51 protein-coding genes, 3 tRNA genes and 1 pseudogene are annotated in these 49,896 nt (G+C 58.1%); 18 read left to right on the top strand and 37 right to left on the bottom strand.

Annotation, left to right across the window (positions count from 1 at the left end):
* Positions 1-180: pentapeptide repeat-containing protein (locus HHJ19_RS02920; RefSeq protein WP_296903889.1), on the top strand; the 180-nt coding region annotated here is incomplete at its 5' end.
* Positions 181-410: 230 nt separating this feature from the next.
* Here the strand turns inward: HHJ19_RS02920 and HHJ19_RS02915 are convergent.
* The 3 genes from HHJ19_RS02915 to HHJ19_RS02905 form a co-directional block, all read right to left on the bottom strand.
* On the bottom strand, positions 411-1,748 hold the full coding sequence (locus HHJ19_RS02915) for a DUF3422 family protein (protein ID WP_296903887.1): 1,338 nt from the start codon (positions 1,746-1,748) through the stop codon (positions 411-413).
* Between the two features lie 98 nt (positions 1,749-1,846).
* Positions 1,847-2,137, bottom strand: a complete 291-nt coding sequence (locus HHJ19_RS02910) for an HNH endonuclease signature motif containing protein (RefSeq protein ID WP_296903884.1) — start codon at positions 2,135-2,137, stop codon at positions 1,847-1,849.
* Positions 2,138-2,199: 62 nt separating this feature from the next.
* A complete protein-coding gene (locus HHJ19_RS02905; protein ID WP_296903883.1) occupies positions 2,200-3,783 on the bottom strand; it encodes an alkaline phosphatase D family protein in 1,584 nt (527 codons plus the stop codon).
* A gap of 176 nt (positions 3,784-3,959) precedes the next feature.
* Between HHJ19_RS02905 and HHJ19_RS02900 the strand changes: the two genes are divergently transcribed.
* From HHJ19_RS02900 to HHJ19_RS02890, 3 genes are read left to right on the top strand one after another with little or no spacing between them, the layout of a single operon-like run.
* Positions 3,960-4,727, top strand: coding sequence for a basic amino acid ABC transporter substrate-binding protein (locus HHJ19_RS02900; protein ID WP_296903881.1), 768 nt, complete (start codon positions 3,960-3,962; stop codon positions 4,725-4,727).
* Positions 4,728-4,748: 21 nt separating this feature from the next.
* Positions 4,749-5,516 carry an amino acid ABC transporter permease gene (locus tag HHJ19_RS02895; RefSeq protein ID WP_296903879.1) on the top strand — a complete coding sequence of 256 codons (768 nt, stop codon included), beginning with the start codon at positions 4,749-4,751 and terminating at the stop codon, positions 5,514-5,516.
* Positions 5,494-6,225, top strand: a complete 732-nt coding sequence (locus tag HHJ19_RS02890; protein ID WP_296903878.1) for an amino acid ABC transporter ATP-binding protein — start codon at positions 5,494-5,496, stop codon at positions 6,223-6,225. Before HHJ19_RS02895 ends, HHJ19_RS02890 begins: the two co-directional genes overlap by 23 nt.
* Before the next feature lie 322 nt (positions 6,226-6,547).
* Here the strand turns inward: HHJ19_RS02890 and HHJ19_RS02885 are convergent, their stop codons facing one another.
* The 7 genes from HHJ19_RS02885 to HHJ19_RS02855 form a co-directional block, all read right to left on the bottom strand.
* Positions 6,548-6,760: a DUF3820 family protein gene (locus tag HHJ19_RS02885; RefSeq protein WP_296903877.1), complete on the bottom strand. Its 213-nt coding sequence runs from the start codon at positions 6,758-6,760 to the stop codon at positions 6,548-6,550.
* Positions 6,761-6,864: 104 nt separating this feature from the next.
* A complete protein-coding gene (locus tag HHJ19_RS02880) occupies positions 6,865-7,227 on the bottom strand; it encodes a translation initiation factor Sui1 (protein WP_296903875.1) in 363 nt (120 codons plus the stop codon).
* Positions 7,228-7,294: 67 nt separating this feature from the next.
* Positions 7,295-7,936: an FHA domain-containing protein gene (locus HHJ19_RS02875; protein WP_296903873.1), complete on the bottom strand. Its 642-nt coding sequence runs from the start codon at positions 7,934-7,936 to the stop codon at positions 7,295-7,297.
* Between the two features lie 379 nt (positions 7,937-8,315).
* Positions 8,316-8,483: a hypothetical protein gene (locus tag HHJ19_RS02870; protein ID WP_296903871.1), complete on the bottom strand. Its 168-nt coding sequence runs from the start codon at positions 8,481-8,483 to the stop codon at positions 8,316-8,318.
* A gap of 108 nt (positions 8,484-8,591) precedes the next feature.
* Entirely contained in the window at positions 8,592-9,308 is a 717-nt protein-coding gene (locus HHJ19_RS02865; protein WP_296903869.1) for a plastocyanin, read from the bottom strand.
* Complete coding sequence (locus tag HHJ19_RS02860) at positions 9,290-9,661, bottom strand: hypothetical protein (protein WP_296903867.1); 372 nt, start codon at positions 9,659-9,661, stop codon at positions 9,290-9,292. The genes HHJ19_RS02865 and HHJ19_RS02860 overlap by 19 nt, the downstream gene beginning before the upstream one ends.
* A 302-nt stretch (positions 9,662-9,963) precedes the next feature.
* Positions 9,964-11,154, bottom strand: a complete 1,191-nt coding sequence (locus HHJ19_RS02855; protein WP_296903893.1) for a PLP-dependent aminotransferase family protein — start codon at positions 11,152-11,154, stop codon at positions 9,964-9,966.
* A 32-nt stretch (positions 11,155-11,186) separates the two neighbouring features.
* On the opposite strand from HHJ19_RS02855, the gene nth reads away from it, so the two are divergent.
* The 3 genes from nth (at position 11,187) to HHJ19_RS02840 (ending at position 12,970) form a co-directional block, all read left to right on the top strand.
* Positions 11,187-11,831 (top strand): endonuclease III, encoded by a 645-nt coding sequence (nth, locus tag HHJ19_RS02850; RefSeq protein ID WP_296903865.1) that lies wholly within the window; start codon positions 11,187-11,189, stop codon positions 11,829-11,831.
* Between the two features lie 387 nt (positions 11,832-12,218).
* Positions 12,219-12,659 (top strand): universal stress protein, encoded by a 441-nt coding sequence (locus tag HHJ19_RS02845; RefSeq protein WP_296903863.1) that lies wholly within the window; start codon positions 12,219-12,221, stop codon positions 12,657-12,659.
* A gap of 20 nt (positions 12,660-12,679) precedes the next feature.
* Positions 12,680-12,970 carry a DUF4389 domain-containing protein gene (locus tag HHJ19_RS02840; RefSeq protein ID WP_296903862.1) on the top strand — a complete coding sequence of 97 codons (291 nt, stop codon included), beginning with the start codon at positions 12,680-12,682 and terminating at the stop codon, positions 12,968-12,970.
* A 63-nt stretch (positions 12,971-13,033) separates the two neighbouring features.
* Here the strand turns inward: HHJ19_RS02840 and HHJ19_RS02835 are convergent, their stop codons facing one another.
* A complete protein-coding gene (locus HHJ19_RS02835) occupies positions 13,034-13,888 on the bottom strand; it encodes an NYN domain-containing protein (RefSeq protein ID WP_296903859.1) in 855 nt (284 codons plus the stop codon).
* Positions 13,889-14,007: 119 nt separating this feature from the next.
* Here HHJ19_RS02835 and HHJ19_RS02830 point away from each other — a divergent pair.
* Positions 14,008-14,898, top strand: a pseudogene (locus HHJ19_RS02830) (dienelactone hydrolase family protein); the annotation flags it as partial.
* A gap of 813 nt (positions 14,899-15,711) precedes the next feature.
* On the opposite strand, the gene HHJ19_RS02825 reads toward HHJ19_RS02830, so the two are convergent.
* Positions 15,712-18,078, bottom strand: coding sequence for a transglycosylase domain-containing protein (locus HHJ19_RS02825; protein WP_296903891.1), 2,367 nt, complete (start codon positions 18,076-18,078; stop codon positions 15,712-15,714).
* 461 nt (positions 18,079-18,539) lie between these two features.
* Between HHJ19_RS02825 and HHJ19_RS02820 the strand changes: the two genes are divergently transcribed.
* The gene (locus tag HHJ19_RS02820; RefSeq protein ID WP_296903857.1) at positions 18,540-18,788 is read left to right on the top strand and encodes a hypothetical protein; all 249 of its coding nucleotides are present in this window, start codon (positions 18,540-18,542) and stop codon (positions 18,786-18,788) included.
* Between the two features lie 152 nt (positions 18,789-18,940).
* Here HHJ19_RS02820 and HHJ19_RS02815 read toward each other — a convergent pair whose 3' ends face one another.
* From HHJ19_RS02815 to HHJ19_RS02805, 3 genes are all read right to left on the bottom strand, one after another.
* A complete protein-coding gene (locus HHJ19_RS02815) occupies positions 18,941-19,306 on the bottom strand; it encodes a collagen-like protein (protein ID WP_296903855.1) in 366 nt (121 codons plus the stop codon).
* Between the two features lie 232 nt (positions 19,307-19,538).
* Entirely contained in the window at positions 19,539-20,180 is a 642-nt protein-coding gene (locus HHJ19_RS02810) for a glutathione S-transferase (RefSeq protein WP_296903853.1), read from the bottom strand.
* 456 nt (positions 20,181-20,636) lie between these two features.
* Positions 20,637-20,712: transfer RNA gene (locus tag HHJ19_RS02805), tRNA-Asn, on the bottom strand.
* Positions 20,713-21,052: 340 nt separating this feature from the next.
* On the opposite strand from HHJ19_RS02805, the gene serA reads away from it, so the two are divergent.
* Positions 21,053-22,282 (top strand): phosphoglycerate dehydrogenase, encoded by a 1,230-nt coding sequence (gene serA / locus HHJ19_RS02800; protein ID WP_296903851.1) that lies wholly within the window; start codon positions 21,053-21,055, stop codon positions 22,280-22,282.
* Between the two features lie 122 nt (positions 22,283-22,404).
* Here the strand turns inward: serA and HHJ19_RS02795 are convergent, their stop codons facing one another.
* The 10 genes from HHJ19_RS02795 to HHJ19_RS02750 all read right to left on the bottom strand — a co-directional run bounded on the left by HHJ19_RS02795 (position 22,405) and on the right by HHJ19_RS02750 (position 29,842).
* Positions 22,405-23,028: a thioredoxin fold domain-containing protein gene (locus HHJ19_RS02795; protein WP_296903850.1), complete on the bottom strand. Its 624-nt coding sequence runs from the start codon at positions 23,026-23,028 to the stop codon at positions 22,405-22,407.
* Between the two features lie 258 nt (positions 23,029-23,286).
* Positions 23,287-23,362, bottom strand: a tRNA-Lys gene (locus tag HHJ19_RS02790).
* Between the two features lie 11 nt (positions 23,363-23,373).
* Positions 23,374-23,449: transfer RNA gene (locus HHJ19_RS02785), tRNA-Lys, on the bottom strand.
* Positions 23,450-23,525: 76 nt separating this feature from the next.
* Positions 23,526-24,368: a tRNA threonylcarbamoyladenosine dehydratase gene (locus tag HHJ19_RS02780; RefSeq protein WP_296903848.1), complete on the bottom strand. Its 843-nt coding sequence runs from the start codon at positions 24,366-24,368 to the stop codon at positions 23,526-23,528.
* On the bottom strand, positions 24,358-25,500 hold the full coding sequence (locus HHJ19_RS02775) for a YeeE/YedE family protein (RefSeq protein ID WP_296903846.1): 1,143 nt from the start codon (positions 25,498-25,500) through the stop codon (positions 24,358-24,360). The genes HHJ19_RS02780 and HHJ19_RS02775 overlap by 11 nt, the downstream gene beginning before the upstream one ends.
* Before the next feature lie 51 nt (positions 25,501-25,551).
* Entirely contained in the window at positions 25,552-26,316 is a 765-nt protein-coding gene (ybgF, locus tag HHJ19_RS02770; RefSeq protein WP_296903844.1) for a tol-pal system protein YbgF, read from the bottom strand.
* Between the two features lie 12 nt (positions 26,317-26,328).
* Positions 26,329-26,877 (bottom strand): peptidoglycan-associated lipoprotein Pal, encoded by a 549-nt coding sequence (gene pal / locus HHJ19_RS02765; RefSeq protein ID WP_296903842.1) that lies wholly within the window; start codon positions 26,875-26,877, stop codon positions 26,329-26,331.
* Positions 26,878-26,919: 42 nt separating this feature from the next.
* Positions 26,920-28,218, bottom strand: a complete 1,299-nt coding sequence (gene tolB, locus HHJ19_RS02760) for a Tol-Pal system beta propeller repeat protein TolB (protein ID WP_296903840.1) — start codon at positions 28,216-28,218, stop codon at positions 26,920-26,922.
* Positions 28,219-28,232: 14 nt separating this feature from the next.
* Positions 28,233-29,075, bottom strand: coding sequence for a glycosyltransferase family 2 protein (locus tag HHJ19_RS02755; protein WP_296903838.1), 843 nt, complete (start codon positions 29,073-29,075; stop codon positions 28,233-28,235).
* On the bottom strand, positions 29,072-29,842 hold the full coding sequence (locus tag HHJ19_RS02750; RefSeq protein ID WP_296903836.1) for a glycosyltransferase family 2 protein: 771 nt from the start codon (positions 29,840-29,842) through the stop codon (positions 29,072-29,074). Before HHJ19_RS02750 ends, HHJ19_RS02755 begins: the two co-directional genes overlap by 4 nt.
* Between HHJ19_RS02750 and HHJ19_RS02745 the strand changes: the two genes are divergently transcribed.
* From HHJ19_RS02745 to HHJ19_RS02735, 3 genes are all read left to right on the top strand, one after another.
* Complete coding sequence (locus HHJ19_RS02745) at positions 29,817-31,262, top strand: O-antigen ligase family protein (protein ID WP_296903834.1); 1,446 nt, start codon at positions 29,817-29,819, stop codon at positions 31,260-31,262. The genes HHJ19_RS02750 and HHJ19_RS02745 overlap by 26 nt on opposite strands.
* Complete coding sequence (msbA, locus tag HHJ19_RS02740; RefSeq protein ID WP_296903832.1) at positions 31,259-33,028, top strand: lipid A export permease/ATP-binding protein MsbA; 1,770 nt, start codon at positions 31,259-31,261, stop codon at positions 33,026-33,028. Before HHJ19_RS02745 ends, msbA begins: the two co-directional genes overlap by 4 nt.
* A 74-nt stretch (positions 33,029-33,102) precedes the next feature.
* Positions 33,103-33,975, top strand: a complete 873-nt coding sequence (locus tag HHJ19_RS02735; RefSeq protein WP_296903830.1) for a glycosyltransferase — start codon at positions 33,103-33,105, stop codon at positions 33,973-33,975.
* A gap of 197 nt (positions 33,976-34,172) precedes the next feature.
* On the opposite strand, the gene HHJ19_RS02730 is transcribed toward HHJ19_RS02735, so the two are convergent.
* The 10 genes from HHJ19_RS02730 to HHJ19_RS02685 all read right to left on the bottom strand — a co-directional run bounded on the left by HHJ19_RS02730 (position 34,173) and on the right by HHJ19_RS02685 (position 43,565).
* On the bottom strand, positions 34,173-35,375 hold the full coding sequence (locus tag HHJ19_RS02730) for a glycosyltransferase family 4 protein (RefSeq protein WP_296903828.1): 1,203 nt from the start codon (positions 35,373-35,375) through the stop codon (positions 34,173-34,175).
* On the bottom strand, positions 35,372-36,121 hold the full coding sequence (locus HHJ19_RS02725; protein ID WP_296903826.1) for a polysaccharide deacetylase family protein: 750 nt from the start codon (positions 36,119-36,121) through the stop codon (positions 35,372-35,374). Before HHJ19_RS02725 ends, HHJ19_RS02730 begins: the two co-directional genes overlap by 4 nt.
* A 16-nt stretch (positions 36,122-36,137) precedes the next feature.
* Complete coding sequence (rng, locus tag HHJ19_RS02720; RefSeq protein ID WP_296903824.1) at positions 36,138-37,637, bottom strand: ribonuclease G; 1,500 nt, start codon at positions 37,635-37,637, stop codon at positions 36,138-36,140.
* A 19-nt stretch (positions 37,638-37,656) separates the two neighbouring features.
* Positions 37,657-38,259 (bottom strand): nucleoside triphosphate pyrophosphatase, encoded by a 603-nt coding sequence (locus HHJ19_RS02715; RefSeq protein ID WP_296903823.1) that lies wholly within the window; start codon positions 38,257-38,259, stop codon positions 37,657-37,659.
* A gap of 240 nt (positions 38,260-38,499) precedes the next feature.
* Complete coding sequence (rlmH, locus tag HHJ19_RS02710; protein ID WP_296903821.1) at positions 38,500-38,967, bottom strand: 23S rRNA (pseudouridine(1915)-N(3))-methyltransferase RlmH; 468 nt, start codon at positions 38,965-38,967, stop codon at positions 38,500-38,502.
* Positions 38,964-39,824 carry a ribosome silencing factor gene (gene rsfS, locus HHJ19_RS02705; RefSeq protein ID WP_296903819.1) on the bottom strand — a complete coding sequence of 287 codons (861 nt, stop codon included), beginning with the start codon at positions 39,822-39,824 and terminating at the stop codon, positions 38,964-38,966. The genes rlmH and rsfS overlap by 4 nt, the downstream gene beginning before the upstream one ends.
* Before the next feature lie 29 nt (positions 39,825-39,853).
* Positions 39,854-40,486, bottom strand: coding sequence for a nicotinate (nicotinamide) nucleotide adenylyltransferase (gene nadD / locus HHJ19_RS02700; protein WP_296903816.1), 633 nt, complete (start codon positions 40,484-40,486; stop codon positions 39,854-39,856).
* A complete protein-coding gene (gene hemF, locus HHJ19_RS02695; RefSeq protein WP_296903815.1) occupies positions 40,483-41,406 on the bottom strand; it encodes an oxygen-dependent coproporphyrinogen oxidase in 924 nt (307 codons plus the stop codon). Before hemF ends, nadD begins: the two co-directional genes overlap by 4 nt.
* A gap of 107 nt (positions 41,407-41,513) precedes the next feature.
* Positions 41,514-42,806, bottom strand: coding sequence for a phosphoribosylamine--glycine ligase (gene purD / locus HHJ19_RS02690; RefSeq protein WP_296903813.1), 1,293 nt, complete (start codon positions 42,804-42,806; stop codon positions 41,514-41,516).
* Positions 42,807-42,839: 33 nt separating this feature from the next.
* Complete coding sequence (locus HHJ19_RS02685) at positions 42,840-43,565, bottom strand: YebC/PmpR family DNA-binding transcriptional regulator (protein WP_296903811.1); 726 nt, start codon at positions 43,563-43,565, stop codon at positions 42,840-42,842.
* 94 nt (positions 43,566-43,659) lie between these two features.
* On the opposite strand from HHJ19_RS02685, the gene HHJ19_RS02680 reads away from it, so the two are divergent.
* The 5 genes from HHJ19_RS02680 (at position 43,660) to HHJ19_RS02660 (ending at position 48,354) form a co-directional block, all read left to right on the top strand.
* A complete protein-coding gene (locus tag HHJ19_RS02680; RefSeq protein WP_296903809.1) occupies positions 43,660-45,177 on the top strand; it encodes a helicase HerA-like C-terminal domain-containing protein in 1,518 nt (505 codons plus the stop codon).
* A 35-nt stretch (positions 45,178-45,212) separates the two neighbouring features.
* Positions 45,213-45,842, top strand: a complete 630-nt coding sequence (gene upp, locus HHJ19_RS02675) for a uracil phosphoribosyltransferase (protein WP_296903807.1) — start codon at positions 45,213-45,215, stop codon at positions 45,840-45,842.
* A 92-nt stretch (positions 45,843-45,934) separates the two neighbouring features.
* Positions 45,935-46,723, top strand: coding sequence for a leucyl/phenylalanyl-tRNA--protein transferase (aat, locus tag HHJ19_RS02670; protein WP_296903805.1), 789 nt, complete (start codon positions 45,935-45,937; stop codon positions 46,721-46,723).
* On the top strand, positions 46,720-47,475 hold the full coding sequence (locus tag HHJ19_RS02665) for an arginyltransferase (protein ID WP_296903803.1): 756 nt from the start codon (positions 46,720-46,722) through the stop codon (positions 47,473-47,475). The genes aat and HHJ19_RS02665 overlap by 4 nt, the downstream gene beginning before the upstream one ends.
* Positions 47,476-47,574: 99 nt before the next feature.
* On the top strand, positions 47,575-48,354 hold the full coding sequence (locus HHJ19_RS02660) for an IclR family transcriptional regulator (RefSeq protein ID WP_296903801.1): 780 nt from the start codon (positions 47,575-47,577) through the stop codon (positions 48,352-48,354).
* A 28-nt stretch (positions 48,355-48,382) separates the two neighbouring features.
* Here HHJ19_RS02660 and HHJ19_RS02655 read toward each other — a convergent pair whose 3' ends face one another.
* Together HHJ19_RS02655 and HHJ19_RS02650 are read right to left on the bottom strand one after the other, a co-directional pair.
* Positions 48,383-49,459 (bottom strand): serine hydrolase, encoded by a 1,077-nt coding sequence (locus HHJ19_RS02655; protein ID WP_296903799.1) that lies wholly within the window; start codon positions 49,457-49,459, stop codon positions 48,383-48,385.
* A 200-nt stretch (positions 49,460-49,659) separates the two neighbouring features.
* Positions 49,660-49,896: alpha-isopropylmalate synthase regulatory domain-containing protein (locus HHJ19_RS02650; RefSeq protein ID WP_296903797.1), on the bottom strand; the 237-nt coding region annotated here is incomplete at its 5' end.

Here is a 49,896-nt window from a genome sequence, read left to right as displayed (position 1 = left end):
CAGAACGCGAACTTGCGGAGCGCAAATTTGCAGAACGCGAACCTCCAAATCACATTATTGCAGGGCGCGAACTTCCAGTTTGCAGATCTAACTGGTGCAAAGCTGGGTGCAGCGATGATTCGGGGTGCAGATTTCAGTAACGCGATTGGTGCGGATCTCACTGGGACATTTCCATATTGAGTACCAAGCGGTAAAACCGGCGCCCGGCTCGTGGGGCGGGCTCCTCAACATCTGTTGACCAGCCGCATGCGTTAAGGCGGTGGGGTGGCCCAGCGAGGTCCTGTTTGGCGATTCAGGCAAGAAATCGGCGTCTTGTCCTGTATTTACCGGCATTGTTAGCTATTTTATTCATAGCTTAGTGCTGACGTTTGCTGGCTGCTTTTACGCAGCTCAGGCCACCCGATAGCGCTTCAGTCCACTGCATGCAACCTGGCATGAATGCGCCGCGTGGCGCGCCAAACTACCCAAAGCACCAGCGGAATCAGCGCGCCGGCAAAGATTTCCGGGTTGATGGGCGCACCCGCTGCCTTCGCGGCCTTGCCGCCGTAAAGCAGCAGGCTGATGACGTAATAGGAAATCGCGGCAATCGACAGCCCTTCGACCGTCGCCTGCAGGCGCAACTGCAGTTCCTGTCCGCGCGTGAGTTTTTCAAGCAGCAGCTGGTTTTGGATCTCGGTCGCAATGTCGACCCGCGTGCGCAACAGCGCGCTGGTGCGGGCGACCCGCTCCGACAGCGACGCCAGGCGCTGCGCTGTGGCGGCCACCGTGGCAATCGCGGGCGAAAGCCGGTGCTGCATGAACTCGCCCAGCGTCTGCGTGCCCGGAATCGCTTTTTCACGCAGCTCGGTGATGCGCTGGGCCACCAGCGTGTTGTAAGCCCGCGTGGCAGAGAACCGGAAGACATGCTCGGCCGTGGCGCGCTCGACGCGGGCCGCCAGAGACACCAGGGTATCCAGCAGCTCCTGGTCCGAGGCGGACTTGTTCTCAAGCCGGGCGGTGATATCAGCCAGCGCGCCTTCGGCCTCGGCCAGCATGGGCGCCAGCTGCTTGGCTACCGGCAGGCCGCGCAAGGCCATCAGGCGGTATATTTCCAGTTCAAGCAAACGCTGTGAAATCCGGCCGGCGCGGCCTTCGGTGGTGCCCGGCCGCGCAATGACCAGCATGCGTTCAAAGCCATCGCTGCCGATGCGAAATTCGGTCAGCGCCCACGAATGCCCGTTACCGAGCTGCGAGGCAATCACCGCGCGCCCGCCAAACCAGGCCTGCGCCTGCGCCATCAGAACCGCCTCGTCCGACAGATCCGCCGCCACCATGGCCAGCTGGATCGCCGCGACGGTGCGCCCTGGAATGCCGCGCAGCCACTCGGGCGCCACCGCCGGCGCGTTCATCAGTTCAGGCTCGAGAGCGCCCAGCAAGGCACCGGCGGGCAGTGTCTGCACGATGGAGTAACGCGTAAATTCGGTGTGACGCTCCCACTTGACGGTGTAGTGACCGCAAGGCAGGCGTAGAAAGTTGCCGTGCAGGCTGTCCAGCGGCAATGCCTGCTGATCAGGCAGCAGCCGCAGATGCGCGCATTCCTGCTCGCGCGTCACGCCCGCGTTCAGCACGGCCACATGGACGATCAGCGCCGGCAAACGCACCCGGGCGGAGGGTCGCGCATGCACCTCGTTGTGCAGCGAAGCCCGCAGGGGGTCGTCAGGCGGCAGGTAGGTGATGGGCGCGGATGCTGGTGACGGAGTGGGAATCATGAAGCGATACTACTATTTTCATAGCGCTTTCCACCCGTCGGGCAGCGGCAAGCGCGTTATAAAGTCTAAAAAATTTGCGCTTGCCAAAATAGCCTGCATCAAGCGGCATCGGCCACCGTTAGCGAGGCCTGGCGCCTGAGCACCTGGCCCGGCGCAGCCCTTGAGGCCGGAACCCGGCCGGCCGCATGGCGCTGGCCGTTACAGACTTCATGACTGATGGCCAGATTCTCCGCGTGGCTACTGCCGCCCTCGCATAGCGCCCGGATGTGCTCCAGCGTTGCGGCCTCGGGCGTGACATGTTCGCCGCAAACCCAGCACGGCACCACGCCGTGAAGCTGGCGCGCCACGGTTCTGTACATCTTGATTCGAATATGACCCAAACTGCTCATCACTGTATTTTCAGGCAAAAACGGCAGACTCAGTCGGGTCGCTCAAGGGGCGACTGATCCGTTCAAACCCTTTCAACGACCGGGCGGCCGGCCTCGACCGTGAAAGCGGCCAGTGTTTCAATCGCCGTCACTGGCCGCCGCACATCGTCAACCACGCGCAAGGTCGTGGTCAGCTGCCGTGGCGTGAAATCCACCACACCATAACCCTTTCGCTCGGCATCGGCAAACACGAAATGCGGGTTCTCGGCGAGGCGCTCGGCGGTCTTGTCATTGCCGCCCGAGTGCGAGGTAATACTGGTGCCGCAAAACTCCACGCCGACGGCAGCGCTGCCAGCGACAGAGTAATCGGCCTTGATCTGCCCGACCCAGTTTTCATGCACGTCGCCGCCCAGCACCACCGGGTTGGCCACCCCATTTTTTTGCAGGGAACCTGTAAGGCGCGTGCGCGCGGCGCTGTAGCCGTCCCAGCCATCGTTCCACAGCATCTGGCCGGGACCGGCCCGAAAATCACGCTGCCCCAGCAAGCTCTGCTGTCCCAGCACATTCCACTGCCGGCCAGACTTGCCAAACTCGGCATCAAGCCAGCGCTCCTGATTCATGCCCAGCAGGCTACGGGCTGGATTACTCCATTCGGCGCAGGTCGCCGGGTCGAGCGTGGCAGAGCCTTTTTTGCCGCCCGTGGTGCAAACCTGCGGGTCCCTGTACTGGCGCGCATCGAGCATGTAGAACGAGGCCAGCTGGCCGTAGCGCACCCGGCTGTAAATGCGCATCTCGGCCCCCGTCGCCAGCCCGGCCATGGCCTGCGTGAGCACGGAAGCGCGAATCGGCATGTGTTCATAAAAAGCCTGGTAAGCGGCGGCGCGGCGAGCGGCGAAGTCAAGGTTGGGCGCACCGCTCCGCCCTTCCTGGCTGCCGGCATAGTCGTTTTGCACCTCATGGTCGTCCCATGTCAGCAGCCATGGGCAGGCTTGGTGCATCGCCTGCAAATCGGCATCACTTTTGTAAAGGGCGTAGCGCTGCCGATAGTCTTCCAGCGTCAGCAACCAGCCGCCAGTGGCCGGCCGAACCGGGGTTTTGCTGTTCGGGTATTCGTAGATGTAGTCGCCGAGAAAAAGCACCAGGTCAGGGTTTTCAGCCAGCATGTGGCGGTAGGCACTGAAGTAGCCATGCTGCCAGTGCTGGCACGAAGCGTAAGCCAGACGCATGCGCGCCACCAGCGCATCGAACGCCGGAAAGGTCCGCGTGCGGCCAGTGGCGCTGACGGCATCGCCCACCATGAAGCGGTAAAAATACCAGCGGTCTGGCAGCAGACCCTGCACCTCCACATGCACGGAATGCGCCAGCTCCGCTTGGGCCTGCGCCTGCCCGCCTTGCACCCGGCGCGTGAACTGCTCGTCATGCGCAACTTCCCACCGCACCGTCACGGCTTGGCGCTGCCGGGCCGGGGCGGAGAGTTCGGGCATCATGAGCCGGGTCCACAACACCACCGAGTCGGATGTCGGTGAGCCGCTCGCGACACCGAGCGGGAAAGGATGGCTGTCCAGACGAAGCTGGCTCCAGGCGCTGCGTGGCAGCCAGAGGGTGGCCGCGCTGCCAGCGGCAAGCTGCAAAAGGCGGCGGCGGGTGGATCGATCGGGCAGGCTCATGAGGGGAAACTCCTGACTGCATTATTGACGTGCCGGGCCGCTTCCTCACGCTGCGGGCTGCCATCGGGTAAAACGCCATGCCAGACCGGGCTGGGCACGCGTTACCATTGCGTACCCTGTTTTTGCCCCTGTGACAGAGGCGCCAGAACTCATCCACTCAACTCTTTAGTTTTACCATGAACCTCCTGCATAAAGTTGCCGCGACGGCCAGCCTGATCGTCTTGACCGTGGCTAGCGCCCAGGCCCAGAACAAGGAGCTCATCGTCGGCTCCAGCGCCACCTACCGCCCCTTCGCCTACGAAAGCCCGACCAAGGAAATCGTTGGCTATGACGTGGACATGATCAAGGCCGTCGCCCAGAAAGCCGGTCTGCAGATCAGGATCGTCAACACGCCCTGGACCGGCATCTTCGCCTCCCTGAACAACGGCGACATCGACCTGGTCATCTCCGGCGTCACCATCAATGACAAGCGTAAGCAGTCGTATGACTTCACCATGCCCTACTTTGAAGCCCGCCAGCTGATCGCCGTGCAGCAAAACAGCAGCGTTAAAAGCCTCAAGGACCTCGCCGGCAAGAAAATCGGCGTCGTCAATGGCAGCACGGGTGACGACATCGCGTCGCGCGAATTCGGAAAAACCAGCCCCGACATCCGCCGCTTCGAGAGCACGCCTGTTGTGATTTCCGAGCTGGTCAACAACGGCCTGGACGCAGCCATCGGCGACAACGGCGTGATTGCCTTTCGCGTGCAGGAACACAAAGAGCTGAAAACCGTGAGCGACCCGGGTTTCGCCAAGGAGTTTTTCGGCATTGTCGTCAAACAGGGCAACAAGGCGCTGCTCGACAAGCTGAACACCGGCCTGGCCGCCGTCAAGGCCGATGGCAGCTACGCGCGAATCTACAAAAAGTGGTTCCAGGCCGAAGCGCCCACGCTGCCTGCCCAATAAGCACCAAGCAGTCTTCACTTCATGGAGCAAGTTCTCTGGTTCGGCTGGTTCCGCGCCGACATCATCTCGGAATACGCCGTCCTGTTCTGGCGGGGTCTGCAAATGACCGTTGCCGTCACGCTGATCTGCATCGTGCAGGGAACGGCGCTGGGTCTGGCGATTGGACTGGCGCGCGTGGCCGAAGCGCGCCATGCGCCGGCCAGGCAGCTGTGCAGATACGCCCTGCGCTGGCCGGCCACGGTCTACGTCAGCTTTTTTCGTGGCACGCCGCTGTTTGTGCAAATCTTGCTGATTCACTTTGCGGTGCTGCCGCTGTTTGTCAATCCGACCGATGGCCTGCTGATCTCGGGCGAGACCGCGCGCTACCTGAAGCAAAACTATGGCGCTTTCCTGTCGGGCGTGGTGGCGCTGACGCTCAATTCGGGGGCCTATATTTCGGAGATTTTCCGCGCCGGAATTCAGTCGATTGATCGCGGTCAGGTGGAAGCTTCGCGTTCCCTGGGCCTGTCTTTTCCGCGCACCATGTACCACATCGTGCTGCCGCAGGCCTTTCGCCGCATGCTCCCGCCGCTGGGCAACAACGCGATTTCCCTGCTCAAGGACTCGTCGCTGATCTCGGCCATTGGCCTGGCCGAACTGGCTTATGCCGCGCGCACCGTGGCGGGGGCTTATTCCCGCTACTGGGAACCCTATCTCACGATTTCGCTCATGTACTGGGTGCTGACCCTGGCGCTGGCCTATGGCGTGAAAAAACTGGAGGATCGTTATGGACGAGGTGATTCGCGTTAACGGGCTGACCAAGCAATTCGGCTCTCTTCAGGTATTGCGCGGCATTGACTGCACCATCAAGACCTCGGAGGTGGTGTGCGTGATTGGCCCTTCGGGTTCTGGCAAGAGCACGTTTCTCAGGTGCCTGAACGGGCTGGAGGACGCCTCGGGCGGCGAGGTATTGGTGCATGGGGTGTCGGTGCATGAGCCCAGGACCGATGTCGATGCGCTGCGCTCGGAAATCGGCATGGTGTTTCAGCGCTTCAATCTGTTTCCGCACAAGACGGTGCTGGAAAACATCACGCTGGCGCCCACCAAGGTGCGCGGCCTTACCGCCGTGCAGGCCCGACTGCGCGCCAGCGAACTGCTGGAAAAGGTCGGCCTGATCGACAAGATCGACGCTTACCCGAACCAGCTGTCGGGCGGCCAGCAGCAGCGCGTGGCGATTGCCCGCGCGTTGGCGATGCAGCCGCTGATCATGCTTTTTGACGAGCCCACCTCAGCGCTGGACCCGGAAATGGTCGGCGAGGTGCTGGCCGTCATGCAGAACCTGGCCGAAGAAGGCATGACCATGGTGGTGGTGACGCACGAGATGGGTTTTGCCCGCCAGGTGGCCGACCGGGTGATCTTTATCGATGAGGGCATGGTGGTGGAAGAAGGCACACCGGCCAGCCTTTTTGACCACCCCCGGGAAGAGCGCACGCGAAAGTTTCTCAGCAAGGTGCTGTAGCGCGCCACCACGCTGCGCCGACCTGCCCCGTTAAAAACCGGGGCAGCTGCAGCACTGCCAGCGAATCAAAAAACAGGCGGTAAACCGCGACCGGCACGGGCAGGCCCAACAGGCTGGCGGCTGGCGGCTTGCGGCTGGCGTTTCAGAAAAAAAGGCCACGGAACTGGCTCCTGCAATCCTGCCTTCAGTAAAAATCACGCCATGTCCAGCAGATACGGTCTTTGTATGCTATTTTTATAATAGCAAACAACTTTTTGGAAGAGCGTATTTTTAAAAACTTCGCCTGGTCCGGATACATCGCGGGCGTGTCGGCCCCGCGTTGTCAACGCCTGCGCAACGGCTCCAGCAACGACGACAGACCGTTGTGGTCGATCTCGTGCATCAGCGCCAGCAGGCGGCCGATTTCACCCTCGGGAAAGCCTTCCCGGGCGAACCAGTTCAGGTAGTTGCCGGGCAGGTCGGCGATAGGCCGCCCTTGGTATTTGCCGAAAGGCATGACGCGGCTGAGCAGCAAAGGCAGGTCTTCTGGACTCATGGCACCGCCGAGCCGCTACGGTATATCGTTGCTCCAGCTTGCCGGGCTGAAGCACTGTAGGCGGCGGCGCGCCAATTTCTGCCCCGAATCGAGGTTGCAATCATTCAGGCGCCCGTCTGTTTCACGACATAAGCTAGCTTTTGCAGCGTCAGCATGACTTGTGCTGTGTGATCGCCCTGCACTTCTATCACGCCGTCTTTCACCGTGCCGCCAGTGCCGCAGGCCGACCGAAGCTGCTTGCCCAGTTGCACCAGCGCAACTTCGTCAAGCGCCAGTCCCTTGACGAGGGTCACGGTTTTACCACCGCGGCCCTTTGTGTTTCTGGAAACACGCACCACGCCGTCGGTTTTTGGCAATACATTTGCCTGTTTGCAAATGCAGCCATCGATGGGAGACCGGCAGCCGGGGCACATTCTGCCGGCTTCTGTTGAATAGACGAGGCCGCCGTTTAAGGAATTTCTTTTCATCCGGGAGTTATAGCGGATCAGCGGCTTGCCTCGGTAAAAAAAGCCGGCCCTGTCCGCCAGTGAAAGCTTACCGTCCCTTCAATAAAAACTCCATTTCGTTCCCTGCCATATTCAGCATGTCGTTGTGCGCCAAAGCAATGGCGTCCTGCCCGATCGGCTTGCCGTTGAGGGTGGGCAGCGTTTTGCCCCCCATGCGCGCGACGTAGTAACCGTCGCGCCGGTGCGAGATGGCCACCACGGAGATCCCTGGCTGGCCGAAAGTCGTCACCGCCTTGACCAGCGGAACTTCCAGCCCCGATGAGGTGCCCGACAACAGCTTGAGGCTGGCCTGCAACACAGCGCTGGTGCCGGGAAAGCCGAGGGACGAAAGCGACATGGCGGTAGTTTCCTGTGGGGAGCCGGCCGGCTGATGCTCGGAGCGCGCCAGAAACTGCAGGTTGAAGTTGCCAATGGTGATGCAGTCCTGGTCCTGCAACCGTTGTCGGGACTTGATCATCTGGCCATTGATATAAGTACCATTGGTGCTTCCAAGGTCCTCGATGGTCACATCCGCAATACCGTGCATCTCAAACACGCAGTGATCGCCACTGACGACCAGGCTGTCGAGCACGATGTCGTTGTGATGCTTGCGACCCAGCGTGGTGCGGTCATGTTCCAGGTAAATCTGTTTGACTTTGACGCCTTCGACGGATGCGATAAGTTGCGGCATGAAAGCCTCCTGCTTGAAAGGGTTGCCGGACACGCCAAATGCGGTGGCGCCGATTAATCGTAGCTTTGCAGCTGCGATGGTACAAGGCTGCTCCCTACCCAAAAATGGGAAGCTGCGGGCAGCTTGCGCCGGAGACCCGTTTCAATCAAGAAAATCAGGCTTGGGCCGGCCAGTACAAGGCGCAAGTAGCTATTATTTAAATAGCAAAGAATTGAGTGTCCCGCGCGGCGCCGTACCTGACTGCAGCCGGTCGCGGGAACCTGCTGGCAGTTGCAACATAGGGTATCCGCGCAAACAAAATGTATCACGACTGCGTTCTCTCCGAACCCCAGCCGGCCGAAGCGGTTTATGGCAAAGCCGGGGGCATTGCTAAATGGCTTCACCGTCGCCGTAGCGCAGCGGCGAGGTATTCGATCACGGTCTCGGTGCTGTTCCAGCCGTTGTGTTCATCGGTCACGTTCTGCCGATGGACAACACTATCCCGACCTGTGCGGATCTCCTGGCGGCACTCCACCAGATGGCGTTCGATCAGCAGGCCACAAATCATGAAGGAGCCAGCCGCCATCTGCAGAACGACTGTCTGACAATCCGGCCCTGGCTTCTGGTTAGCCTGCTTCCTCAATCAATGCCGCCGTCCCTATCCCCATTCGCTACTTCAAATGCGCCTGCGCCTTGGCACCACGCTTAACTGTGCCGCCGCTTTGGCCGCAGCGGGGGTCAATGTGAGTTGCTGCTGCGCAATGTCAATCAACTGGTCAGCGTGCCATACCTTGAGTTTCGCCGCACCGTCGGGTACGCCCTCAAATGACGCAACGCCGTCTGCGTTTGTAAGCGCCGCCCAGGGCGAGTCACTCACATAAACATTGCCACGCATGGATGCGTGCAGATGGCAGCCCAGCAACACACCGCCTGCCTTGTCAAACGTCGCCTCTGCGGTTTTGGCACTTTTTCCCTCCTCCTTGCCATCCAGGCGCAACTCAAAGCCGCTGCTGGTCGCAGATTCAAACTGCATCACCCCGGCGGCCGAGGCCCTTACGTGGTGCTCCCACGGATCGTTATTGACAAAACGTGCTCTGGCCCCCACACCGACCAGCGACAGCGCCGGTACAAAACGCATCTTTTCCTGAGTAATCACGATCTGCAAGGGGAGCGGTTTTGGCGTGCCCGTGGTTGCTGGCATGAGGACCACGACGGCATCTTGTACCGGCTTGCCCTCCCTGTCGGTCACGCTCACCTGAAGGTTGCCGGCAAATGCCGCTGGCGCCATCACGCCAAGCAAGGCCAGCGCGCAGGAAGTGCCGAGATGTTTGATATGGCGATGCATCAATCTGCTTTCTTGCGCAGCCCGCTGCATCACTTCACTACGTGCCATACCTTCAGGTAGTTGTCGCCATATTTGTCGCCGGGCTCCTGGTCTTCTGGCCAGGTGTAAAGTGGCTTGCCTTTGTAGGCCCACTGCTGGCCGTTGCTGCGGGTTACTACCGAATAATCCCCGTTGGATTTGTCACTGGCTGCCGCCATGACCGCAGGCCATTTGACAGCGCAGGCACCCTCGCAGGCAGATTTACCGCTGTTAGCGACATCCTTGTCAAAGGTGTAGAGCGTCATGCCCTTGGAATTGACCAGCATTCCGTCTTTCATCATCGCGGGGCTGGACGACATGGAGGCGCAACCGCCCAGCATGGCCATCGACAGGGCGGCAAGGGAAATAAGCTTGTTAATCATTGGAGTCTTTTCCTGTTTGTTAAATTTTTAGCCAAGCAGGGTGTCCTGCCTGCGTATGAACACCGACGAGTCGCGGTTTATTCCATTGGTTTGAAAATATTTTTTTTAGCACTGTGGTTTGCACGACGCTGGTTTGGCGCACGAAACCTAGTGTGTGCAAGGGTTGCTCCGCGGTTTCGGATGTCAAAGTTCTTTCAGGTCGTCGAGGGGCTGCGCGTTGGCCCCGACCTGACTATTGAATAGCCTTCCCCGCAAACGCGCGATGGCCACAGAGATGCTGGTTACGCGCTCGCCATTGCCAGCTAAACCGCCTGCGCCAAACGCCCCACACCCTCCTCGATCTTCCCGACATCCGCAGTGGCAAAGCTCAGCCGCAACGTTGAAAGATCAGGATTCGATGCATAAAACGGCGCGCCCGGTACAAACGCCACGCCTTTTTCAATCGCACGTCGGGCCAGCTCGGCTCCGTCACTGACTTTGCCGCCTGCACCGGTCAGACTCGCCCATATGAACAGGCCACCTTGCGGCTGGACAAATTCAATGGCGTCGCCCAGCTCTTTGCGCAGAGCGTTGCCCATGACCAGCGCGCGCTCGGAGTAGACCTTTCGCACATGAGCCAGCGTGGCGGGCATGCGGCCCGCTTTGAGATAATGCGCGGCGGTGGCCTGGGCAAAAGTGCTGGTGTGCGCATCGCTGAACTGCTTGCACATGGTGGCATTGGCCAACAGTGCGGGTGGGGCGATCATCCAGCCTAAGCGCAGGCCGGGGCTCAGCACCTTGCTCAAACTGCCGCAGTGCGCCAGCAGCGCCCGGCTGCCGGGCACGCTGGCGCTCATTGCCAGCAGGCTGGGCGGCGGTGCGTGACCAAAATGGAGGTCGCCATACGGGTCGTCTTCTACGATCAGGGTCTGGTACTTCACCGCCATTTCCAGCACCTTTTTCCGGCGCTCGGCGCTCAGCAAGACTCCGCTGGGGTTGCCAAATGTGGGGATGAGATAGACAAACTTCGGCTTGTGCTCGGCAATCAGCTGCTCCAGCTTGTCGGTCTGAACGCCGTTGGCGTCGATGGGCGCGCTGACGATGTCTGCGCCATACAGGCGAAAGCACTGGATGGTGGCGAGAAATGTGGGGCCTTCAACAATCACCTTGTCGCCGGGGCTGATCATGGTTTTGCCCAGCAGGTCCAGCGCCTGCTGGCTGCCGGTCGTGACGATCAGGCCCTCAGGTGCCAGATCTTTCACGCCCTTGCTGGCCATGAAGACGGCGATCTGTTCGCGCAGCGGGTTGTAGCCCTCGGTAGCACCGTATTGCAATGCTGCGCCGGCTTCCTCGCTGAGCGCGGCGTTGACGGCTTCGCGGATGCCTTCCACGTCAAACATGGCGCTGTCGGGAAAACCGCCGGCAAAGCTGATGATGCCGGGCTTGCCCAGCAGCTTGAAAAGTTCGCGGATGGCGGACGTTTCGACGTTGTTGAGGCGGTCGGCAAAATGCAGTGGCGAAGGCTGTGACATGGGAGAATTGATCCATGAAGAAAGAAAACATCGAGCCGTTTTTTGCCACTTTGAAGGCGGCCAATCCGCAGCCCGTAACCGAGTTGGAGTATACGAGCGTGTTCGAATTGCTGGCCGCCGTCCTGCTCTCCGCGCAAGCCACGGACGTTAGCGTGAACAAGGCGACGCGCAGGCTTTTCCCGCAGGCGAACACGCCGCAAGCAATCCTGGACCTGGGGCTGGAAGGCCTGGAGCACCACATCAAGACCATCGGTTTGTACCGCAGCAAGGCCAGGCACTTAATGGAAACCTGCCGCATGCTGATGGAACTGCACGGTGGCGCGGTGCCGCGCAGCCGCGAAGCACTGCAGGCCCTGCCTGGCGTGGGCCGCAAGACGGCTAATGTGGTCCTCAACTCGGCTTTTGGCGAAGCGACCATGGCGGTGGATACGCACATTTTTCGCGTCAGCAACCGCACCGGGCTGGCGCCGGGCAAAAACCCGCTGCAAGTCGAGCTGAAACTGCTCAAGCGCATTCCACCCGAATATCGGGTGGACGCGCACCACTGGCTGATCCTGCACGGGCGTTATGTGTGCATCGCCCGAAAGCCACTGTGCTGGCAATGTGCCGTAGCGCCATGGTGTGACTACCAACCGAAGACCGAGCCACCACCGGCTTGAAGGGTCCGGTCCGCGTCAGGCATTGCATCGATCAGGCTAGGTGCCACTTCGCATGGGATGCCTCTTCTCTACAAATGCGTTAACGCCTTCCCGAAAGTCCTGGCTGCCGTAGCACCGGCGAATCGATCTTCGTCAGACTGCTGGCTTTGCCTCACCAGCTGGCGCAGACCTTCCTTGATGCCGGCATGGCGGGCAGCTTCGGCTACGAGGCCGGCCATTACGACGTGTCGCTGCTGGCGCGGCAGTTGCAGGGTTGAATGCCTGGCTGGCCGCATCGCGGGAAAACAGGAAAAACGCCACGCCGTGGCCTGATAATCAAACCCGGACCCGCGCAGTCCCGCTCCTGTCCACTGCAGTCTTTATCAATTAGCCCGAAGCGAGAAAACCATGTTCAAGCACATCCTCCTGGCCACCGATGGCTCCGCCGCATCCGAAAACGCCACGCAACTGGCGGTGGACCTGGCTCGCACGCACGGGGCCAAACTGACGGCCGTGTACGTCGTCGATCCCTACCCCTTCCTGGCCATTGGCGAGTCCAACCCGCTGGGCTTCCAGGCCTATATGGCGGCAGCGCAGCAGCACGCGGCGCTGGCGCATGCCAGGGTGGCGGCGCTGTGCAGCCAGGGTGGTGCACCGGTGGTGCTACAGGCGCGCATGGTCGAGAATGTGACGGCGTCGTCCGGCATCGTGCAGATGGCTGCAGAGGAAAGCGCTGACCTCGTCGTGGTCGGCTCCCATGGTCGCAGCGGCATTGCCAGGCTCATGCTCGGCAGCGTTGCCAGCAAGGTCGTTGCGGAGTCGCTCGTGCCGGTCCTGGTTGCACGCTGAACCGACGCAGCGACGTAGTGATGAAAGAGCTGATTGACCTGCCCCCGCCGCGCAAGCTGTGGGTGCGTTTTCTGCTGATGCTGCTATTGGCGGCTGCTTTCCAGCTGGCTGCGTCGGTGCTGTTGTTCATCGCCGTGCTGCAGCTGGTGCTCGCCGTGGCTACCGGCGCGGCCAACGTCCGCTTGCGAGTTTTCGGTTGCGGCCTGGCCGGCTATCTGGGTCAAATTGCGGTGTTTGAATGCTTTGACACCGAAACGCTGCCGTTCCCGTTTGGCGAATGGCCGTCAAACAAGGATGAAATTGGGCTGTAGTCCAGGTATTTCGGGCATGACCCGCTCTATTTTTGATAGCATTCAAAAATTCCGCGGCGTCAGTCAGTGCAGTGGCTCCAGCTCGGGCCCGCCACGGCCGGCAGGCTGGCGTAGCCGCACCATCAGATCCGCCTCACCGTCCCTGACTTCCACCAGCGCGTCAAAAGCCTCGAGCATCGCCAGAAAATTGGCGTGGCCGTGTTCCTTGGGGTCAAAGGTCGAATCCAGGCGTTTTATCATGTGCCAGATGGCGGCCTGGCTTACCCACGCATCGCCTTGGGTTTCCGTCAGCAGCCGCAGGGCGCGCCTGAAGATATCGACCGCCGGATCGCACTGCAACGGCTGTAATGGCTGCGCTGCCTGGCCAGTTCCGGGCGCAGCGTCATCGGGCATCCCCGCCAGGTTTTCGTAGTAGCGAAACTCATGGCAGCTCTTGGCCCAGTGCCGGTTGGTCGATTGACGCGCACCGACGCCGATCAGCCTGCGGCCCGCCGCCTTGACCTTCTGCGACACCGGCATGAAGTCGCTGTCGCCACCCACGATGATGACGGTGCCGATATGCTCGTGTCGGCCAATGTCTTCCATCGCGTCCAGGCAAAGCTTGATGTCGGCGCCATTCTTGGCCGATCCACCGGGCGGAAACAACTGGATCAGCTCAACCGCGCTTTGCAGCAGCGCATCGCGGTAACGGCTGAAATACTGCCAGTTGCAATAGGCGCGGTTGATCGCAATCGGGCCAAACGAGGCCGCCAGTTCGACCACTGCCTGGATGTCGACCAGCGGCTCCTGGACCCTGAAACGGTTGTCCTGCTTGCTGTAAGCACCCTCTTGCCGAGCTTCGCACAGGCTGGCGTGCAGGTTTTCAAAATCCCAGTACAGGGCAACCGATGCTTCTTCTTCGCTGCCGCGCTTGCGCATGATGAGTCCTTGTGAAATTGCAGCGATCCTAACGCGTCAGCTGGCTGGAAGCGTGCCGTAAGGCGGGTCGGGCGGATTTGCCGCAAACCGCGTATGCTGCATTTTTTCACGGAGCAAACATGCCATCACGACTCACCGCCCATGACTTTGACCAGGAACTGCTGATCCTCTTTGACGCTTATGTCCACGGCAGTCTGGACCGGCGCGGCTTTCTCGCGCAGGCGCAGAAGTTTGCCAAGGTCGGCATGACGGCGGCCGGCCTGCTGGCCGCTCTAAGCCCTGACTTCGCTGCCGGCCAGCAGATTCCGGCCAACGATGCTCGGCTGACAATCGAACGGTTGGGCTACCCATCGCCAGCCGGCAGTGGCACTGTCAACGGTTATCTGGCCCGGCCCGCAGGCTCAGGCAGCGCCAAGCTGCCGGCCGTACTGGTGATTCACGAAAACCGTGGTTTGAACCCGCACATTGAGGACATCGCGCGCCGCCTCGCGTTGGACGGCTTCATGGCTTTCGCACCCGATGCGCTGACGCCGCTGGGCGGCTACCCCGGCGATGAGCAAAAGGCGGTAGCCGCCTTTGCCACGCTGGACCAAACCAAAACGCGCGAGGACTTCGTCGCCGCAGCCCGGTGGCTCAAGGCGCGCAGCGATGCGAGCGGAACACTGGGCGTGGTCGGCTTTTGCTATGGGGGCGGAATCGTCCACCTGCTGGCTACCCTCCTCCCGGACCTCAACGCAGGCGTGGCCTTTTACGGCAACGCGCCAGCGCCCGAGCAAGCCGTCAAGGTCAAAGCCCCGCTGCTGGTACATCAGGCCGCCGTGGATGATCGCATCAATGCCGCCTGGCCGGCCTATGAAGCGGCGCTGAAGGCGGCTGGCGCAAAGTACACGGTCTACCAGTATGCCGGCACGCAGCACGGTTTCAACAACGACACCACGCCGCGCTATGACGCGGCGGCGGCCAAGCTGGCCTGGGAGCGTACGCTGGCATTTTTCAAGTCCAACCTCCAGAATCTGCCCGCACCGGCCGTGGCACCACCCACCGTGCGCCTGCGCGGTACGCTGCAGTCGGTGACGCCGGACAGCGTGACGCTGAAAACGCGCAGTGGCGAAGTCGTTGTGCTCGCGCTGCCGGCCGACCTGATGGTGAACGAGGTTTACCCGATTGCGCTGGCCGACATCGAGGCTGGCAGTTTCGTGGGCGTCGGCGGGCTGCCGCAGGCCGACGGCTCGCGGCGCGCGATTGCGGTGACCGTGTTTCCCGAATCGGCGCGCGGCACCGGCGAAGGGCACCGCCCATTCGATCTCGCGCCGCAAAGCACCATGACCAATGCCACCGTGGCTGACGTCGCGAAAGCGCCGGACGGCCAAACGCTGCATCTGAAATACAAGGAGGGTGAACAGACCGTCGTCGTGCCGCCCGGCACGCCCATCGTGACCTTCAGGCCGGGCGACCGCAGCCTGCTGGTCTCGGGCGCGAGTGTTTCGCTGAGCGCGCAGGTGCTTGACGGTAAACCCACGGTTCAGCGCATTAGCGCAGGGCGCGACGGCTTTCCCTTGCCTTATTGAGGACCCGGTGTGGATTTGTTCTGCATTTATGGATCAAATCCGCCCCATGTCCAATGAATACCGCCATGTAAAGCTATGTTTTTTATAGCACGCAAAACTGCCAGCGGGTTTAATCAATTCCCATCATTTCCCATTACTTCCCGTTGACTGGACTCAATTAAGATTGAACCACCCGCATCAGGAGAAAGCGGGACGAGCCGGGTCGGTCAGCCCGACAAACTGACCCGCACCGCTCCAACGGGGTTTGGCAAACCCTTATTGGACGGGAATCGGGCGCTCCTCCGGCCCCGGTGGCCGCGCCTCGGGCGGTAACATCCCCGGCGGTATGGGAGGTAATTGCGGTGGCCGCTGTTCATTTTGCTGCCAGCCAGGATAGGACTGCGGCGGGTTCATGGACGGTGGAACGCCCGTGTCCTGTGGCACGGGCAACTCCTGCGGCGCCGCGGGATAGCTCTGCGGGAGCGGCTCAGGCGCCACAACGGCTTCGGCTTCGGGCGCCGGCGCAGGCATCGGGTATGGCTCACCCGCCCCGGTTGCGCCGATTGCGCCGGCAAAGCGCGCCCGCTGATCAATCAACCGGGCCCTGAGCGACTGCTGGAAAAAGTCACCAACGATGGGCAGCGCGCTGTGCGCACCCTGGCCCCAATAGTCACCCTGCATCCTCACGCGGTTATCGTTGAAGCCTACCCAGGCACCTGCCACCAATTGCGGGTGCATCAGAATGAACCAGCCGTCAGTGTTGTCCTGGGTGGTACCGGTCTTGCCTGCCACATCGGCTCGAATGCCGTAGGTGCTCCGAATTCCGGCGCCGGTGCCCCGGTCTACCACGCCACGCATCACGTCAACCAGGGTTTGCGCGGTGGCGACAGACATCGCCTGCTCGGGAGATCTGGACTCGAACTTTTCCAGCACCTTGCCGTTTCTGTCTTCAATGCGCGTGACCAGCATGGGCTCGATGTAGCCGCCGCTGTTGACCAGGGTGCTGTAAGCAGAAACCATTTCCTTCAGGGTCACCGGGCTGGTTCCCAGCGCCAGCGAGGGCACCTCCTCAAGCTTGCTTTGCCGCACACCCATGGCTTTTGCCAGCTTGGCCACTTTCGCCGGGCCGACGCTCTGCATGACCTGGGCGGTGATGGTGTTTTTGGAATAAACCAGGCCCTCGCGCAGGCTCATCGGCAGCCCGCTTGGCGCGCTGCCATCGCTGGGCCGCCAGACCGCTCCGCCGCCCAGCGGGATCTCCACCGCTTGGTCCATGAAAGTGTCCGAGGGCTTGGCGCCCTGCTCAAAGGCGGCGCCGTAAACAAAGGGCTTGAAGGTCGAACCCGGCTGCCGTCGCGCCTGCTGCACATGGTCGAACGGGTCCAGACTGAAGTCGCGGCTTCCGACCCAGGCCATTACATGCCCGTTGGACGGATCTAGCGCCAGAAAGCCGGCCTGCAAGCGGGTTTTATCCTCGCGCAGCGCGCTCATGAAGGCCAGATCAGACTGCAGCTGCTTTAGCGCCTGGTCCTCCGTCAGGCCGGAATCCCGGGCCGCCTTGTATTCGCGGGTCTCCCGCATGAAAGCGCGAACCAGGTCCTTTTTTCCCGCCCAGCCGCGCGGCCCCCATTGCCCGTTCGTCACGTCCTGCAAGCGGTTGGCCTGCCGGGCCAGCGCCTGGTTGGCCAGCTTTTGCAGCCGGAAATCCAGCGTGGTGTGCACCACCAGACCGTCGGCATAGATGTTGTAGTCATTGCGGTCGGCCCATTCGATCAGCCAGCGGCGCAGGAACTGGGTGAAGTGGGGCGCCGCGCCAAGCGACTCCGTCTGCCGTTCAAACTCCACCCTGAGCGGCTTTTTCTTCAGTGACTCAAGCTTGGCAGCGTCGAGCTTGTTGTCCTTGACCATCTGCGTCAGAACAGTATTGCGCCGCTGCACGGAGCGTTCTGGATTGAGAACCGGGTTGTAATAGCTTGTGCCCTTCAACATGCCGATGAGCGTGGCACTCTGCAGCACATCGAGTTCGTCGGCCGACTTGTCGAAGTAGGTGCGGGCCGCCATTTCGATGCCATAGGCGTTGTAAAGAAAGGGCACGGTGTTGAGGTAAGTTTCCAGAATCTCCTTTTTGGAATAGATTGCCTCTATTTTCAGCGCCGTAATGGCTTCCTTGATCTTGCGCGTCAGGGTCTGCGCGCGGCCGACCTGGTCGGGGTAGAGGTTACGGGCGAGCTGCTGCGTAATGGTCGAGCCGCCCTGCGTGTCGCCAGAGAAGGTGCGCAGCGCAGCCGAGGCCGTCCGCTTCAGGTCAATGCCATGATGCTGAAAAAAGCGGTGGTCTTCCGTGGCGATCAAGGCGTTTACCACGTTGGGTGAGATGTCGGCGAGCTTCACCCAGTCTCGGTTGGCGCGCTTGAACAAGACCATTTCCTTGCCATCGGCCGAGAGCACCACGGCGGGTTTTTCGGACTTGGCCTTCCTCAGGTCCCTGATGCTCGGCGTAAAAGGAATCAGCACCAGCACATACAGCAGCAGCAGCAACGGCAAGGCAGCGAGTGAAAGGACGACGCCGCGCCGCGTGGGATGCCGCAGGCGACTCAGCATTTCGGTCACAAAGGGTTTTAGACGGGCAAAGACCATTTTCATCAGATGCGGGTCCGGGTTGGGCATGTTGGTGTGTAGCAGGGGTGAAGCGAGTGCCCGCGCCCATCGAATCGGTACAGCCTGTTGGCTGTTGCCATTGCTTGAGACGGAAAGGTCCACACCGAGGGCGTGCGACTCTCAAATTCACGGTTGGAACGCCCGGGCTGCACACCCGGCTGACACGCAATTTTAGCCAATCCTGCCAACTTGCAGCCCTGCAGGCTCACAAAGACAAAAGGCCAAATTGTTCAAGCCCTCAAAAACCGTTGTTTCCATGACCTTTGTGCACATTGCGCAGTAGCCTAATGCGTGCGGTCGCAAGCCGCGATATCTTTGATGTTTCAGGCACTGCATAGTTCGGATACAGACAATGCCTGCCGATGCGCATGCATCCAGGCCCTGACATGTTTGACGACTGATGCCCAAACCAGTGGGGCGCAAGAGCTTAAGAAATTGCCCGCGCCATGCAGTCAGGCGGAATCAATTTGCAAAAGATCGCAATGCGTCAGGCCGGCCGCATGCTGGCGGTGACAGTCATCGAACAAATAAGTGTCTGCCTTTGCAAAGGTCGCGATGTGGGCGCACCTTTTTTTCGCGGCAACCGCCTGATGAGCACGGCCTGTTGTTATGGCCTTGTCTACAGCGGTGGTGGCGTTGATCAATATATTGAAGATGCTTTGGACTTAGAGTGCAATGGCAGAACGCTCAGCTAGCTGCCAGCAAGTACAGTGCAAGACCAGAAAAACTGTTTTTCTGTTCTCATAAGTTCCTTGTGGTGAAGGAAGGGCAGAAGCCTCAATCAAGAGACATCTCTTCACGCGTGCGCCGACTCATTCGTCATTCGGGCCTTCAGCCGCACTTCAAATTACTGCTTTGGCGGCACGACCACGATGGTGCTTCCGCCTGTACCTGCACTTCCAGTATTGCCGGTATTGCCGGTATTGCCCTTCGCCCCGGTAGCACCAGTGCTGCCGGTGTTTCCAGTATTACCTTGAGTGCCAGCCTCGCCTGTAGCGCCGGTGTAGCCGGTGTTGCCCTGGTTTCCGGTCGCGCCCGTAGCGCCGGTGTATCCGGTATTTCCAGTGTTTCCGGTTCTACCCTGGCTACCAGCCTCGCCTTGCGCGCCCGTGTAGCCGGTGTTTCCGGTATTACCCTGTGGTCCCATTGGCCCAGTGCATGCTCCGAGTCCGAGCAGCGCGACAAGCATAAGTGATGTTGTTGTATATTTCATTTTGATTCCTCTTGAGTTAGCCGGTTAACGCGGATTGCGGGCACCCTGCTACGTCTCATAAGAACATTTGAAGCAAAAGAAAGCTGCCATCCGTTAGCCCCCATCGAAGTAGGACGAGGGCACTATTTGGATGCATCCCGTTATTTTGAACCGCAACGGAACTGCTTTCGTCGCAGGTACATGGCAGCCCCGGCCGGGCTGTCGATCAAAAATTCTCTGCCGTCAACGTCCCTTACGGCTTCAGTTGGGACGCCTTGCGGTCTGCCACCACCTTCTGTGCAGAAGGCCGCTCCCCGATAAGCTTGATGAATGGTTTGTAGTCTAGGCCCGCCGCAATCAAAAGGTCCTCACCCAGCACCGCTTTGGTGGCCATGCCCACCAGTGGGAGGCTGGCAAAAGCGGCGCAATCGGCCTGGGTAAACGTGTCACCCGCGACATAGGGTGCAAACTTTGCCAGCCGTTTGAAAGCCGCAATGTTCTTGACCAGCAGCTTGCGCACGCGCAACTGGTCCATTTCGCTCACCGAGCCACCAAAAAAAGCTTGCTTATATAACTCGCGCGCCACCAGTTCCAGATACAGGTCGATGAAGATGACCAATTCGCGCACCTTGGCAGCGGCGAATTGGTCAGTCGGCAACAGTGGCGGATTGGGGTAAGCCGAATCGATATATTCCATGATCGCCTGGCTCTCGCACAAGCAGCCCTGCGGCGTGCGGATATAGGGAATCTTGCCCAAAGGAGAATCCACCAACACCGCTTCGCTTTCGCTCATGACGGGCACCAGCTCTTCGGTAAAAACGACGCCTTTTTCAAGCAAGGCAAGTTTGACCTTGTTGTAGTAGTTAGAAATCGGGGAGCCGCAAAGGGTGAGCATGAAAGAAATCTCCTTGAAATTGGAAAGTCAGTTTATGCGGTGAGCGACTCACGACGTGTGACTGGCGGGACAGCCACGCCGAGCGGGCAACTTGTCACCACTACGCACATGCAGCAAGGAGCCGCCGGCAAATTCGCTGCTAGTGACGTCTACAGCAGGAATTACAGAACGCCCAAAAAAGCCCGCGTTACTGATTCATCATCACTGGGTGAGTGTTTTGATGATTTGAATTTTGGATCCTTTGGACTTCACCCACTTCAATAGGCACCTGTTAAGGTCGAAATTGAAATGGGGAGTTAGTCATGAAGAAAGTCAGATACCCGGCCGGTGATCTGCTTCTGCTTCCCGAATCTCCATCCGAACCGATGCAGAACCCGCAGAGTTGCTCAGAACCATCAAAAAATCAAAAAAGCACCTAGGCTTGCGACCTAAGTGCTTGATTTGTTCCGTGTTTTTTGGCTCCTCAACCTGGGCTCGAACCAGGGACCTACGGATTAACAGTCCGGCGCTCTACCAACTGAGCTATTGAGGAATTCAGCCTCAAATTATAGCGTCATTTCAGGACGCTTTTTGGTGATTGCTTCTAAAAACGCTTCACCGCAAGAAGGCAGTTAACGATTGGCTATTAAACGTACCAACGGAGGAGGTTCGCCAGTTTTGCAAGAATCAATAGCCTCTCGTCAGAAAAAAAGATGATGTAGCAGACAGCCCAACAATTGTCACGCCGACTCCATGTTCCTGCAAGGCCATCTGGACACGCCGCTCGCCCTGCCTGCCGACCCTAATTCGCAAGGGTAAATGCCCTGAACAATGCTGAATTTATGCGTTGATTCATAATAATTATTTTTATCTTAACGAATCAGTCACTGCCCATGCACAAAACATCCACCGACAAGAAAAAAATCAAGTTTCTCCTGCTGGAAGGCATTCATCCATCGGCGGTCGCTGTCTTGACAGCTGCGGGATACACGAATATCGACAGCGTGCCAGGCGCGCTTTCCGACGAAGAGCTCAAGGCCCGAATCGCAGATGCGCACTTCGTCGGCATTCGATCGCGTACTCAGCTTACGGCTGAAGTTTTTGCGCATGCGACAAAGTTGGCAGCTGTCGGCTGCTTTTGCATAGGCACCAATCAGGTCGACCTTCAGGCGGCGCGGGAACGCGGTATTGCCGTTTTCAATGCACCCTTTTCCAACACCCGATCGGTGGCGGAACTGGTGCTGGCCGAAGCGATTTTGCTGCTGCGCGGCGTGCCGGAAAAAAGTGCTGTAGCTCACCGCGGCGGCTGGCTCAAATCGGCTGACAACGCCTACGAAATTCGCGGCAAAACCCTGGGTATAGTGGGTTATGGCTCCATCGGCACACAGCTCTCCGTGCTGGCCGAAGCACTGGGCATGCATGTTATGTTTTTTGATGTGGTTACCAAGCTGCCGCTTGGCAACGCGCGTCAGGTTGCCAAGCTGAACGAGTTGTTGACGCACTCTGATGTGATCAGCCTGCACGTACCCGAAACGCAGGCAACGCAATGGATGATTGGCGCAGCCGAGATTGCCGCGATGAAACCTGGCAGCGTGTTCATCAACGCTTCGCGGGGGACCGTGGTTGAGATTGAACCACTGGCCGAAGCCCTGCGGCAGAAAAAACTGCTAGGTGCGGCGGTTGACGTTTTTCCGGTGGAGCCACGCAACAACAAGGAAGTTTTTGAATCGCCGTTGCGCGGTCTGGACAATGTGATTTTGACGCCGCATGTTGGCGGCTCGACTATTGAAGCGCAGGAAAACATTGGCGTCGAAGTGGCGGAGAAACTGGTGAAATACAGCGACAACGGCACCTCGACCTCCTCCGTCAACTTCCCCGAAGTGGCGCTCCCGGCCCATCCAGGAAAACACCGGTTGTTGCATATTCACAAAAATGTACCGGGCGTGCTGTCCGAGATCAACCGGGTGTTTGCGAGCAACCATATCAACATCGCATCGCAGTACCTGCAAACTAATGAAGCCATCGGTTATGTCGTCATCGACATTGACGCGGCGCACTCGGACATCGCGCTAGCCAAACTTGCCGAAGTTCCAGGAACGATACGCAGCCGGGTTCTGTTTTAGTTGCGTTGACGAGCAGTGGCCTCATCACTATCAAAGTAATAGCGGTTAAGGACTGCTTTTGTTGGATCAGCGACGTTTTTTACCGCGAAAAACGAAAAACAAAAGCGAGACGAATTCGGGTTTTAAACGGGGATTACAGGATCGCCGACTGGCACTTGCAGCCCCAGCAGGGCCGCCAGCGCGGCGGTGGACATAGCGCCTTCCTGCGTTATGACTGCGCCGGTTCGTGCATTCATTCCCACAATGGCCGGTACCGATGCAAAACCGAGCCGGTTAAACAACTGTGTATTTTTCGCCACCAGAGCTTTCTGTGAATCGATGCTGCTTGCCGCGTTTATGCCGCCGTGACGCGCCTGGAGCGATGTTTCATGGTCGTTCATCGCAGAGACTGGATCCTGGGCAGCAAGCAATGTGGCACCCTGTAAGGTGCTGGAGGGATTAAGGATGCCAACCGGAATCCAGACAAACCTCGCCTGGGATTTCAGTGGCTTGGCCGCTTCCCACAAGGCCCCGCAGTGAGGGCACTGGGTATCAAAGAAAACATACACGGTACGCGCGCTCACCTTCGGGCCGACATCAAAGCCTTTTGCTTCAACGGCAATCGCGGCCAGGGAGACCGCTGTGACACTCTTTGCGACCGCTCCACTATCGGGTGCCTCGCGGCAGCCGGCCAACGCAAGACTGGCAGCAAGGAGTATGGCGAGAATGAATTTGAAAGACGGTTTAAAGACCATGACAAAGAGCAATAAAGTTATCCAAGGTTGCGACTGCGCACTATAGTAGCGCATCGTTGGACATTGACCGCATGCGAAAACGTAGGAGCAAGCCCGTCATTGTTATCTGTTTTACTGACGGTACGTGCTTTCTAACCCAAACCTGCTACCTGGTTTTTTGCGTCTGTTGCGGTAGCTAAATAACGGCAACATCAGCAACAAAAGACCCACCCCAAACAACACGGCGCTATCAGTCTGATAACTACGGAGCTTTTAGATGTAAGGCTTGACTGGTGGGTTCTGCGAGATTCGAACTCGCGACCTACGGATTAAGAGTCCGCTGCTCTACCAGCTGAGCTAAGAACCCAAACAGATAGATGGTGGGACGTGCGGGGGTCGAACCCACGACAAACGGATTAAAAGTCCGCTGCTCTACCAACTGAGCTAACGTCCCAGGATTTCTCCAGGCCGTACTACATTATTTGCAGCACAGCCTCAAATTATAGCGTCATTTTTTTATGCTTTTGAAACTATCCAGCAATTTGGTCAAATACCCAACCTGCGGCACACATCCCGAAAGTTGATGTGACGCTGACGACTGATCCGTAACCATGGCAATTCAGAGTGCCATCCGTCTGCCCAAGAACGGCTGTCAATTCATCGGCGGGTTCTTTCGATACCTTGTCCTGCTGGGTAACTGCACTGCCGGTCGATGGTTGCTGCACTGGTTCCCGACTAAAAACACAGGTTACACCGATCTTTCCCTGACGCGCCGCGCCCTGCTCCTTACGCAGGCGATAGCGCAGCTGCGCGAGCAGGGGATCGTGAGTTACCAGCGACAGATCGTCGATGTCAACACGATGGGCGAGGCGCTTGCCGCCCGCAGCACCGACGCTGACCAGCATTGCTTTGTTTTTGATGGCCCAGGCTCCCATGGCCGTCTTGGCTCTCACTTGATCACAGGCATCGATGACAGCAAATCGTTTGCGGTCGAATCCGCTGTCGAGGGCAAGAATCTGTGGCCAATTGGCAGTATCCACAAACTCTTCAACGCAAGACACTTCGCAATCAGGATTGATGTGCGCGATTCGTTCGCGCATTGCCTGAACCTTGGCCTGACCCAGGCTGGTGTCAAGCGCATGTACTTGGCGGTTAATATTGGATTCGGCAATGTGGTCGAAGTCGATCAATGTCAGACGCGCCACGCCACTGCGTGCAATTGCCTCTGCAGCCCACGAGCCCACACCACCCAAGCCCACCACCACAATGTGCGCAGCGCGAATTCGCGCAGCACCGGCTGCGCCGTACAACCGCGCCAACCCTCCAAAGCGTCGCTCCAGATCTGCCTGAATCAATGCGCTGTCAGCTGTCATGTTGCTTGGAAATGCCATCAAGTCGAACGCTCACACGCCATATCTGGTACTTCAAGCCGCCCACACATCCCGTCAATATCGAGGCTAACGCCACGAAACTCGTGACACTCAAGGTCGAGATGCCCGACAGTCCCTGCCCCACGGTACAACCCATGGCGCTGACCCCACCCACGCCCATCAAAGTCGCCCCTGCCAGATGGTTTGCCGTGTCCTGTGCATCAAGAAAGCCTTCCCATCGAAAATTGCGCGATAAAAGTGAATAAGCGGCAGAGCCCACCACAACGCCAAAGACAGACACGATGCCCAATGTGAGCACCTTGCTCTTGTCGCTGAAAAACATGAACCAATCCAGGGTGTAAGCGACCGGAGCCACAAAGCTCAAGGCTTCAGACTTACCGGAATTGGTCGCAATAAATGTTTCCTGCAAGGTCTCTGGGTGCTCGGCCAGGTAGCCCAGATTTCCACTGACCCACCAAGTGGCCGTCACAACAGCGCCTATGCCAAGGCCAGCCAGCAAATTATTGAAGCGGCAAAAACCTTCACCCACCATAGCCCAGAAAATCAGGCTCAACCCAATGACGATGGCAAGCCCAAGCCCGGCAATCAAGGGATCCAGACCGAAGACGCGGGCGACCCAGTCAGGTAGTGCGGCACGAACGGGCAAATCAATTGCAATTTTGTCAATCGTCTCGACCCGGACTACGGCAGTAATACCTTTCAAGGTGGCAAATGCAGCGATCCCCATGACCAAAAATACCACCAGCGACTTGAGGCTACCTCCCCCAATACGAGCCAGCGTCTTGCTGCCGCAACCGGACGCCAGCACCATGCCGAAACCGAACATGGTCCCCCCGACGAGTGCGGAAAGCCATATGAACCGGTTTGACGAATACAGCGTTTTGGACGGATCAATCAATCCAGCTGCCGCCATGCCAAAAAAACCAATCATGGCGACGCCCATCGCCATACCCCACATACGCATGCGCGTCCAGTCGCCCATGTTTACGACATCGCTGACGGCGCCCATAGTGCAAAAATGAGTGCGCTGCACAATTGCGCCAAAGATCGTAGAGAGGATGAAACCAGCCAAAAGGACTTGGGTGGTGAGCGTAGCAAGTCCGGCAATTTCCATTCCCCAATGTTAAAGGAGGAATGAAGGGAGAAACTGGGCAAATTGATTGCCCTATTTCAACTTGCTCAAACGTTCTTTCGCGACAGAAGCAGCTTCCGATTGGGGGTAAGCCTTCACCAGGTCCTCAAGCGTTTTGCGTGCCGACTTGGCATCCTTTAGTTCAACCTGGCAATTGGCACTGGACAGAAGTGCTTCAGGTGCACGCAGATGATCCGGGTCAGCCGCCACCAGCGCGCGGAAATTGGTAACGGCGGAACGGTAATCCCGCAAGGCGTATTGCGCATTGGCCAGCCAAAACAGGGCTGACGTGCGGTATCCGCTCTGAGGATATCGGTTGATAAAACCTAAAAAGCTGGTTTGGGCCGCGGCAAAATCACCTTTGCGAAGCGTAGCAAGCGCTAGTTCGAATTCCTGCTTTTCAGCCGGCTCCGCAGCAAACTCCCTACCGTCCACAGTGACCTTGCCTGGTTCAAACTTTCGCAAGCGATCGTCAACGCCTTGAGTGAGATCCTTCTGATTGCGCTGCATGTCCGCAACGGTTCTGGTCAACTGTTCATTTTGGCCACGCATCGTCGCCATTTCACTGCGAAGCATTTCAATTTGATTGGACAGGTCAAGCAGACTACGACGCAGTTGGGCGTTCTCTTCACCCGCTTTCCTCCCGTCTTCATTCAGGCGCTGCTGCGAGATATCAACCTTCTGTCGCAAATCAAGTATGGCCCGGCGCGCTTCGTCATCTTCAAATAGCGCAGCGCCTGCATTGAACGTCAGCGCGCACACTGCAAACGCGACGGCAGCCTTCAAAATTTTCACCATACCGCCTTCTGTTTAGCGGTAGTTGAGTTCAGCACGGCGGTTTTGAGCCATCGACGCTTCATCACCGCCCGTTGCGGCAGGCTTTTCCTTACCAAAGCTCACGGCTTCGGCTTGGGAATCTGACACGCCAAGCAGACCCAGAGAGCGGCGAACGGCCTCGGCGCGTTTCTGTCCCAGGGCCAGGTTGTACTCACGGCCACCGCGTTCATCGGTATGTCCTTCAATAGCCATCTTGCGGGCCTTGTTGGCCAGCAGGAATTTCGCATGAGCGTCGACCACGTTCTGGAATTCAGGCTTGACTACATAACTGTCAAAGTCGAAATACACCACTTTGGCGGTATTCGCAGGGCCAGCGGCAGAGGAATCGGAGGCGCCAATCTGAACCGGTGATACATTGCGGGCGGCCGCTGCCGCAGCCGCAGCCGCAGCATCATCAGCCTGTTTTGAACTAGCGGTTCTGTCCTCAACGGGAACATCGGCCAGTTTGACATTGGATCCGCATGCGACGAGCGAGCCTGCAAGTACAAGGGATGACACGATGGAAAATAAAATGCGTTTCATTAGATACCTCTTGATATAAAAAATAAAATTCAGAATAAATCATTAACGCTGGAAAGGACCCCAATCTGGTTCCCGAATATCTCCGCCAGCGCCCGACAACCTTGCCTTGATTTTTCCATCCAGGGTGGTGGTCATCAATGCTTCTTTTCCCTGTTGCTGCGTCGCATAGACAATCAACCGGCTGTTGGGAGCGAAACTCGGACTTTCGTCGGCACTAGTGTCGGTAATGGATGTGACAGTTCCACTCGCTAGTTCCATGACCTGCAACTTGAAGGCACCACCTACCCTTGAAACATAAGCCAGCCAGCGTCCATCAGGGCTGATCGCGGGGGATATGTTGTAACTTCCAGTAAACGTCACACGTTCGGGATTACCGCCCGCGGGATTCATGCGGTAGATTTGTGGTGCGCCTCCGCGATCACTTACAAAATAGATGGCTTGTCCATCGGGCGAATACGCCGGTTCGGTATCGATGCTGGATGACTGAGTAAGCCTTCTGGGCTCTCCGCCATTCAAACCTATTGAATAGAGTTGCGAGCCTCCATCCCGGCTCAGGGTAGCGACCAGTTGCTTGCCGTCAGGTGACCACGCAGGCGCACTGTTCGAACCCCTGAAATTAGCCAATAAACGCCGTTTACCTGTCGCCACGTCGTGCGAATAAATCACCGGTTTGCGGGATTCAAATGACACATAGGCCAGCTGGGTGCCATTGGGCGACCATGCCGGAGAAATAATAGGCTCCGAACTGGCAAGCGCCGATTGTGCGCCCTCCCCGTCTGAATCCGCGACCCAGAGATTAAAACGCTGACCGGCTTTGGTCACGTAGGCAATTCGCGTTGAAAATATTCCTTTTTCACCGGTCAGTTTTTCATAGACAAAGTCAGAAACGCGGTGCGCTGAAAGGCGCAGATCGGCTTGTGCCACGGTGTAGCTCTGGCCACCCAGGTCCTGGCCGCGCACAACATCCCACAGCCGAAGGCGAACGTCGAAGCGCCCGTCGGCAAGTGGCGACACGCTGCCGGTCACGATAGCGTCGGCTCCTTTCTGTCGCCAGTTTGCCAAGTCTGGCCTGGTGTTCTCGTCTGCCACAACGCCAGCAGTGTCAACTGCACGGAACATGCCGCTTCGCTCAAGGTCAGCCTTGACGATGCTTCCAATTTTTTGTGGCGATTGTGCTTCTCCTCGAAACGGCGCTATCGCTACAGGCATTTGAGTGAGGCCTACGCCCGACACCTCAACGCGGAACTGGGCAAATGCCGGCAATGCCAGCAATGCCGAAAATGATCCAGCGACCAGAAGGCTGATGAGAATGCGACGCCGTGGGTGGGGAATGATGCTCATAAACTTTCTTGTATCTACTGCAATTGGGTTGTTTTGATGGGCAATCGAGGATCAAGTTCCTCAAGTCCTCTTTCAGCACGTATCAAATCGGTTGTCATACGTTGCAACACCCGATTCCTGTTCACGGATTCCTGGCTGCGTTTATTTTCGCGGTGCCAAAGGTGAAACACCTCTGTGCCCAGGAAACCGTTTTTTCTCTGCACTCCAAAATGACTCAGCCGTAAAACAAGGTCAGCGTCTTCATGGCCCCAACCCTCGAAAACCTCATCGAAGCCGTTGACAGCAACGAAGTCGCTGCGCCATACGCCCAGATTGCAACTGCGGATACCATGCCAGTCAAAGCCTTTTTTAACCCGGAACAGGCACCATGGCCAGACCACAAGATGCAAAAGTTTGTTGCTCTCGCCCCGAAGGCGAGCCGTTATCCAGAAGGCAGCAGTGCAGTTGAGCAGGTCAATTGTGCCACTGGTCACTTGGCGCGTGAGGTTTTCACCCAGCAAGACGCGACTGCCATTGACGAAACATCCCGACTCGGCCAGACGCGCATGCTGCTCAGCAAAAGACCTGTTCGGAACGCAGTCGCCGTCAAGAAAAACAAGGTAGTCACCGGTCGCAAGGCTGGCGGCCATGTTGCGGGCACGCGCCGCGGTAAACCCGATATCCGCGTGCCAGACGTGGCGTACTGGACATCTGAACGCGGGGCACTGCTGGTAAAGCATGTCCACCTGATCGGGTCTGGAGCCATCGTCCGCGATCAACACCTCGTGTGAAGCACTGCACTGCACCGACAGGGAGCGCAGTACGGCCAGCAACGCATCACTTCGGTTGTAAGTAAGCACGATAAAGCTGATTTTCATTGCAACGGTAGTACCTTGCCTACGTTTTGGCGCAGCAGCCAGAGCTTCAAATAGCGGTAGTAGGTACCTTCGGCATTGGACACTGCGAGAACGAAACCCATTCGGCCATCCATAAACCCCAGTCGCAGGAAATAGGTCCGGATGAAGGCCCACAAACCGTGCCCCAGCGCCTTGCTCAAAGACGCAGTTGCGCCTTTTTCAAGCAGACTTTGGGCTCCTGCGGTCGAATAGCGATTGACCTTCTCGAGGACCGCCTCAAAGTCTCTGAAACTTTCGTGCAACAAGGGAGAACGCAGCCGTCCAATATCGAAAGGAGCAACAATCTTTTCGTGTACCAAGTCATTGGAAAATTGAGCCGAGTTGCGGCGAAACAGACGAGTCACCCGATCGGGGTACCAATCCGAATGGTGCATGTACTGCCCGCAATAGCTTGAAAGTCGGGGAAACGAATAGGCATCAAACGAAGGTGCCGCAAGCGCTGCACGGATTTCAGCCTGTAGTTCAGAGGATACGCGTTCGTCTGCGTCGAGTGAAAGCACCCAATCAGAACTTGCCAGGGCCAACGCCCGGTTTTTCTGAATCCCAAACCCTTGCCAGTCAGGGCTGACATGGACACCGGCCCCCATGGATCGGGCCCTTTGCACCGTGTCGTCGGTGCTGCCTGAATCCAGTACCACGACTTCGTTTGCGAATGCCACGGAGCGCAGGCAATCCTCAATGTTATGCGCCTCATTTTTGGTAATGACGGTAACGGAGAGACTTGCCAACGTATTCCTTTTTTCTCAACTATCGGGTGATGGTTTACCGGCGAAAAATCTGGCCTGGTGCGCCCAAAGCATAGCAGAGCGTCCTCCGTGTTTGGGTAACCTGCCCGGAAATGGAATCACCGATAATGCGGACAATTCCTCGGCAATACCCACGACCATTTTGCAAAAAAAGACGATCAATTTCCGACTCGCGATCATTTGCATGGCTGCGGCGTCAGTAGGATTGTCAATGGTCATTATCAGCATTGCCAAGTTCTTGCTGCTCATTTGCGCAGTCGCCATTTTGTTATTGGCGCCGCAGGCTTCTGGTGTCGGCAAGCGTTTGGCCGGAACAGTTACCCCGGCTGCGGTGCTTGTCGTTCTGTTCGCATTTTCGCTCAGTCTTTTTTGGACCGTTGCACCGCAGGCCGAGGCCCTTGGCTCCCTTGCCAAATACAGCAAACTCATCGTGATAATCCTGATGATGGCCCTCATCCGCGACCGGCGCGAGGCCATTTATGCGCTGGCGGCTTTTCTGTTGGCGCAAGCCTTTCTACTGGTCAGTTCGTGGCTGCTGTTTGCGCATTTACCAGTTCCTTGGGCCACATCCAACATGGCGCTGACGCAGAACGCGGTGTTTTCCAGCTACCTTGACCAGGGCATCATCAGTGCTGTGTCTGCTGCAATCTGCTGGCATTTGCGAGAGCTCTTCCCTACCAGGTTTGGTCGGCAGGTGGCAATAATTCTGGCCGTTGTGGCGCTACTGAATGTTTTTTTTGTGTTGATCGGAAGAAGTGGCCACGTTGTTGCGATTGCCCTGCTGTCGATTGCCATCATGTGGGAGCTGCCCAAACGCTACCGGGCTGCCGTCGTGCTGTTGCCGTTCCTGCTGGCTTTGGGCCTGTTTTTCAGCTCAAGCAAGGTACGCGAACGGTTAACCCTGGTGGAAACCGAAGTCCAGTCGTACTCACCCCAAGCCGCAACCATTACATCCTCCGGGGTACGGCTTGTTTTCTGGCAAACTGCCATTCAGATCATCGCCCAGCATCCGCTTGCGGGCGCCGGGATAGGAAGCTGGAGCAGTGAATACAACAGGATTCGGCGTGAAACAAACCCCGCACACATCGATATAGACGGCAATGGGAACCCTCACCAGGAGTACCTGTTGTGGGGGGTGCAGCTTGGAATTCCCGGCATTTTCCTTCTTTGTGCACTGATGTTTTCAATGCTGATCGATAGCAGGAAAATGGAGAAGCATTGCGCACGGGCTATCCAGTCCACATTGCTGGCGCTGGCAGTCGCATGCCTCTTTAACGCCTCCCTTTACGATGCCCAGATTGGTGACTTTTTCTGCGTCTCGCTCGGTTTGCTGCTGGCGTTTGGCCTGACCAAAAACAGTCGCCCGGCTCATGCCACAACTTCACCCGAACCAGCAACGTGACTCAGCCCACAGAAAAACCCTTACCCGGCGCGCCCAGAAAGCAGACGGTGTTGCACAGAATTGCCCGCGTTTGGCCCTATTTCAGGGATTCCAGAGCTGGCTGGGCTGTGGCGATAGGCGCCACGATCGTGGCCTCCGCCACCGAGCCTTTTGTTCCGGCACTGCTCAAGCCATTGTTGGACCGCGGCTTTCAGCGCGACTCCCTGAGCCTGTGGATCGTTCCTGCCACGCTGATGCTGCTGTTCACCATCCGGGGTTTATCCGGATTTCTGGCACAGTTTGCGCTTGCCAGGGTTACCAACGATGGATTGCTCGAACTGCGCACGGCCATGTTTGGCAAGCTGTTAAGCGCCCGCCTGACTTTGTTTGCAGATCAGAGTTCGAGCGCCATCGCCAACACGGTGGTCTACGAAGTATTTAACGGCTCTTCTCTTTTGATTAACGCTGTCATGAAGCTCACGCGTGATGTGTTGACATTGTTGGCGTTGATCGGCTATCTGGTTTACCTGAACTGGAAATTGACGCTCATCGTCGCTTTTTTGTTTCCCGCCGTCGCGTTGGTGATTCAAATCCTGTCCAAGCGGCTCTATCGGCTGACCAAGGAGAGCCAGACCGCCACCGACGATCTGGCCTATGTGGTGGAAGAAAATGTGATGGCGCATCGCGACGTTCGCCTGCATGGCGCGCAAGCCAGCCAGGCCGGTCGTTTCAATATCTTGAGTCATTCCCTGCGCAGTCTTTCGATGAAATCTACTGCGGCCTATGCAGGCATGAGCGCCATCACGCAAATACTGGCAGCCGTGGCGCTGTCGGCGGTGATTTCCATCGCGCTGCTGCAAAGCGCCGAGAGCACAACCACCGTAGGAGGCTTTGTGGCGTTTGTCACCGCCATGCTGCTGCTGATTTCACCCATCAAAAGCCTGTCGGACGCCGCCACACCAGTGACTCGCGGACTGGCGGCACTTGAGCGCGGCCTGGACCTGATGGACCTCACGCCCGATGAAACCGGCGGTACTTTCGTCAAGGCGCGGGCGTTGGGAGAGATTGAATTTGCCAACGTCATGGTTGCCTACAAGGCCGACACCACACCGGCGCTCAGGCAGTTCAACCTTTCCATCAAATCCGGCGAGACAGTTGCGATTGTGGGCGCTTCGGGCTCTGGAAAAACAACGCTGGTGAATCTGCTGCCCCGATTCATTGAGCTGAGTTCAGGCCAGATCACGTTGGATGGCAAGGAAATCCGGCACTGGAACCTGGCTTCCCTGCGTTCACAATTTGCCTTTGTCAGTCAGCACGTCGTGATGCTCAACAGTTCCATCGCCACAAACGTTGCCTTGGGCCAGCCAGTCGATCGCGAGCGGGTACGTGAATGCCTGGCGGCCGCCAGCCTCACCACCTTGCTTGCCGAGTTACCCGAAGGCATAGACACCGTTCTTGGTCACAATGCGATGCAATTGTCAGGTGGTCAGCGCCAACGGCTCGCCATTGCGCGCGCCCTTTACAAGGATGCGCCGGTTCTTGTCCTGGATGAAGCGACCTCGGCGCTGGACACCGAATCGGAGTTGGCCGTGCAGGAAGCGATCAGCCGCCTGACTTACGGGCGCACCTCACTGGTCATTGCACACCGACTGTCCACTATCCAGCACGCCCACCGAATCATCATGATGGATGCGGGGCAGATTATCGAATCAGGTACCCACGCGGAATTGCTGGCGAAAAATGGTGCTTACGCCCACCTCTATCGCCTGGGCTTTCGGTCAAGCTGAGCCAATCGACGCTGGTCAACCTAATTCCACCCTCCCCTTTAACTGCCAAACCAATACTGAAAGCATCTGTTCAGATGAGTGTTTCAATCAGCGGCTTCACCTTTATCCGCAACGGTGTGGAACTCGGTTTTCCGTTTGAGGCTTCCATCCGCTCGCTTTTGCCACTGGTCGATGAGTTCGTGGTCGCGGTCGGTCAGGGTTCAGACGACACGCTGGCGCGCGTGAGGGCCATTGCCGACCCCAAGATCAGGATCATCGAAACTTTGTGGAATGAGCGCATGGCCGATCGCGGCTTTGTCTACGCCCAGCAAAAGATGATTGCCCAGTACTCATGTACCGGCGACTGGGCCTTCTATCTGGAAGGCGACGAAGTGATACACGAAGGCGACCTCGCTGCCATACGCGCTAGCGTTGAGCGTCACCACGCCAATGCCGGGGTGGAGGCCCTTGTTTTTGACTATCTTCATTTTTACGGCTCGCCACAGTGGATTTCGATCAGTCCGGGCTGGTACCGCCGCGAATGCCGGCTGATCCGCAACACCATCCGCAGCTATGCGCCCGATGGACAGTACTGGCTGGTCACAAGCGAGCACAAACGCGGGCGCAACCCGCGCGCAGCGCTGGCCGGTGCGAACATCTACCACTACGGCTGGATACGCCGAAACGAAGAGATGCAGAAAAAACTGGATACCGTCAGCAAATACTGGGGCGAGGCGAAGGCTGCCCGGATCACCTACAGCCAGTTTGACAAGCGAGCCCTCGCGTCCTTTACTGGCACCCATCCGCAGGCCGCGCAGCAGTGGCTGGCCACGGATGCGGAACAGGTTTTGATCATCGACCCGGCCTACAAGCCAACGCCGAAAGAAAACAAGTACCACTTCATGAGGCAGGTTGAAACGCTGACAGGGCTGGATTTCAGCCGCAAGCATTTCAAGCTGGTGGCCTGAACTCTCGTCATGACAGGGCACTCATGAAGTCACCAGCCCGGAACCGCTCAAATCAATCCGACCGATCGGCTAACGGCCTTGCGCCAACCCATGGCGGGCTACGCCCTGCGGGGCAGTCCGACTTGTCCAGTTTTCATGAAAAATAGCGCTTACGTCCAGTATTTACGGTAATTATTAGCTATTATATTAATAGCAAATCAAAACTGATTCTCGGTTTTCTCCACCAGTACTGCAAAGTACAGCGCCTCCTGCCTGAGCGCAAGCTCGCGCCACTGGTAATGCGTGGCGAAATCCGCCGCGCCCCGCCCCAGTCGGGTCGCCAGCGCCGGCTGGGCAAGCACATCCAGAAGGGATCGCGCCAATGCTGAAACATCCTGCGGATCATTCAGAATCAACGCATTGGCGCCCTGCGTCAGCAACCCGGAGATGCCGCAGTAGGTAGATGCACTGACGACCACCGGCAAACCATGCGCCATAGCTTCCAGAACCACCATCGCAAAAGTATCCTCCAGCGTCGGGTGAACCAGGCAGTCGGCCGCCTCATAAGCCGGCCCTACATCTTTCAGCGAGCCCAGGAAAAAGACACGTTTACCGAGCTTTAAATCGTTGGCCCGTTCGCGGAACAGCGGAATCTGCGCGGCGTTCCCTACCACCGCCAGAACTACCTCTGCTGGCAGATGCGCCAGCGCCGCCATCACGGCCGGAAGACCTTTTTTGCGGAAATCATTGGCAACAAACAGCAGGCAGGGGCCATTCGCCGGCAAGCCCAGAAGCCCTCTCACCACGCCCTTGCGTTGTGGCGTGACTGGCGCCTGGGGCAGGGTAATGCCGGGCGTAATGACCGAGAGCCTGCTGCTGCTGGCCGGGTAGCTCGCCGCCATGATGGTCCGCAAGCTGTCAGAGGTCACCACCACCTGCCGTCCCGGGCGGGCCGCATAGCGCAGGTGCTCAAGACCCAGATACGTCAGCAAGCGCGGGCTCGTCACAACCTTGACGCCGCGCAAAAAACGGTGCCAGCCGCTACGGCCATGAAACAGGCTGTACCTGACTGGTAGCACATGAACCGTCTGAACGTCGCCATGCCAGGTGTTTTCGTGCGAGTGCACCACATCAAACCCGCGCCGCGTCGCCCACCAGGTGGCGGTGGCAAACCACAACTGGTTGATCCAGCGTGGCTTGCGCAGGGGCGCGGAAACCAAGTGGTAGCTCACGCCCGGCCATTGGTGATCCACTTCCTGGGCAAAGACGTGAATCTCGTGCCGCGCGGCAAGTTGCTCCACCAGAGCAATGGAATAACGCTCGGCACCTCCGCCGGTTGGTGAGAAGGTCCGGTTGAAAACTGCGATACGGAGCTTGCGGGGGAAAGTCGCTGAAAGCGGTATTGAAGCGGACGCGCTCATTTTTTACGCCGATCTTCGTAGCCGGTTGCAATTTTGAGCCAGAAAACCGGCAGGGTGGTAGAGCGCAGCACCGGCACGCGCGGCAGTTTCAGCATCTCCATCCCAGCATGGCTGCGGCTACGTTGCGTGGTGGTGGCGGCCGAAAAGCCCAGTTCGCTGGCCATAGCCACATGTCGCGGCTGATAGTGACCATAGGGATAGCAAAACTGACGGACTGGCTGGCCGATGACCGTCTCCAGCCTGCTTTTTCCCATAGCCATCTCCGCACGTCCCGCCTGATCGCCGGCCTGAGTCAAATCGATATGGCGATGGGTGTGCGAGCCGACTTCCTGACCGGCCATCACCCATTGCCGCAGTTCTTCTTCATTCATCAACGGCGTTTGCGCAATGCCCAGCGCTTCATCCCATGCGTTGGTCTCGCCCAGCAATCCGCTCACGGCATAGCAGGTCGAAGAAAAGCCCTGCTTGAGCAACGCAGGCAAGGCGTGCGTGAGGTTGTTTCGGTAACCGTCATCGAAGGTGATGCCAACAACCTTGCCGGTCTGTTCGCCAAGCAAGTAAGGTTGCAGCGCAGTCATGGACAACCCGGTGTAGCCCAGCAGGCTGAGCCAGGCCATTTGCCGCACAAAAGCATCGGGCGCCACATACAGGCTGCGAAAAGGACTGCCTTTGGGCGGCGCCCTGGCGCTCTGGTGGTAAACCAGAATGGGGATGGGTTTGCGGTTGGCCGTCTGCCGGTTCGACATGGTGTGAATCGGCCGCTTACAGCAACACGATGTCGTAATGCTCCTGCGCCATGACCGCCTCGGCCTGCAGGGAAATGGGCTTGCCGATAAAGTCGCTCAGGCTCGCCAGATGATGGCTTTCCTCATCCAGGAAGAGCTCGATTACCTTGGGCGAGGCCACAACCCTGAATTCCCGCGGATTGAACTGGCGCGCCTCACGCAGAATTTCCCGCAGGATGTCATAGGTCACGCTGCGCGCGGTTTTGACGACACCCTTGCCGGCGCAAGAGCTGCATGGCTCGCACAACTGATGAGCCAGCGACTCACGGGTTCGCTTGCGCGTCATTTCCAGCAAGCCCAGCGCCGAGAAGCCATTCACCGCTGTCTTGATACGGTCCCGCGCGAGCTGCTTTTTGAATTCGCCCAATACCGCATCGCGGTGGTTTTCCCTGCTCATATCAATAAAATCGACGACCACGATGCCGCCGAGATTGCGCAGACGAAGCTGCCGGGCAATCGCTTGCGCCGCTTCCAGATTCGTTTTGTAAATGGTTTCGTCGAAATTGCGTGCGCCAACAAATCCACCCGTGTTCACGTCGATGGTGGTCAGGGCTTCCGTCTGGTCTATCACCAGATACCCGCCCGATTTAAGGTCCACCCGACGGCCCAGCGCCTTGGTAATTTCCTCGTCAATGCTGAATAAATCAAAAATCGGCCGCTCACCACTGTACAGCTGAAACTTTTGCACCGTCGCTGGCATGAACTCGACCGCAAAGGCTTTCAGCTTTTCAAACTGCTCGCGTGAGTCGATACGAATGGTCTGCGTATGCTCCAGCACCATGTCGCGCAACACCCGCTGCAGCAGATTCAGGTCCTGATGCAACACCGATGCTGCCGGCAGGCGCAACGATGCCTCCTTGATGCGTACCCAGGTTTTTCGCAGATATGCGATGTCTTCAGCCAGTTCTGCATCGGTGGCATCTTCCCCGTTGGTCCGAAGAATGAAACCACCGCTCAAGTCACCGGAGAGCGCCTGCACGCGCCGCCGTAGCTCTTCACGTTGCCGGGGTGGAATTTTCTGCGATACGCCGATGTGATTGTCCTGTGGCAAAAAAACCAGCAGCCGACCGGCAATGCTGATTTGCGCCGTCAGCCGCGCGCCTTTGGTGCCCATGGCGTCCTTGAGCACCTGTACCATCACGGCCTGGCCCTCAAAAAGCTGTTTTTCAATCGGCAGCAGGAGCGCAGCAGGTTGCGGTGATGATGTCGCGGATGCCTGGGTTTCGGGCTCAACGTGCCTGCTGTTGATACTGCTCATCAGGTCGGCAACATGCAAAAAAGCGGCCCGATCCAAGCCAATGTCTATGAACGCGGATTGCATGCCGGGCAGCACCCGCGCCACCTTGCCCAGATAGACATTACCGACGAGTCCACGCTCAAGCGTGCGTTCGACCTGCAACTCCTGCACCGCGCCAAGTTCAACCACGGCAACCCGCGTCTCCTGCGGCGACCAATTAATCAGGATTTCTTGTTGCATTTTTTTTAAAGAATTGAGGCTAGATTATCAAACCTGACGCCTGCAACAATGAGGCGGTTTCCCACAAAGGGAGCCCCATGATGCCACTGTAACTGCCACTGATGCGGGTGATGTGCATCGCCACCCTCCCTTGAATGGCATAAGCTCCCGCCTTGCCCATGGGCTCACCAGTAGCGACATAGTCCTGGATCTGCGCGGCCGTCATGGGCTCAAAACTGACGCGGGAGGTGCTGAGCGCTTCAAATCGATTCTGCCCCTGCTGCACCGCAACGGCAGTCAGAACGCGGTGCATGTTGCCGGCCAGTTCGCCCAGCATGCGTTGGGCATCACCGGCGTCATCAGGCTTGCCGTAAATGACGCGTCCCAGCGCCACCGTGGTGTCGGAGCAAAGAATGCGTGCAGGTGGAAGTTTTCGCTGCATCAGACGCACCATGGCGGCATCAAGTTTGAGTCCGGTGACCCGCTTGACATACGCGGCCGGGAGCTCATTTTTCAAGGCAACCTCCAGTGCTTCAGCATCCTCGCCAGAATCGGGCAAAAGTAACTCATAGCGAATGCCAAGCTGCTCCAGCAACTGGCGTCGCCTTGGGCTTTGGGAGGCCAAATAGACAAAATCAGCCATGGATGCTCACTCGCCTTGGGACCAAAGTGGCCCCACCGAACGAAGAGCCCGGCCTTCCCAAGCGAAGTTCAGCCCCTTGGGGGGCAGCGTATGGCACACGGTGAAAAGCGTAGGTGCATTGTTGCGCCGGGGCCACCTCCTCACGCCAGCAGGGGCCGCGGAACCGGCTTTGCCGGGCCGCAGGCGCAGCGGCCCCCTCGGGGGGCAGCGCAGTACGCGAAGCGACAAGCGTGGGGGCCATTATTCTCGGTGATAGGGGTGATTAATGGTAATGCTCCAGGCCCGGTAGAGCTGCTCAATCAGCAGCACGCGCACCATGGCGTGCGGCAGGGTCAGGTCCGAAAGACGAATGCGCTCGTGGGCCAACTGCTTGAAACCGGCATCGAGCCCGTCTGGCCCGCCGATCACGATGGCCACATCATCGCCTGACAATTGCCAGGCTTTGAGTTTTTCGGCGAGTGCCATGGTGGTGACAGCCGTGCCACGCTCATCAAGCGCCACGATGCGGCATCCCCGTGAGATCGCGCCTTCAATACGCGCACGTTCGGCAGTCAAGAGGTTTTCCAGCGTTTTGGAGGCGCGCGGCTCTGTCTTGACGGCCTTGAGTTCGAGCTTCAGCTCGGGCGGAAAACGTTTGGCGTAGTCGTCATAAGCTGTCTGCGCCCAGTCGGGCACCTTCTGACCAACTGCGACTATCGTCAGCCTCATTCGTCCCGGGTCATGGTTTTTCTGGCGGCGGCCTTTTTCGCAACCGGCTTTTTAAGCGCTGTTTTGGTGGCCGCCTTTACGGCGACTTTTTTCGCAGTCACTTTTTTGGCGGCAGGTATTTTGACAATCGGCGTTTTGGCGGGTGCCTTTTTGACAGCCACTTTTTTTACTACCGCCTTGACTTCTGTCTTGACCGGTTTTCTGGTCCGGACGGGTTTGGCTTCAGGCTCCGCGGCGGGCGCGGTGGCATTTCGCTTGGCAGTCCAGTCGTTGGTCTTGCCGACCCGGCCGACATACGTGCCGTCATCTGTCCGCGCGATTTTCTTGGCCGCAGGCACGGCTTCGTCCCTGGCGCCTTTCGCGATCCGGGACGGCTTGACTGGTGATTTGGACTTGCTGCCAGCGCGCGACCTCGCAGGCTTGGCCTCTTCCTTGGGTTCAGCTTTCGCCACTTTGACCAGCGGGGCTGGCGCGCCCAGCTTGAGCTTGATGGGTTTGTCGCCCCACAGCTCTTCCAGGTTGTAGTACTGGCGAATCGTCGGCTGCATGATGTGCGCGACGGCGGCGCCACAATCGACAATAATCCACTCGCCGTTTTCCTCACCTTCAATGCGGGGCTTTGCAAAACCGGCATCGCGCACCGCATCGCGCACGCTGGCGGCGAGCGCCTTGGTCTGGCGATTGGAACTGCCGGAGGCGATGATCACGCGCTCAAAGAGTGACGTAATGTGTTCTGTATCAAACACCTGAATGTCCTGCGCCTTGACGTCTTCCAGCCCATCAATAATTGCGCGCTGCAATTTCTGGACGTCTTTCTTGCCTTCGGTGCTGGGGGTTTTGACAGTGGTGGAGGTCATGCAGTGCTTCGCTTCAATGAAGATGAAAATTAACGGGAACGGTACAGCCGATGGAGTGAAATATAACGCGCAACCGGCGCGGGGACCAGTTGGGCGATTTCTCCGGCGCTGGCGGAACCCAAGGCCATCAACTGGCGAACCTGAGTAGCACTAACGGACATCAGCGGCAGCTGGAGTGTGAAAAAGCGGTTATTGTGCGACGCGTAAGCATCAAATTGAGTTTGAGCCAGCGTGGATTGTGCGCGATCAGCTATGCAAATTATAGCAAGTTCGAGAATCTCATGCCATTTGTGCCATTGCCTGAAACTTGAAAACTGGTCCGCCCCAATAAAGAGGTAAAGCTCGGCCTGCGGATTTTCGGCTTGAAGGGCCTGCAGGGTATCAATCGTGAAGGTCGGCCCGGCGCGCTGCAACTCACGCTCATCCACCACAACGCGCGGCAGATTTTCAAACGCCAGCCGGCTCATGGCCAGGCGGTGTCGCGGCGCGCTCAGCACCCTGGCCTTATGCCAGGCCTGGCCGGTCGGAATGATGTACAAAGTGCTGAGGTCGAATTGCTCCAGCGCCGCTTTGGCCAGTTCGACGTGGGCATTGTGCGGCGGGTCAAATGCGCCGCCGAACACGCCAATGCGCTTGAGACCGGTCGCGGTTTCGGCGCTCAAACCCACTCCCGTCTGGAAAGAAACTCCTTGCCGAGTCGCTCTTCGGGCGATCCGGCTTCAATCGGGCGTTGGTAAGACCAGCTCGCCAGCGGCGGCATCGACAGAAGAATCGACTCGGTGCGCCCGCCCGATTGCAGGCCAAAGTGCGTGCCACGGTCCCACACCAGGTTGAACTCTACGTAACGGCCGCGCCGATAAAGCTGGAAGTCGCGCTCGCGCTCCCCATAAACACAGCCTTTGCGGCGCTCGACAATAGGCAGGTAGGCCTGCAGGAAGGCATCACCCACACTGCGCATCATGGCAAAGCTCTGATCTAAACCAAGTTCCTGAAAGTCGTCGAAGAACACCCCCCCGATGCCGCGCTGTTCATGGCGGTGCTTGAGGTAGAAGTATTCGTCGCACCATTGCTTGAAGCGGGGGTATTTGTCGTCGCCGAACGGCGCAAGCGCATCTTTGCAGACCTGGTGGAAGTGCACGGCATCTTCATCGAAACCGTAGTAAGGCGTCAGATCCATGCCGCCGCCAAACCAGCAGACCGGCTCGCCATCTCCGCTGGCGGGGGTCGCCGCCAGCATGCGAACATTCATGTGAACCGTCGGCACGTAAGGATTGCGGGGGTGAAACACCAGCGACACGCCCATGGCCTCGAACGGCGCGCCGGCCAGTTCAGGGCGATGCTGGGTCGCAGACGGCGGCAAGGTGGCCCCTTGCACATGCGAGAAACCGCAGCCTGCCCGCTCAAACACCTGGCCCCGCTCGAGGATTTTGGTAATACCACTACCCTGCAAGGCTTCACCCGGCTCCTTTTGCCAGCCGTCAGTGATGAAGGTCTCACCGTCGACTTCGGCAATCGCGTTCGTAATGCGCTCCTGCAGCCCAAGTAAAAAAATTCGCACGGTTGAAATGTCAATGCTGTTCATAGCTCAATGGTAATTGCCCGGCCCAAGCGCAACATCGCGCCACAACCGGCTCTTGCGGGAAGGGTCGAAGCCAGCGTCCAGCGAAATTTACCCATATGTTGTTCGCGTCAGGATTTGATGGCCCGGTAGCCGATATCCTTGCGGTACTGAGCGCCGGCAAAATTAATTCGGCGGGCGACTTCATAGGCTCGCTGCTGGGCCTCTTTTACCGTGCTGCCAAGCGCGGTCACGCACAACACGCGACCGCCCGAGGTGACGGTGCTGTCGTCCTGCTTTTGCGTTCCGGCGTGGAACACCACCGCATCGTCAGTTGCCTGGGGCAAACCATGAATGACATCGCCCTTGCGCGGATGGAGCGGATAGCCGTGCGCCGCCATCACCACACCCAGGGCCGGGCGGCGGTCCCACTCCAGAACAACCTGGTCGAGCATACCGGAGGTGGCCGCCATCATCACCTCAAAAAAGTCGGTTTTCAGACGCATCATGATGGGCTGGGTTTCGGGGTCGCCCATGCGGCAGTTGAATTCCAGCGTCTTCGCAAAGCCCTGGGCGTCAATCATCAGCCCGGCGTACAGAAAACCGGTGAAGGGAATACCGTCTTTTTCCATGCCCTTGATGGTGGGCAGGATGATTTCGCGCATGGCGCGCGCATGCACATCGGGCGTCACCACCGGCGCTGGCGAATAAGCGCCCATGCCGCCGGTATTGGGGCCCTGGTCACCATCGAGCAAACGTTTGTGGTCCTGGCTGGTGGCCATGGTGGCCACATTCTTGCCGTCGCACATCACGATGAAGCTGGCTTCCTCGCCCTGCAAGAATTCTTCAATGACGACGCGCGCACCGCCCTCGTTGTGCCTCACACCCAACGGGTTGAACTCGGGGTCGGGCGCAAGCATGAACTCGATCGCTTCATGGGCCTCATGCAGCGTCATGGCCACTACCACGCCTTTGCCGGCCGCCAGGCCATCGGCTTTGATAACAATCGGCGCGCCTTTTTCATCCACATAAGCATGCGCCGCCGCCGCATCGTTAAAGGTCTCGTAGTCGGCGGTCGGAATCTGGTGACGCTTCATGAAAGCTTTGGAAAACGCTTTGGAACTTTCCAGTTGAGCTGCGGCTTTGGTCGGGCCAAATACCCGCAAGCCGTGCTGGCGAAATTCATCGACGATGCCGGCAGCAAGCGGCTGCTCAGGGCCGATCACCGTCAGTGCTATTTTTTCGATAGCTGCCCATGCCCGCAAAGCCTGGACGTCGGTAATATTTATATTCTCAAGCCGCGAATCAAGCGCCGTCCCGCCATTGCCCGGCGCGACGTAAACCGCCTGCACCCTGGGCGACTGGGCCAGTTTCCAGGCCAAGGCATGCTCACGGCCACCGCCGCCCACCACTAAAACTTTCATGCTGCAGCTTTCATTGTTGCGTGTTGTATCTGCTTATTCGGAAAGCTCGGCGTTATGAAAAACTTCCTGCGTGTCGTCCAGGTCTTCCAGCACATCCAGCAGCCTTTGCATCTTCGCTGCATCGTCGCCCGACATTTCAATCGGGTTGTCAGCGCGCATGGTGATTTCGGCGAGTTCGGGCTTCAGGCCTGCCGCTTCCAGCGCGTTTTTGACCGCCTCGAAGGCGGTATAAGGGGTCAGCACTTCGATCGCGCCGTCGTCATGCGCAATGACGTCGTCGGCACCGGCTTCAAGTGCCACTTCCATCACCTTGTCTTCGCTTGTGCCGGGCGCAAAAATCAACTGGCCACAGTGTTTGAACTGGAACACCACCGAGCCTTCAGTGCCCATGTTGCCGCCGTGCTTGGAAAACGCATGGCGAACTTCGGCCACGGTGCGCACCCGGTTATCGGTCATGCAGTCCACCAGAACGGCTGCACCGCCTATGCCATAGCCTTCGTAGCGCACCTCTTCATAGTGAACGCCTTCAAGGCTGCCGGTGGCTTTGGCAATCCCGTATTTGACGTTTTCAGACGGCATATTGGCCGCTTTGGCTTTTTCCACTGCCAGACGCAAGCGCGGATTGGTTCCCAGATCACCGCCGCCCATGCGGGCAGCCACCATGATCTCGCGCATGACGCGGGTCCAGACACGCTGGCGCTTTTCGTCCTGCCGACCCTTGCGGTGTTGAATATTCGCCCATTTACTATGACCAGCCACGGCAAATCCTTTTGCAATTGATTTAATCTACTCGTTTGCATTTTACTTTTCGCTTATCTTTACTACTGAAGTTTTCTCTGGACCCCTCAAAACTATGGCCGAGCTGCTCCTCATTGCAAAAAATTCCTTGACTCAGTGCGAACTGCTGCCTGCCTTGGCCAATCGCCACGGCCTCATCACAGGCGCCACCGGCACCGGCAAGACAGTGACTTTGCAAACCCTGGCCGAGAATTTTTCGAAAATAGGCGTTCCGGTCTTCATGGCCGACGTCAAGGGTGACCTGAGCGGTATCAGTCAAGCGGGCCGCATGGGCGAAAAAATGGCTGGTATCCTGAAGGAGCGCGGTATTGAAGCAGCCGAGCCGCTCGCCTGCCCCACTACGCTATGGGATGTTTTCGGTGAGCAGGGCCACCCTGTGCGCGCCACCGTTTCCGACATGGGTCCGCTGCTGCTAGGCCGCATGCTTAACCTCAACGAGACCCAAGCCGGCGTGCTCAACCTGGTGTTCAAGATCGCCGATGACAACGGCATGCTGCTGCTCGACCTGAAGGATCTGCGCGCCATGCTGCAGTATGTGGGAGACAACGCCAGTGAATTCACCACAAAATATGGCAACGTCAGCGCTGCGAGCGTGGGAGCCATTCAGCGTGAGCTGATGCAGATCGAGACGCAGGGAGGCCAAAAATTCTTTGGCGAGCCCATGCTCAACATCAGCGACTTCATGCAGACCGACGGCGCCGGGCATGGCGTGGTCAATATTCTGGCAGCCGACAAGTTGATGAATTCGCCGCGCCTTTACGCTACTTTTTTGCTCTGGATGTTGTCCGAGCTGTTCGAGCAACTGCCGGAGATTGGCGACCCCGAACAGCCCAAGCTGGTCTTCTTCTTTGACGAGGCCCATTTGCTCTTCAATGAGGCCCCCAAAGTGTTGATTGAGCGTATTGAGCTGGTGGTGCGCCTGGTGCGTTCCAAAGGCGTGGGGGTTTATTTTGTGACCCAAAACCCGCTAGACATTCCAGATAGCGTGCTGGCGCAGCTCGGCAACCGGGTGCAGCACGCGCTGCGCGCCTACACGCCGCGAGACCAGAAAGCCGTCAAGGCCACCGCCCAGACTATGCGGCAAAAACCCGGACTGGATATTGAAGCGGCCATAACGGAGTTGGCGGTAGGCGAAGCGCTGGTGAGTTTTCTCGACGACAAGGGTCGTCCGAGTGTGACCGAGCGGGCCTACGTGCTGCCGCCGGGCAGCCAGATTGGCCCCATCTCGACCGAGCAGCGGCAGACACTGATGCAAAACTCACTGGTGGCCGGTGTCTATGAAAAGGAGATCGACCGTCAATCGGCATACGAAAAACTGCAGGAACGCGCACAGACTTCCACTGCAGGAGCGGCAAATGCACCCTATGGTGGCGCCGCCGGCCAGGCTGCTTCAGGCGGCATTCTGGGTGGACTCAACGATGTGCTTTTCGGCACCACGGGGCCGCGCGGAGCCAAGCACGACGGCCTGGCGCAGAGCATGGCCAGGTCTGCGGTCCGGACCATGGGCTCCAGCGTCGGCCGTGAAATCATCCGGGGCGTGCTGGGCAGCCTGTTTGGCGGCAGCAAGCGCTGACCTTCCCCATTAACTTCAGGAAAGCCAAAAGTTTCATGAGCAACGTTCATCTGATCAACCACCCGCTGGTGCAGCACAAGCTGACGCTGATGCGCCGCAAGGACGCTTCCACCAACACCTTTCGCACGCTGCTCACCGAACTCAGCAGCCTGATGGCCTATGAGGTCCTGCGTGACATGCCGCTTCAGGACATTGAAGTCGAGACACCCCTGGAAACCATGACGGGCAAGGTAATTGATGGCAAAAAGCTGGTGTTTGTCTCCATACTGCGCGCTGGCAACGGCATTCTTGAAGGCATGCTCAGCGTGGTCCCCGGCGCACGCGTGGGCCATGTCGGCCTTTACCGCGACCCGCAAACCCTGGAGCCGGTCGAGTATTACTTCAAGATGCCACAGGAAATGCAAGAGCGGGACATCGTCATCGTCGACCCGATGCTGGCCACTGGCAATTCGGCCATTGCGGCGGTGACACGCCTGAAGCAGCTCAAGCCCAGGTCCATCAAGTTTGTCTGCCTGCTGACTTGCCCGGAAGGCGTGGCCGCACTGCAAAAAGCACATCCCGATGTCGCGATTTACACCGCCGCGATTGACCGGCAGCTCAATGAGCACGGCTACATACTGCCAGGCCTGGGCGATGCCGGTGATCGTATTTTTGGAACAAAATAAGCTTTACGTCGAGGTTTTCCGGATCTTCTTTGCTATTAAATATATAGCTTTAGCCGGCTACCTTGCGATCACACTGCGGAGCTGATGCATTCATGGCACAGACTGTTCACACGCCCGGGACGTTAGCCACGCCCGTCCCCTGGCTGGCTGCGGGACAGGCTTTTCCTCCCCTTGAAACCGCCTGGGGTCAGGAAGACCCGGCACCGGGTCTGTTGGCCGCTGGAGCGACGCTGGATGTGCCGACGCTGCTCCAGGCCTATTCGCTCGGTATTTTTCCCTGGTTCAGCCCGGGCCAGCCGGTGCTTTGGTGGAGCCCTGACCCGCGCATGGTCTTGCAAACCCGTTATTTCAGGCTGCATCGGTCGCTGCGCCAGAGCCTGCTCCGTTTCAGCAAGAATCCCGGCTGTGAAATCAGGTTCGACAGCGCCTTCGAGCAGGTTATCGAGGCCTGCTCGGGAAAACCCCGGGTAGGTCAGGATGGCACCTGGATCGTTCCCGACATGGTTCAGGCCTACATAGCCTTGCACCGGGCAGGCCACGCGCACAGTGTGGAAACCTGGGTCAACGGCGAACTCGCGGGGGGGCTGTATTGCGTCAACCTGGGAAAAATGGTGTTCGGTGAATCCATGTTCGCCCACCAGACCGACGCTTCCAAAATAGCACTGGCGGCGCTGCTGGGATTTTGCCGAGCGCAAAACATCCCGATGATTGATTGCCAGCAAGATACCCGTCATCTTGCCTCATTGGGGGCAGCGGAAATCAGCCGCGCCGAATTCGTGCTTCACATCAACCGAAAGGTGAAGAAAACCGCCCCGCGCTGGTCCTTCGAGCCCGTATACTGGAATGAAATTTTGACTGCTGGAACGCCTGAACCACAGTGACGCACCTCAAAGACCTGCCACTGCAAACGCTGCAGTTTTACGCGACAGCGCCCTATCCCTGCAGCTATCTGCCAGGCCGGCAGGCACGCTCCCAGGTTGCAACGCCCAGCCACCTGATCCACAACGACGCGTACTCGGAACTCGTTACCCAGGGATTCAGGCGCAGCGGCATGTTTACCTACCGTCCCTACTGCGAGGGCTGCCAGGCCTGCGTGCCTCTGCGCGTGGTGGTAAACGACTTCAAGGCGGACCGGAGCCAGCGCAGAGCCTGGAACCGGCACCAGACCCTGCAGGTACGCACCCTCAAATTGTGCTTCCTCCCGGAGCACTACCAGCTTTACCTGCACTACCAGAACAGTCGCCACGCTGGCGGCGGCATGGACCACGACAGCACTGACCAGTACACCCAATTCTTGTTGCAAAGCCGCGTCAATTCACGCCTGGTGGAGTTTCGCGAAAGTCTGCCCAATGGGGAGGCTGGCCCGCTCAAGATGGTTTCCATATTGGATGTCCTGGAAGACGGAATCTCTGCGGTATATACCTTTTACGAACCCGAGGCGCGAACCAGCTACGGCAACTTCAGCGTGCTCTGGCAGATAGAGCAGGCGAGGCGGCTTGGCCTTCCTTACCTGTATCTCGGCTACTGGATCGCCCAAAGCCCAAAAATGAATTACAAGCTCGGATTCTGTCCCAATGAAGTACTGCGCGAAGGTCATTGGGTGGCTTCGGCAGTCAAGGCGGCCAAAAATTAAATCGGTCAAGCCTGTCAAGATACCGGTGGTACCTGAGGCAATACATCACCAGATGCACATCAATTTCATAGGGTAAAATTTTGTGCAGAAAGTCTGCACATGAAAAAGCCCGACAGCCTGGTTCCCGCAACCCCAACCGTTCAGGTCATAGAACGCATTTTTACCTTGCTGGAAATCCTGGCGACGCGTGAAGAAGCACTATCACTGAAAGAAATCAGTGAAAAATCAGGGCTTCACCCATCGACCGCGCACCGGATCCTGAATGATCTGGCGACGGGGCGTTTTGTCGACCGACCGGCAACCGGCAACTACCGGTTGGGCATGCGCCTGCTGGAGTTGGGCAACCTTGTAAAAGCCCGTCTGAATGTGCGTGACGCAGCGCTCATTCCGATGCGGGAGCTGCACAAACTCACCCAGCAGCCCGTCAATCTGAGCATGCGGCAGGGAGACGAAATTGTCTATGTCGAACGTGCCTACAGCGAGCGCTCCGGGATGCAGGTGGTGCGCGCCATTGGCGGTCGGGCACCGTTGCATCTGACTTCGGTTGGCAAGCTGTTTCTGGCGTCCGACGATCCCCAGCGGCTGCGCACCTATGCAGCGCGTACCGGATTACCCGGGCAAACACGCAACAGCATCACGGAATTGCCCATCCTGGAAAGGGAGCTCTCCAAAGCCCGGCAGTATGGTATCGCCCGCGACAACGAAGAGCTGGAAATGGGGGTTCGCTGCATGGCAGCCGGCATTTATGACGACCAGAGCCAGCTGGTGGCTGGGTTGTCTATCTCGGCTCCCGCTGATCGGCTCGACGAACAATGGTTGCCCAAGCTGCAGGCAACGGCCAATGAAATTTCCGCCACGCTTGGCTACAGGTTTCGATAAAAAATGACTGCCGGCCAGACGCCACTCTTTAACCGCTTATTTCCTTGGCCGATGCGCTAATGCGTACTTTCTGATCAGTCACCGGATTTGACTCGACCCAGCGACGCACGCGCTCGGCATCACCCAGCCGACTCAGCTTGCCAGCAGAATCCAGAAATACCATGATCAGTTTGCGGCCTGCAATTTTGGTTTGCATTACCAGGCATTGACCGGCTTCTGAGATGTAGCCGGTTTTCTGCAACCCAATGTCCCAATCGGGATTTTTTACCAAGCGGTTGGTATTGTTGTATTGCAGCGTACGGTTGCCGACTGCGACCTGGTAACCCGGAGAAGTAGTCAACTCACGAAGCATGGGGTCGCCGTGCGCGGCATTTACCAGCGTGGCCAAATCCTGCGCGCTGGACTGGTTACGACTGGACAAGCCCGTAGGCTCTGCATAACTGGTGTCATGCATGCCCAGCATCTTTGCCTTGGCATTCATCAGGCTGACAAACGTTGCCAAGCCTCCAGGATAAGTGCGGCCCAAAGCATGCGCCGCACGGTTTTCGCTGGACATCAGGGCTAAATGCAGCAGCTCGCCGCGCGTCAGCGTAGTGCCAACCCCGAGTCGTGAACTACTGTGTTTTTCGGTATCGACATCATCTTGCGTGACAGTGATCATTTCATCCAGCGGCAACTTGGCGCCGCTGACAATCACCCCGGTCATCAATTTGGTCAGCGAGGCGATTGGCAGCACCGCGTGATCATTCTTGCTGAAGAGTACTTCACGGGTGTCCTGGTCAATGACAAGTGCAACGCTCGACTTCAAATCCAGCGAATCCTGAGCGCCGTGGAGGCCTGCAATCTGGCCAAAGGAGGGCTTGGCAGGAACGATTGAGTACAAAATCGGATGGCGTTTGACGCTGGCGGCGAAGCGGGCGCTCTTGCGGGCGGAGACTACTTTTTTACCCGCCGTAACCTTGACCACAACGACTTTGCCAGTGTGAGGCTTTTTCACAATCGCGCGTTTGGCGGCTGCCGCGTTGGCAGCCGGTGCGGCAAAGGCAACAGATAAAGCTAGGAATCCAACGATTTTTAATGCGCGATTCAAAATCTGAATAGACATGGTGAGATTGCCTGCTTTGGGTTGCAATGAATGAATGGCTGCAGTGTATAGAAATAGAAAAAGTCACGCAATATCAAAAACTTGCATGACTTTCTTAAAAACATTTTTAATGTGGCTATTTCAGATGCATCGCACCCCGAGCGGCATTCATACAGCGCTTCAAGTTGTTGAATACAAACAGCTTTTTTTACTGATTTAAATTAGCCCTGGGCAGCGACACGGTCGGCTTTGCTTTGAAGTTTATTTAACGCGCTCAGGTAAGCCTTGGCTGATGCGACGACGATATCCGGGTCTGAGCCCACGCCGTTCACCACACGACCGCTGTTTTGCAGACGCACGGTTACTTCCCCCTGGCTTTCTGTCGAGCCGCTGATGGCATTCACGGAATACAGCACCATCTCCGCACCGCTTTTGACGTGCGCCTCGATCGCCTTGAG

This window comes from Polaromonas sp. (genome assembly GCF_012927415.1).
Classification (GTDB): domain Bacteria; phylum Pseudomonadota; class Gammaproteobacteria; order Burkholderiales; family Burkholderiaceae_C; genus Polaromonas.
Note: the sequence above shows the minus strand (reverse complement) of the source record. Positions and strands in the feature narration are given on the sequence as shown.

Excerpts from the sequence above, each read along its gene's own strand:
- HHJ19_RS02915 (WP_296903887.1), bottom strand. The coding sequence starts at position 1,748 with ATGATTCCCACTCCGTCACCAGCATCCGCGCCCATCACCTACCTGCCG.
- HHJ19_RS02910 (WP_296903884.1), bottom strand. The coding sequence starts at position 2,137 with ATGAGCAGTTTGGGTCATATTCGAATCAAGATGTACAGAACCGTGGCG.
- HHJ19_RS02905 (WP_296903883.1), bottom strand. The coding sequence starts at position 3,783 with ATGAGCCTGCCCGATCGATCCACCCGCCGCCGCCTTTTGCAGCTTGCC.
- HHJ19_RS02900 (WP_296903881.1), top strand. The coding sequence starts at position 3,960 with ATGAACCTCCTGCATAAAGTTGCCGCGACGGCCAGCCTGATCGTCTTG.
- HHJ19_RS02895 (WP_296903879.1), top strand. The coding sequence starts at position 4,749 with ATGGAGCAAGTTCTCTGGTTCGGCTGGTTCCGCGCCGACATCATCTCG.
- HHJ19_RS02890 (WP_296903878.1), top strand. The coding sequence starts at position 5,494 with ATGGACGAGGTGATTCGCGTTAACGGGCTGACCAAGCAATTCGGCTCT.
- HHJ19_RS02885 (WP_296903877.1), bottom strand. The coding sequence starts at position 6,760 with ATGAGTCCAGAAGACCTGCCTTTGCTGCTCAGCCGCGTCATGCCTTTC.
- HHJ19_RS02880 (WP_296903875.1), bottom strand. The coding sequence starts at position 7,227 with ATGAAAAGAAATTCCTTAAACGGCGGCCTCGTCTATTCAACAGAAGCC.
- HHJ19_RS02875 (WP_296903873.1), bottom strand. The coding sequence starts at position 7,936 with ATGCCGCAACTTATCGCATCCGTCGAAGGCGTCAAAGTCAAACAGATT.
- HHJ19_RS02870 (WP_296903871.1), bottom strand. The coding sequence starts at position 8,483 with ATGATTTGTGGCCTGCTGATCGAACGCCATCTGGTGGAGTGCCGCCAG.
- HHJ19_RS02865 (WP_296903869.1), bottom strand. The coding sequence starts at position 9,308 with ATGGCACGTAGTGAAGTGATGCAGCGGGCTGCGCAAGAAAGCAGATTG.
- HHJ19_RS02860 (WP_296903867.1), bottom strand. The coding sequence starts at position 9,661 with ATGATTAACAAGCTTATTTCCCTTGCCGCCCTGTCGATGGCCATGCTG.
- nth (WP_296903865.1), top strand. The coding sequence starts at position 11,187 with ATGAAGAAAGAAAACATCGAGCCGTTTTTTGCCACTTTGAAGGCGGCC.
- HHJ19_RS02845 (WP_296903863.1), top strand. The coding sequence starts at position 12,219 with ATGTTCAAGCACATCCTCCTGGCCACCGATGGCTCCGCCGCATCCGAA.
- HHJ19_RS02840 (WP_296903862.1), top strand. The coding sequence starts at position 12,680 with ATGAAAGAGCTGATTGACCTGCCCCCGCCGCGCAAGCTGTGGGTGCGT.
- HHJ19_RS02835 (WP_296903859.1), bottom strand. The coding sequence starts at position 13,888 with ATGCGCAAGCGCGGCAGCGAAGAAGAAGCATCGGTTGCCCTGTACTGG.
- HHJ19_RS02825 (WP_296903891.1), bottom strand. The coding sequence starts at position 18,078 with ATGAAAATGGTCTTTGCCCGTCTAAAACCCTTTGTGACCGAAATGCTG.
- HHJ19_RS02820 (WP_296903857.1), top strand. The coding sequence starts at position 18,540 with ATGCAGTCAGGCGGAATCAATTTGCAAAAGATCGCAATGCGTCAGGCC.
- HHJ19_RS02815 (WP_296903855.1), bottom strand. The coding sequence starts at position 19,306 with ATGAAATATACAACAACATCACTTATGCTTGTCGCGCTGCTCGGACTC.
- HHJ19_RS02810 (WP_296903853.1), bottom strand. The coding sequence starts at position 20,180 with ATGCTCACCCTTTGCGGCTCCCCGATTTCTAACTACTACAACAAGGTC.
- serA (WP_296903851.1), top strand. The coding sequence starts at position 21,053 with ATGCACAAAACATCCACCGACAAGAAAAAAATCAAGTTTCTCCTGCTG.
- HHJ19_RS02780 (WP_296903848.1), bottom strand. The coding sequence starts at position 24,368 with ATGACAGCTGACAGCGCATTGATTCAGGCAGATCTGGAGCGACGCTTT.
- HHJ19_RS02775 (WP_296903846.1), bottom strand. The coding sequence starts at position 25,500 with ATGGAAATTGCCGGACTTGCTACGCTCACCACCCAAGTCCTTTTGGCT.
- ybgF (WP_296903844.1), bottom strand. The coding sequence starts at position 26,316 with ATGGTGAAAATTTTGAAGGCTGCCGTCGCGTTTGCAGTGTGCGCGCTG.
- pal (WP_296903842.1), bottom strand. The coding sequence starts at position 26,877 with ATGAAACGCATTTTATTTTCCATCGTGTCATCCCTTGTACTTGCAGGC.
- tolB (WP_296903840.1), bottom strand. The coding sequence starts at position 28,218 with ATGAGCATCATTCCCCACCCACGGCGTCGCATTCTCATCAGCCTTCTG.
- HHJ19_RS02755 (WP_296903838.1), bottom strand. The coding sequence starts at position 29,075 with ATGAAAATCAGCTTTATCGTGCTTACTTACAACCGAAGTGATGCGTTG.
- HHJ19_RS02745 (WP_296903834.1), top strand. The coding sequence starts at position 29,817 with ATGACGGTAACGGAGAGACTTGCCAACGTATTCCTTTTTTCTCAACTA.
- HHJ19_RS02735 (WP_296903830.1), top strand. The coding sequence starts at position 33,103 with ATGAGTGTTTCAATCAGCGGCTTCACCTTTATCCGCAACGGTGTGGAA.
- HHJ19_RS02730 (WP_296903828.1), bottom strand. The coding sequence starts at position 35,375 with ATGAGCGCGTCCGCTTCAATACCGCTTTCAGCGACTTTCCCCCGCAAG.
- HHJ19_RS02725 (WP_296903826.1), bottom strand. The coding sequence starts at position 36,121 with ATGTCGAACCGGCAGACGGCCAACCGCAAACCCATCCCCATTCTGGTT.
- rng (WP_296903824.1), bottom strand. The coding sequence starts at position 37,637 with ATGCAACAAGAAATCCTGATTAATTGGTCGCCGCAGGAGACGCGGGTT.
- HHJ19_RS02715 (WP_296903823.1), bottom strand. The coding sequence starts at position 38,259 with ATGGCTGATTTTGTCTATTTGGCCTCCCAAAGCCCAAGGCGACGCCAG.
- rlmH (WP_296903821.1), bottom strand. The coding sequence starts at position 38,967 with ATGAGGCTGACGATAGTCGCAGTTGGTCAGAAGGTGCCCGACTGGGCG.
- rsfS (WP_296903819.1), bottom strand. The coding sequence starts at position 39,824 with ATGACCTCCACCACTGTCAAAACCCCCAGCACCGAAGGCAAGAAAGAC.
- hemF (WP_296903815.1), bottom strand. The coding sequence starts at position 41,406 with ATGAACAGCATTGACATTTCAACCGTGCGAATTTTTTTACTTGGGCTG.
- purD (WP_296903813.1), bottom strand. The coding sequence starts at position 42,806 with ATGAAAGTTTTAGTGGTGGGCGGCGGTGGCCGTGAGCATGCCTTGGCC.
- HHJ19_RS02680 (WP_296903809.1), top strand. The coding sequence starts at position 43,660 with ATGGCCGAGCTGCTCCTCATTGCAAAAAATTCCTTGACTCAGTGCGAA.
- upp (WP_296903807.1), top strand. The coding sequence starts at position 45,213 with ATGAGCAACGTTCATCTGATCAACCACCCGCTGGTGCAGCACAAGCTG.
- aat (WP_296903805.1), top strand. The coding sequence starts at position 45,935 with ATGGCACAGACTGTTCACACGCCCGGGACGTTAGCCACGCCCGTCCCC.
- HHJ19_RS02660 (WP_296903801.1), top strand. The coding sequence starts at position 47,575 with ATGAAAAAGCCCGACAGCCTGGTTCCCGCAACCCCAACCGTTCAGGTC.
- HHJ19_RS02655 (WP_296903799.1), bottom strand. The coding sequence starts at position 49,459 with ATGTCTATTCAGATTTTGAATCGCGCATTAAAAATCGTTGGATTCCTA.